This is a genomic window from Vibrio sp. SCSIO 43009, from assembly GCF_023716525.1.
In the GTDB taxonomy this organism is placed as follows: Bacteria; Pseudomonadota; Gammaproteobacteria; order Enterobacterales; family Vibrionaceae; genus Vibrio; species Vibrio alginolyticus.
In genome coordinates, this window is sequence record NZ_CP071843.1 from 1,612,432 (window position 1) to 1,670,102 (window position 57,671).

Here is a 57,671-nt window from a genome sequence, read left to right on the forward strand (position 1 = left end):
GAACATTAAAGACTCTGTATTAACCATTGAGCAAAGGTGTTTACGTGTGATTTTTCGGATGCTCGAACCATCATATAATGTGCACCAGAACTTGGCATATTCCAATTTCCAGCCTGGACTAATACGCCCTGTTGCAGCTCATCCTCAACAAGAAAGTCTCTTACCAGCAACACGCCAAGTTGATTCATCGCAGCATGAATAGCAAGCAATGAGTGTTCAAACTCGGCGACGACTTTGCTCACCTTCCCTTGATAACCTTGGTGCGTAAGCCACTCTTGCCAAGATTCATGATAACCGCCAGTACAAATTTTAGGCGCTTTAGCTAACTGCAAGAGGTCATTTATCGGGTTTAAATGCATAAAGCCGGGGCTTGCGACAACGATCCAGTTTTCTTGGGTTAATCGTATGGCTTCTTGCTCTTGCCAATCTCCATCTCCGTTAATAATTTCGATATCCGCAATCGCACTGGCGCTTGGAACTGTATTAGCAGTAGTCGAGATTTTAAAGGAGATGTCTGGGAATTGTCGCTGAAAATCAGCCAATCTTGGCATTAACCACTGAGAGCAAAAGCTGTGAGCGACATGTAAGTTAACTTGCGTATTCTTGGGACGAGTAAATAAATGCTGCGTCGTGGTCGATAATGTTTGAAGCACATGATTAACCACAGGCCAGTATTCTTGTGCGGAGCAGGTCAGCGTAAGGTGAGTGCCCTTACGCTCGAATAACGTCGCATTGAGCTGTGACTCTAGCGATTTCACCTGTTGGCTGACGGCCGCACGAGTCACATTCAGCTCCTCTGCGGCTTTTGTAAAACTCTGTAGTCGCGCCGTGGCTTCAAAAGCTCGGAGCAAATTGAGCGGCGGTAAACTTTGCATATCATTCTCCCAAACACTTGGCTGTCATGCTATGAACTGGTGATGACAAATTGATGAAGGTGCTGAGTTTACGTATGTTGAGCACATGTCAAAGCGTCCCGATATAACTATGTTTCTACACAACTACTTAGTTAGTTAAGCGGGATCAAAAAAGCCAGCGTGATACACGCTGGCTTTTGGAACTTTATCTTAAGCAGGAATTATTCTGCTTTTTCAGTTGTTTGGTATTCAAACGCAGGAACAACCACTTCAACACGACGGTTCATTTGACGACCTTGACGTGTCTCGTTGCTTGCCACTGGGTTAGCTTCACCCATGCCTTTCACTGTCATACGCTCAGCCGCAATACCTTTTGCTTGGAACTCGTCAGCAACGGCTTTCGCACGTTTTTCTGTGAGTTGCTTGTTGTAAGCAGCAGAACCTGTCGTATCGCTGTAACCCGTGATCTCAACTTGAGCTTGTGGGTAAGTATTCATCAAATCAACGGTACCAGAAAGGTTCGACGCGTCTTTCACTTCTGCACTTTCTAAGTCGAATTGTACTGTCGCTGTTGTTTGAGCAGGGTAAACGTGATCTACAATGCGTGTTGCAGGACGTGCTTCTACCACCTCTTCAACGGCTTTTTCTTGAACGACTGGCTCAGAGCCAAACTTGTAGTTGAAACCGATACCGAAGAAATCTGAATCCATGTCTTCAATTACATCATCAGACATATCTTGGTAGCGTTGGTATTCAGCACGTAGGCTCCAGTTGTAGTTGATTTGGTATTCAGCACCCAGAGAGCCAGTTGGTACGAAATCTTTCTCGTCACCAGCCATCATGTATGCAGCACCAACTTTCGCGAATAGATTCCAAGAATCCGTTAGCGGTAGGTTAAATTTAGGAGCAAGCGTCAACGCCCAAAGATCACCATCAACGGTGTTTAGGCCAGGCTTTTTGAAGTTTGCAGTGAAGTCACCAAGGTAATCAACACCATACTCTGCTGCAACGTACTTGTTGAAGCTGTAGCCTAAGTGCATAGATGCTGCAAAACTGTCGTCGTCACAAGGTTCGTTTAGGTAACACGCATCGTTTAGAGAGTTGTAACCTATTTTACCGCCCATGTAAGTGTCAGCAAGTGCAACGTTTGAGATCACACCACCAGCAAGTACAGTAGCCACTGCTATAGCGATTTTTTTCATTATTCTTTTCCTTTTTCTTGTACACAAAGCAACACATCGCGGCAGCATACTGCCGTAAAATATGAAGCCGTAACTTTCTCTTTTCTTCGAATAGAAATAGCTAAATAGCGTAGGAAAGAATCAAAAATGATATTCAAACGCCAATGACGTAAAACGGAAAAAGGTAACCTCAAGACCATCTATTCATGAGCTTCATCCGCATACCCAACCGAAAAACAAAGTTCGTTGCGTTGGTTTAGCCATAGTCAATTCGTTGCGGAGAATATCACAAAGAAGCCAACTTTCTGTGACGCAAATCACCATAAAAAGCCACTTTCTCAAATTTAAGAATCATCATTTAAGCTTGTGAATGGCAACAAATTTTTACAGGGGAGCGTGGATCTGGAGAGCACAAAAAAACAGCTCATTTAAATGAGCTGTTTTCGAAATAATGAAAAAGCGTTAACTCGTCGCGCTAAATTTTATCCGCTACGGTTAACGTTGCAGCTAATACATCTTGCCCAAACAAGACACTACGCTCAGGAGACCAACCGTAAAGTGGATCTGGGTGATTGTTGTTATCTTTAAATGGCATTTCGATTGTGTAAGACAAGCATTTGAACTGCTCTGCAACCCAATTTGAACCCACCGTCAAATTCGCTTTACCAGGCTCATCTTTATCGTAACCAATCTCATCTTGGAACTCTGGCGTAATAGTCAGTAACGCTTGCTTAAATGATGTCTCTAAAGCGGCAAGATTTTCATCGTAAGAAGGAATACCTTCTGAGCCAGCGACGAAGTTATACGGAATCGCTTCATCGCCATGAATATCTAAAAACATGTCAACACCCGTTTCCAGCATGCGCTGACGCACAAGGTAGACTTCTGGGCTCTTTTCCATTGATGGCGTTTGCCATTCACGATTTAGGTTTACACCTACTGCGTTGGTACGCAAGTGACCGCGAATACCACCGTCTGGGTTCATATTTGGTACGACGTAAAGCACCGCTTTTTCAAGCAATGCACGCGCAACCGTGTCGTTTTCATCTAACAGACGTTGGATCATACCTTCCATGAACCATTCCGCCATGGTCTCACCTGGGTGCTGACGTGCAATCATCCAGATTTTCTTTTTGCCTTCTTCTGGCTCACCGAAAGTAAGCAAGCTCATGTCATTGCCATCTAGCGTATGACCAAGCGTCTCTAGTTGGCAGTGGTGCGCGCTTTGTGCCATGTGTAACAAGTCTAAATGACGATCGTACGTGTATGGCGCAAAGTACGCGAAGTAAATTGAGCTGCGCTCAGGGATTACAGTGAAAGTCAGCGTGTCGCCATCGAACTCTGCCGGTACTCGGAACCATTCTTCACGATCGTAAGACGCAACCACATCGTAACCTTGCCATCCTTCTGGATAAGCCGATTTAGCCAAATCAAGCAATTTGATGGTGTGTGATTGCTCGGCTTCTGTCTCAAGACGGAAGTGGAACCACTGGTAGAATTCCGACATATTGTCGTTAGGAATTTTGAGTTGGATGTCGTTTTTGTCGTCCGCTTTCACTACGTGAATGCTGCCGCTATCGAAGTTGCTGAATACTTTCATTTTATGACTCACCTTTTAAATCTGAGCTTGAAAGACAGAGGCTAACACAAGGCTTCATCGCGCCCCAATGACTTTCACTGCAAACTGTCTCGTTTGTGGCTAAAGTCTTCAGTTTAGTCAAGCTTATCCGCTTTGCCTGCTGGTCCCGCGAGTTTTGCTAGCCACTTATCCCAGATAAACGGCGTTTTCTCGTTATCTTCTGCTTCCTCTTTTCGACGTACCGCGTTGCGCACTATCATAGCCCCGGTCCAGCGAAGCGGTTCTGGTGGGAAATACCCCAACGGTCCTTTGGCTAAACCACTGTTCGTCCACTCGTTATCGATTCCCAATATCAATGAAGATAAGATCTTTCCGCCCATTCGAGTCTGCGCTACACCATTGCCTGAATAACCAAATCCGTAAAAGATATTGCTCTGTTTATCTAGCTCGCCGAAAAAAGGGAAACCAGTAGCAGAACGATCAGAGCCCCCCGTCCATGAATAAGCAAACTCCTCTCCTCTCAAATGAGGAAACAACTTATCGAACGACTTGCGCAGTAGACCTTGGTAGCGTGTTGGCTTGTTAAACATTGCGTCGACTTGGTTATTGAAAGAAAACTGATTGCCGCCTTTCCCCAACATCAAACGGCCATCTGGCGTATCTCGGTAATAGTGGACGAAGATACGTGAATCCAACACGCTAGAACCTGCCTGCCAACCAGATAGAGGTAGTGCGTCACCAAGCGGCTTGGTGATCACCATGTCGGAAGAGACCACCACGATACTGTTTTTGAACTGTTTAAACTGCTCCACCATCCATGCATTTAATGCCAATACCACCTGCTGCGCTTGAACATTTCCTTTAGGTGTACAGACAGTGGCAGGTTTTCCATAATCTAGACGCGTCATCGGCGTGTTCTCATAAACTTCTACACCCAGATCAATAGCAACACGGCGTAACCCCCTCACTAATAATGCAGGTTGAACGCTGGCTGCAACTGGAGAGTGAAAGCCTTCTATATGTCGAGGTGAACCCGCATTGGCACGCAGTTCCTCCACCGAGCAACGACGCCAACTGTTCACTTCTAATCGCTTTAACTCGTCCACAACTGGCTGCATTCCCCCAGTTTGAGCCTGATTGGTTGCAGTGTAATAAACCCCTTTCAACGATAAGTGCGCATCAATGTTGTGCTGCTGACAAAAGTCGTCAATCTCTAGCACTGCTTGTTCCGACTCTTTTACTAACCAAGCAGCATGCTCTTCACCGAATAACCGTTTCAATGTCGGAAACTTGGTAGACCAAGTCAGCATACAACCGCCGTTTGCGCCCGATGCACCACTGCCACAAAGGCCTTTTTCAATCACGACTACCTTTTTTTCCGGAGATTGCTGCTTAATCATAATCGCGGTCCAAAGTCCGGTGTATCCGCCACCAACAATCGCAACGTCAGTATTAATGTTCTGCTGTAACGGTTGTGGCGTTTCTGGTTGCTCAGCTTCAATTGCCTGCTTGAACCAATATGAATGATGTGTCATCGGGTATCCTCGTTAGTGCGTTACATCCATTTCCGCAAACACTTTACAAACGATGATGACAATCAACGAGCAAGAAAATCTAACGCTGAGCGATAGAAAATGTTGTACTGAGAGTGTGAAAATTTTCGCTTTCGACAAAAAAAATGGGGAGCTCGTGGCTCCCCAAAACAAACAGCAAAAAATATTAGTGGTAAACAATTCAAGTCCGTCTTACTGGTTAGTATTTACCGGTATCACGCATGCGGTACTCGTATTGAACATTGAGAATAGGCTGGTAAACAACTTGCCCGTCACTTTGCAAGAACTCATTTACCATGACTTTTGAGTCAGTGATAGAAAACGATTGGCGATCAACATACGTTGTAAGGCTCGTAAACTCATCACGGAGTTGTCCAGATGATTTATTTTGGTAGCTTTGGATCATGTCTCGGCCCATTTCATAAGCCGCTTGTTTGCTATCCATTACGTCGCCATGGATAGTTTCGGTATCGTTTGTCCACTGATAACCACCAGCAAGAGCCATAGAAGGTGCAGCAATCAGAGCAATCGTACTTGCTAAAGTTGTTAAGCGTTTCATAAACCTCTCCTTACTTACCTTTACATCGGGCCAAAATTGGCTCGATACTTATAAGGTACGTATAAAGACCTAAAACACGTCAAAACAATTTCAAATAATGTTCAATTTTCGTTCAACTTATTTCACATTAACTTAGCAACTCAACGTCATATTCAGCCGACATTCGCATTTTCTTCCTTTTGAACAATGGGTTTCAACCTGACACTTCCTTACCAAACCATACAATACCTAAGGTCAATTTTCTCTTAGAATTCCAGCAAAAGAACACTGTTCAAAACCTTACACAAACGTCGGACACAGCAAAAACCACCCCTTTTCAGTCGTGCTTTGCATTCCTCCTTTTCGGGTTCTTCGCTGCTCGTCCGTCGGTTCTTAATTGTCGCTATTGAGCACAAGTTAATCTGGAGTGAAAATGACCGCGAACAAATCCATTTTTTACCATAGCAAATCGATTTACTCAGATGATTATGCTGATGTCTACAAGCCAATTTGGACCTACAGAGCTAAGTTCATCTTACGTGCGCTTTATTACAAACGTGCGTTTAAGCACCTTTCAGACAATATTGAATCGTCATTGTTAGAGTTGCTTTGTACACGTACGCATCGATTTTTAGAGAAGCCGTTTCGTCCGTATATCATCAAAAACAACTCAGCGTTCGATCGTTCTAACTTGGTGGTTGATCACTACAAAACGATTTCAGAACTGTTTTCTAAACAAACAATCGAAGAAATCTACACAGACTCGAAAGGCCTAACATTAGCCTCTTTTGAAATTGACGAAATACTGTACTCGGTGAGATTAGTATACGAAGCACGTTATCAAAAAGAAGGCGACATGAGCCTAGTGCTGCACAGCGCTGAAGATGGCAACTTCTACACGCTCTCTTTTACGCTAGGTCACATCGAATCTGGACGCAGCATTATGATTGGCGGCTTACAAGGACCGCGAAGCAGTGAAGAAAACAACGCGAAAATTAAAAAGCTAACTCGTAAGCTTTACGGACAGAGACCAAAAAGCTTGATGGTGAGCTTGCTCACTTTGCTCGCACAAATTTGGGAAGTAAATACGATTCTAGCAGTGAAAACGCAGTCCCATACTTACGCAGCTAAGCGCTACAGCAAAGGGCGAATCAAAACGGATTACGATGCACTCTGGCAAGAATTGGGCGGCACCGAATACAATCGTCATTTTTACTCAATTGATGTAAATGCACCCCGTCGAGATATCGAAGGCATGTCGCGCTCTAAGCGTTCGATGTATCGTCGCCGTTATGAATGGCTAGACAACACCAAGATCACTTTCGAACAAATATTAAAAGGCGAGCAAGCTAAAAGCTAAGGAGAAGCGTTCATGCGTTATTCATTCATTACTGCTTTAGTGTTGTCGGCTTTTTCTTTGTCAGCCAACGCAGAAACCAGTGAGCACATCATAGGTACAAACATTGGCTATGGCGATGTGAACTACGATGCTCCGACAAGCAAAGAATCAGGCGACATGTTCTTAGGTGAAATATATTACCGCTACATGCCAACACATAACTTTGGTATCGAAGCAGGTTATAAAGGCGCGTTTGACGGTATCGGCTCGATACTCGTGAGTCCGATTTCAGAAGTCACCGATACGAGCTTCTCCGGACCTCGCTTGAGTGGCTATGCTAGCTATCCTCTGGGTTCAGGTTTCGAACTGTACGGCAAGGCAGGTATCACTCTCTACACTCTCGAATACACTTATAAAGTGAACGGTCAGAGCAAGAACATCGAACACTCAAGTGTCGGAGGTGAAGCGGCTGGCGGTATCGGCTGGAGCTATAAACACTTTGGTTTGAATGCAGAATATGTGTACTCAAAAAACAGCGATTTTGACTCTAGCGGTGTGATGTTTGGTGCGCAACTGCGTTTTTAAACAAGGCTTACAAGTTAATACAAAAGGCAGCGAGAGGCTCATTCGCTGCCTTTTTTCGTGAATATAGGTCAATACGTAAGCGCGAGAATGATCCCCGCCACGATCGAAGTAACGCCAAGCCCTCGGGTGAGATACCATTTCTCAGACAGAAACCAAATCCCCATAAACAACCCAAACACAATGCTGATTTGCCTTAGTGCCACCACCAAACTCACGTTGTCTGTCATGGTCATCGCAAACAGCACCAAGCCGTAGGTGGATGCCATCATTACCCCTGCCATGCTGGCTGTTTTGCGGATCTGCCACGCTGTCTTAATCTCATCTGGCTTGCCTGTAGCCAAGCACCACACAAGGGCAGGAATACCAATTGCCCAAAACTGCACGCCTAAGTAAAAGATCGCACTGTACTGATCATTCAAGATCTCTGATGCTTGCCCTGTAAGTAAACTCAGCGCTTCTTTATCGACCACCGAGTAACCCGTTGTGCCTATTGCGGCAATTAATGCCCAGAACACACCGACGTTCAAATAGGAGCCCAATGTCATTTGACGAAAATTCGTCAGTGGCACCAGCATACAACCAAGGGTAATCAGCAAGAACCCAAGCCACTGCTGACTGGATAATTCATGTCCCAATGCCACACTGATTGCGCCGACCATCATCACTGGCAGTGCCCGAGCAATGGGATAAACCACACCCACGTCAGCATGCTTATAAGCGACAATCAAACCAACCAGATAAACCATTTGTGAAATGCCGCTAATGAACAGCAACCCCCAAAACTCACTCGGTAATGATGTCCAGCCAATGGTTGCCAAATACCAAATCAAATAAGGGGTAAGAATGAAACATGCAGAAAAGCTGGCGGCCATAGTAAACGCGAGTCCAGAGCCTGAGTTGCTTTTACCAAGGATATTCCAACCCGCATGGAGAACAGCAGAAAAAACGACGAGACCAATCGCCAACAAATCCATTTCAATGTTCCTGTCTGAATAAAATAAAGGCCCCGAGATGGAGCCTTAGATAATGAGAAAATCCACTTAACGATTGAGTTCCGCCAGAGATTCAATGCTGATGGCATCGTGTCGCCAATACTCGATATCGCAATCAATCAACTCACCATGCTGGTTGTAGTTGATGCGCTCCACTACCATCGCTGGCGTACCGGCTGTCGCACGCAATGCCTGAGCCATTTCACCCAACAAAGTACTGGTTGAAATGCGGTAGCGAATCTTTTGATACGTCACGCCATAATGATCGCGGTAAATGTCCGTCAGTGAATTTGATAAATCGTAGTCCAGCAGGTTCGGAAACAGCTCTGGGCGAATGTAGTTTGTTACGAATACCACAGGTCTATCTTCAAGGTATCGCACACGGTCGACTCGATACACGTCCGAGAAAGGCTGCAAGTCCAGCAAGCGCGCGGCTTGTTTGTTTGCCAAGGTTCCTTTTGCTGCGACCAACTCCGTTTTTGGCACACGATTTTGCGCTTTCGCCATGTTCGGAAAATTAAGTGTTTGAGTAGGGTCGTAGCGTAGTGGCTCAGGTGAAATAAACCAGCCTCTGCGATCTTCACGATAAATTCTCCCTTCGGCTTCCAATAACGACAACGCTTCGCGCAACGTAACTCGGGTTGTGTCGAACGACTCCGCCAACTTGCGCTCCGCAGGCAATTTCTGACGCGGTGATAGCATGCCCGCTTCAATCTGTTCAACAATCGAATCTTTAATTTTTACGTACTGCACGAGGTGTCCTTATCTTTTACGCCAAGCCTGAGTGCGACTTTCTAACCACTTCCCCAACGTCATCTGCACGATCTTCGCAATCGCGGCTGCAATCATGATCATCACGGCCATCGCAGCAGCTGCGCCCGTTTGGCCTGCATCGTCCATATTCAGAATCGAGACCGAAGCCGGAATCGTATCAGTTGAGTAAAGGAATACTACCGCAGAAGTGGTGGTCAATGCATTAACAAACAAGTAAGTCGCAATGTCCAAAATCGCAGGTAAACATACAGGTAATGTCACTTTAAAGAACAACTTGTATTGAGGAAGCTTCACCGATGCTGCTGTGGCTTCAATCTCCGATGGCAACTGCTTTAGCGCTGTCAGGGCGGTCATGTGACCCACTGTGTAGTAATGCACTACGGTGTTAATCACCAGAAACGCCATCGTACCGTAAAGCACATTCAATGGGTTGTTCATATCATTGAAGTAAAAGATGTATCCTAAACCCAAAACCATGCCCGGCACCGCCATTGGCACCACGCTCAGCATTTGCATCGCCTGACGAACTGGCCCAAACGCACGACCTTTTTCAATACAGTAGGCACCGACAAAAATCACAGCGGTACCAATCAGCGCAGTCCAACCTGCCAGCGTTAACGAGTTGAAGAATGGGCTCCAACCGTAAGTGCTCATTTCAGCAAAGTTGTAATTGTTCAGCGTCAGCGCTTTGTTCCAAGGCCAAAATGTCACTAGAGAGCCGTAAACTGCCATGCCTAACACTACCAGTACTGCGACAGAAATCAGTGAACAGTATACGAAGCAAAAGCCATCACGCGTTTTGTTAGGTTCTGGTTGATAAGGTACAGAGCGAGTATCAAACAAGCTCTTTTGTTTTTTCTGCACCCAACGATCCGCACCAAACGCCATTACCGCAGGAAATAACAGCATGATGCTGGTCACTGCACCCATGGCAAAGTTTTGCTGGCCCACCACTTGTTTGAAGATGTCAGTCGCCAAAACGTTGTAGCTTCCCCCAATCACTTTCGGCACACCAAAGTCCGTGATAACCAATGTAAAAATCACAATAAGCGTACTGATCAAACCGTATTTCGCCGCAGGTAACGTCACCATAAAGAAGGTTTTGATTGGTGAAGTTTTAAGTGCGCGGGCTGCTTCATACAAACGGGCATCAGAAGTGCGCAGCGAAGTGGTCAAAATCATCAATGCATGAGGGAAGGTCCAGAAAATCAAACCCATCGAGATACCAATCACGCCGTAAATCGAGTTTCCTAACAGCATCTCTTTGGCAATGCCTTGATTACCGAAAAGGAAGATCAAACTGATCGCTGGCAGTAACGAAGGCGCGAGGATCGGCGCGGTACCTAGGATTTGAAACAAAACTTTAAACGGCATGCATGAACGAGTCAGCGCGTAGGCATAACCGAACGCAAGCACACCCACTACCGAGGTCACTATCACGCCCAAAGTGAAGGTGTTTCCCACTGACACCCACAAGCTTGAAGAGGAAAAGTATGTCGCAAAGTTTACCAGACCGACAAATTCGCCATTGGCATTTTGCACACTCTTGGTCAACATTGCCCAAAGCGGCATTAAGATGAACAGCACCATCATGGTCGACAAACCAGCGAGCAAACCGAACAACACAAGGTTGTCGCGGCTAACACGTCCGAGTAGGGATTTTGCTTTGTCTTGCGTGGTTAGGCTATTCATCGTCATTGTCTTCGCATCCATGTTTACACCTACGCTGCTAGCGCTTTATCAACCGAGGGCACGGCGTAACCATGCAGCCCTTCTTCAGCAAACTGGATGTAACGTACATCGCCCGCTTTGATATTGAGTTTTTGAACCGTTTCCACAGGCACATCCACTACGACGGTTTTCGTTGAGCTGTCGTTTTGCAATACGCAATCAATGCGGAAAAACGCCCCTAGAAACTCGGTTGCCTTAACTCGCACAGGTAAAGAATTGGTGTAGTTTTCAACGAACTTGATGCTTTCAGGACGCACTGCAAGGTCGAAGCGGTCACCACGTTGGATCTTACGATTGGTCAAGCTTGGCGCTGGCATCAAGGTTTCGGCAATGCGTACTTGGGAGTCCGTTGCGACTGAGGTTTCAATAAAGTTCATGCTGCCGACAAACTCAGCAACAAAGCGCGTCGCTGGTTGTTGGTAGATCTCTTGAGGTGTGCCGACTTGCTCAATCACACCATGGTTCATTACCACGATACGATCCGCCATCGACAGCGCTTCGTCCTGATCGTGCGTAACCATGATGGTGGTGATGCCGAGTTTGCGTTGCAACTTACAAATCTCGTCACGCAAGTGAACACGTACTTTTGCATCCAGCGCCGACAGCGGCTCATCAAGTAACAGTAGACCCGGAGACAACGCCAATGCACGAGCCAAAGCGACACGCTGCTGCTGACCACCGGAAAGTTGGTTAGGGAATTTCTCACCAGAGGTTGGAAGACCAATGGTTTCTAACCAATAATCCACCTTCTCTAACGCTTCTTTGGTCGACATGCCTTGGTTCTTCAAACCCACCGCAATGTTCTCTTGCACAGTTAGGTTCGGAAACAGCGCGTAAGATTGGAATACGATGCCGAAATCGCGCTTCTCTGGTGGTAGGAATGTGGTCTCTTGACCGTTTTGAAAAATCGCACCAGACGTTGGCAAGTCTAAACCTGCAATGGCACGTAGCAGAGTGGTTTTACCGCAGCCAGAAGGACCAAGAAAACAAACGAACTCGCCCTTTTCAATCGCTAGCGAGATTTTCTTTAATGCAGTGAACTGTCCGAATTGCTTCACTACATTTTCGATATTTAGGTAATGTTGGTTAGTTGACATAACACATGCTCCAAATGGTATATACCAACTTTAGTTTTGTAGTGTTACGTTCCAATGACAAATTTATAGCCAGAAGATGACAAATAGATGAAGGGAGATGAGAGTGGTAATTAGAGATTCCCGACTTTCTTAAGTCCGTCATTCCAGCGAACCTAGGTGAGACTAGGAATCTACTTGCAGCAAACTCTGAAATAACAGAGAAAACAAAAAATCCACCTCAACCGAGGTGGATTTCAGCATTCAAGTTAGAGCAAATTCAATTAAGACTTTGGCTCTGATTTCGCGTCGAACTTCTCAGACCATGCCGCTAGGATCTCTGCACGCTTGCTGCCCATTTGGGCGAAGTCCATCTTCGCCATGTTCTCTTGAACGTTCGGGAAGTTAGACACGGTCGCTTTCACTTCTTTATGTGCAACCACTGGGTACATTTCTACGTAAAGCTCGTTTGCAGCTTTAGAGATTGACCAGTCGACAACACGTTTCGCTGCATCCGATTCTTTTACTAGACCAACAGCTTCTGATTCCCAGCCGATACCTTTTGGTGTGATAACCGCTAGTGGTGCGCCTTGTGTTTTCAGCTTCGCGCCGCGGCTTGCCATCGAAATACCGATAGCCACTTCACCCATACCTGCTTGAACACATGGCTTAGAACCCGAGTGCGTGTAGTGTGCAATATTCTTGTCTAAGTCACGCATGTAGTTCCATGCCTGATCTTCACCCATGTTTTGTAGCCAAGCAGAAACCTGCATGTAGCCAGTGCCTGAAGACGCTGGGTTCGGCATTGCAATGTGACCTTTGTAAACCGGCTTCGTTAGGTCTTCCCAAGACGTTGGTTTCGGTAGGTTAAGTTGTTTCGCTACCGCTTCGTTGAAACAAACTGCGTTAAAGAACGCATCGTTACCAAACCAAGCTTGGTTTGATTGAGGGTCGTTTAGGTTCGCGTGCAGCTCTTCCAAACCTTTTGGTGTGTAAGGCTTAAGAAGACCTTCATCTTTAAGCAGTGCCATTGACGAGCCAGCAAGACCCCAAACCACTTCCGCTTGAGGGTTGTTCTTTTCGGCCAGCAATTTCGCCGTCATGATACCGGTGGAATCGCGAACCCACTTAATCTTGATATCTGGGTTATCTTTCTCAAACGCAGACTTGTATTTAGCAAGAATGTCAGTTTCGAAAGCGGTGTAAACCGTGACTTCCTGTGCTGCCATTGCATTCGTAGCTAGCAGAGAGACAAGTGCAGCCAGCGATCCTTTCATCAAACGGTTTTTCATCATTTTCTCCAGTTAATTTGGCTAAGTTTTCATTTGGTCTGTACCAGTTGACGATATACACCCTACTGAGCCTTTGTGACGAATTCATGACCATTAAATGGCAGTTTTACGAAAATTATCGATGAATAATCGTTCAATTGATCCGCCATTTTCTGGATATTAAAGTTTTGTGAAATTGAAGATTCGCCTATTTACTGCCCTTTTCTTCCTCGCTAGAGTGAACTCGAAATTTGGTGTAGACCAATTGGCTTATTCTGATGGAAATCGAGATGAAAAACGAATACCTACTACTGACTCCAGGTCCTCTATCTACTTCTGAAACAGTACGCGAAGCCATGCTGAAAGACTGGTGTACTTGGGATGATGAATACAACAAAGACATTGTAGAAGTGATCCGCACTAAGCTTGTAAAACTGGCGACGGAGCAAGACGGCTACACCAGCGTACTAATGCAAGGTAGTGGCACCGCATCAGTAGAAGCGACGATTGGCAGCGCCATTGGCAAAGATGGAAAATTGTTGGTTGTCGACAACGGCGCTTACGGTGCACGTATCGCTCAGATCGCTGATTACCTAAATATTCCATGCCATGTAGTTTCCCCAGGCGAAACATCACAGCCACACTTGAACGAGGTGGAAACTGCATTGGCATCGGATCCTGCTATCACACACGTGGCGATTGTTCACTGCGAGACAACCACTGGCATGCTTAACCCAATTGAGGCATTTGCTTCTGCGGCAAAAGCACACGGTAAAGTGGTGATTCTCGATGCCATGTCGAGCTTTGGTGGCATTCCTATCGATATCGCTGAGCTAGGCGTCGATTTTATGATCAGCTCTGCAAACAAATGTATTCAAGGCGTGCCGGGCTTTGGCTTTGTGATTGCGAAACAAACAGAGCTCGAAAAGTGCCAAGGTCAGGCACGTTCTTTGAGCCTTGATCTTTACGACCAGTGGCACTGCATGGAAGTGAACCACGGTAAATGGCGTTTTACGTCTCCAACGCACACGGTTCGCGCTTTCTATCAAGCATTGTTAGAGCTGGAACAAGAAGGCGGCATTGAGGCTCGTCATAACCGCTACCAAACTAACCAGAAAACACTGGTTGCAGGTATGCGCTCTTTGGGGTTTGAGCCACTACTGAGTGATGACCTTCACTCGCCAATCATCACTTCTTTCTACTCTCCGACGCACAGTGATTACCAGTTCAAAGCGTTCTACACACGTTTAAAAGAGCAAGGTTTTGTGATTTATCCGGGTAAGGTATCGAACGCAGATTGCTTCCGTATCGGCAACATTGGTGAAGTTTACCCAGCAGATATCGAGCGCTTAATCGGTGCGATTGAAAAAGCAATGTACTGGCAAGTTGCGTAAAGCAGCCTTCTGATTGAGAGAGCGTTATGACTCAGAATATCAAACCGACTCATTTCCGCAGCGAAGGTGATGTCAACACAACACCGGCACGCCAAGCTTGGAATGCATCGATGGACGACAAACGCACGCAAGCATTGCTGAAGCGTGATTCGGAGGTCTTTCTTCATCAAGCCATGTCAACGCCTTGCTTAGATACCTTGGAAGCGGCAGAAGGCATCTACATCCAAGATGCTACCGGCAAAAAGTACATGGACTTCCATGGCAATAACGTCCATCAGCTGGGCTATGGTCATCCGCATGTGATTAAACGCGTGCAAGAACAAATTGCCAAACTGCCGTTTTCACCACGTCGTTTTACCAACGAGACCGCGATTGAATGTGCTGAAAAACTCACCCAAATCTGTGGCGGTGAATTGAACCGCGTGCTGTTTGCGCCGGGAGGCACATCTGCGGTTGGCATGGCACTTAAACTAGCGCGTCACATCACGGGTAACTACAAGGTGGTGTCGTTGTGGGATTCCTTCCACGGCGCATCATTGGATGCCATCTCAGTAGGTGGCGAAGCGTGTTTCCGCCAAGGCATGGGACCATTAATGGCAGGCGTTGAGCGCATTCCACCAGCGGTGTCTTACCGTGGCGCTTTCCCGGTCGTGGACGGCAGCGACGTGCATTACGCCGACTACCTTGAATACGTGATTGAGAAAGAAGGCGGCGTGGGTGCGTTTATCGCAGAAGCGGTTCGCAACACCGATGTTCAAGTGCCAAGTAAAGCCTACTGGAAACGCATCCGCGAAATCTGTGACAAACACAATGTCATGCTGATCATCGACGACATCCCTAACGGCATGGGTCGCAGCGGTGAATGGTTTACCTACCAAGCCTACGACATCGAGCCAGATATGCTCTGTATCGGTAAAGGCTTGGGCGGAGGCTTAGTGCCTATCGCAGCCATGGTAACCAAAGACAAATACAACACTGCTGAGCAAATCTCCATGGGTCATTACACTCATGAGAAAAGCCCTATCGGTTGTGCTGCAGCACTAGCAACCATGGAAGCCATTGAACAAGACGGCTTACTAGATAAAGCCAAAGCCGACAGCCAGTTCATGCGTGAAAAGCTGCTAGAGATGAAAGCCAAGTACCCTGTGATTGGCGATGTTCGTGGCATCGGCATGTTGTGGGGCATTGAACTGGTCACCGACCACGAGAGCAAAGCACGCGCGTATGACGAAGCGGAAGCTGTGTTGTACCAATGCCTCAACAATGGCGTGAGCTTCAAGGTATCGCAAAGTAACGTGATTCAACTCAGCCCACCGCTGATCATCACTCGCGAACAACTGACAGAAGCGTTGGCAATTTTCGAAGAAGCCATCGCCAAAGTGTGCAAAGACTTTAACTACTTTTAGGGTCGACTGACCTCAACAAAAACCAATTTATCCAGAGCGCGGTTCCAATGTGTAGGCAGCGCTCTGGCAAGCAAGAAAAAGGATTGAACATGAGCAACTCACCAATTCAAGCAGTGATCTTTGACTGGGCTGGCACTATCGTCGATTTCGGCTCTTTTGCACCGACCAGTATCTTTGTGGAAGCGTTCAAACAAGGTTTTGATTTCGATATCGATCTTGAGGAAGCGCGCGAACCAATGGGGCTTGGTAAGTGGGAGCACATCCAAGCTGTGGGTCGTATCCCTGCAGTTGATAAACGTTGGAATGAGAAGTTTGGTCGCTCAATGACCAGCGAAGACATCGATGCTATCTACGCAGCATTTATGCCTCTGCAAAAAGCAAAAGTGGCGGACCATGCAGACCCAATCCTTAATGCGATTGAAGTTGTGAACGGTCTGAAAGACAAAGGCATCAAGATCGGTTCTTGTTCTGGTTACCCCCGCGAAGTGATGGATGTGCTGATTCCTGTGGCTGCGGATTACGGCTACAAACCGGATTACGTAGTAGCAACGGATGACCTGTCGCAAGGTGGTCGCCCAGCACCATTTATGGCACTGAAAAACGTGATTGAGCTGAATGTTACCGACGTTAATGCGTGTATCAAAGTGGATGACGCCGCACCGGGCATCGATGAAGGTCACAACGCAGGTATGTGGACCGTTGGTTTGCTGCTTTCTGGTAACGAAGCAGGTCTAACTTTTGAAGAATACCAAGCCGCGGACGAAGCAACGCTTGATGCCGCTCGTGAAAAAGCGCGTGCAAAATTGCTAAAGAGCTCGCCGCATTACCTAATCGACACCATTGCTGACTTCCCAGAAGTGGTTGCAGATATCGAACGTCGCCTAGCGGCAGGTGAGCGTCCTTAGTCGACAGTCACTATTCTCACGCATAAAAAAACCTCTCAGCATCGAGGGGTTTTTTGTATCACGTATTAGCTTCTAACCAAATGAGGTTAGTTGATCGCAGTACTCGCTCGGCGTTTTAGCTTAAAGCCCATATCCGTTGCATGCTCTACAGGCTCACCTTTAATGGCTTGCAGTAACTTGTCTGCAGCTTTCGTCCCCATGCGTTCGTAGTCGAATTCCGCACAGGTCAAACTTGGATAGGCGTGCTCACCCATGGAAGAACCTTCCAAACAGATAATCGCAATGTCGGTCGGGACTTTCAGCACGCGGCGATGACACTCAAACAACGCGCCAATCGCAATCTCTTCATGGCTACATACCAAAGCATTCAAACTTGAATCGCGCAGCAATAGCTTTGCCAACCCTTCTGCACCTAATTGTGAAGATGGTGCTTCGTGGGTGGTTAAGAAATGGTCCGGTGCAAGGTAGTTCTCAATCATCGCGCTTTGCCAGCCGTGTAGCTTACGTTGCAAAGTGGAGTGATCCCCACGCGCACCAATGAAGCCCACGTTCTTGAAGCCTTGTTCAATCACATGCTTGGTACAGGCTTTACCCACCTCAAAATGGTCAACACCGATATTGAGGTAACTGGCTTTCGAACTTAACTCAGCAATTTCCAATACTGGCGTGTTCGAGGCTTCCAAAAGCTGATTAGTACGTTGGCTGTGTTCATTACCAAACAGCACGACTCCGGCTGGGCGGCTCTCAAGAAATGTCGAAAGCAGTTTCTCTTCTTGCTCTACCGAGTAGTCGCTGTAGCCAAGCAGTAACTGATAACCCGCTTTGTTCAACGCTTGTTGAAAGCTCGGTAAGAAAAGCGCGCACGCTTTTTCAAACAGGGAAGGAATGATAAGAGCGATGGAGTAACTTTCAGCAGACGCCAAAGCCCCTGCCGCTTTATTCGGGATATAGCCGAGCTCATCAACCACTTGTTGAATCTTTTCTCTCAGCTTGTCAGATACTAGCTCGGGCGTTCGTAATGCTCGCGACACCGTCATGGTGCCTACGCCGGCTTTTTTAGCGACGTCCGCCAAGGTGACATTGCCAGTACTTCTTCGTTTGCGAGGTTCGCTCATTGTTCTTATTTAGTGTTCTCTATTTTCTGCCGCGACATCTTACCACAGCGTTTTAGTGGTTTTGATATTAGCGCATTAGAAGTCGATCACAAGCATATGAAACTCGGATGGCTGATAAAAATGGTAGCGCTATCACAAATTATGATAGCGCTATCAGATAGCGCTACCATTTGTGATCATTCTCAGGTTTTTCTGACAAATTGATCGATAAAGTACCCATCAACAAAACAACAAACCGGAAAGATCCAATGCTACGTGAACTGATTACCTCTGATGTGATTCGCATCCATTCTGATGCTACTGACTGGAAAGATGCGGTGAGCAAATCCTGTGAAGCACTGATTGAAAATGGCGCGATTGAGCCAAGCTACGTGGACGCTATTTACCGCTCACACGAAGAGCTCGGTCCTTACTACGTGGTAGGTCCTGGTATGGCCATGCCACACGCTCGTCCTGAAGATGGCGTTAACCGTTTGTCTCTTGCCATCACGGTGATTCAAAACGGCGTGAACTTCGATTCTGAAGGTAACGATCCTGTGAAAATGCTGGTTACGTTAGCCGCGACAGACAGTAACTCGCACGTGGATGCAATTTCTAAACTGGCTGAGTTGTTTATGAATGAAGAGCATGTAGAAGCCATCTGCACCGCTCAAAACACACAAGATGTTCTCGCGATCATCGAAAAATACTAACTCCTGATGTGCCCTTCAAAATGGGCATACACCCCTATAAAAAGAAAAGGTCTGAATTATGAAAATTATGGTTGTTTGCGGTCACGGTCTTGGTACTAGCCTAATGATGGAAATGAGCATCAAAGGCATCGTGAAAGAATTGAATGTAAACGCAGAAGTGGATCATATCGATCTAGGTTCTGCAAAAGGTACGGATTGTGACATCTTCATCGGTACTAACGACATCGTTGAGCAGTTGAACGCACTGGGCGTTGAACCACGCATCGTTGCGCTTGATAACATGGTCGACAAAGTGGCAATGAAAGAGCGTCTATCTGTGGCACTTCAAGAGCTTGGCGCTCTATAAGGTGGCGTTATGGAATTTTTCAGTTTCTTAATGAACGATGTCCTATCAGAGCCGGCGGTTCTGGTAGGTCTTATCGCCCTAATCGGCTTAATTGCCCAGAAAAAACCGGTCACCGAGTGCATTAAAGGCACGGTAAAAACCATTCTTGGTTTCATCGTGCTTGGTGCGGGTGCGGGTCTGGTTGTAACTTCTCTGGGTGACTTTGCGACGATTTTCCAACACGCGTTCGGCATCACTGGCGTGGTTCCAAACAACGAAGCTATCGTCTCTATCGCGCAAGAAGCGTTTGGTAAAGAGATGGCGATGATCATGTTCTTCGGTATGTTAGTGAACATCTTGATCGCTCGCTTCACGCCATGGAAATTCATCTTCCTAACGGGTCACCACACACTATTTATGTCGATGATGGTAGCAGCAATCCTTGCTTCTAGCGGCATGAAAGGCGTTCCACTGATTGCGCTTGGCTCTCTAGTTGTGGGCTCTGTGATGGTGTTCTTCCCTGCGATTGCTCACAAGTACATGAAGCAAGTTACAGGTTCTGACGACGTTGCGATTGGTCACTTCTCTACCCTTTCTTACGTACTAGCGGGCTTTATTGGCAGCAAGTTCGGTAACAAAGAACACTCTACTGAAGAGATGAACGTACCTAAGAGCTTGTTGTTCCTACGTGATACGCCAGTGGCAATCTCGTTCACCATGGGCATCATCTTTATGGTGACATGTATCTTCGCTGGCGGCGACTTTGTACGCGAAGTCAGCGGTGGTAAGCACTGGTTCATGTTCGCGCTGATGCAATCTATCACATTCGCCGGTGGTGTATACGTTATCCTTCAAGGTGTACGTATGGTTATCGCAGAAATCGTTCCAGCGTTTAAAGGTATCTCAGACAAACTAGTACCAAACGCAAAACCTGCGCTTGATTGTCCGGTTGTATTCCCATACGCACCAAACGCAGTATTGGTTGGTTTCCTATCGAGCTTTGCTGCGGGTCTTTTGGGCATGTTCCTACTTTACGTGATGGGGCTTACTGTGATTATCCCTGGTGTCGTTCCACACTTCTTTGTAGGTGCAGCGGCAGGTGTATTTGGTAACGCTACAGGTGGTCGTCGCGGTGCAATTTTGGGTGCTTTTGCACAAGGTCTACTGATTACCTTCCTACCAGTATTCCTAATGCCAGTACTTGGTGACCTAGGCTTTGCTAACACGACCTTCAGTGATGCAGACTTCGGCGCTGTTGGTATCCTACTGGGTCTGATTGTTCGCTAAATAGTTAGTCTGAATATGACTAGCTGATAACTGACTTGATTGATGCGGGAATAGGCTCATCGGCATCAATCCTAAAGAATCTCTAGTCATAGCAAGCGACTAGCTTTAGAAGAAACCAGTCATAAAAAATAATCATACAAAACAATCGTAGAAAGAAAACAAACGCCCCTCACGTGAGGGGCGTTTTTCTTTTTGGCACTATCTTAAGGAGGTTTGGCTTATTGAAGCGTATTTCCGTTAGATAGCAGCTTTCTTGTCGGCTCTTGCTCAGTGTATTCGACCGCATCGTGAGCGGCGAGCTTATCGACTTCCGCCTGTTCACCCACCACAACCAACACGTGTTGTTTCACCAGAGCGTCGACCACTTCAATGTTGTGCTGACGAAGAAGCGCTCTCACTTCGCTCTCTTTTCCTTCATGATACTTAACAAAGTAACGCGCAGGTTGCTGCTCGGCTTGATCTTGGCGTTCATCCACGAGAGGAAATCCTTGATTGTTTGCCAAGCTGCTTGAGCTCAGTCCGATTGCCAATAGTGCGGTAGCGCCTACCGCAGACAAAGAAAGTAAGGTCAACTTCTTCATAGCCACTCCTTATTGAAAGGTCAGAGTCCAACTGTTGATGGTGCCTGTGTCTCTTCTGGCACTGTCCACCGCTTTTAGTTCCCATGTACCTTGCGATTCAAAACCAGAAAAATCCGCTTGGAACGTGTTTTTTATATCGTTAGCGCTGCCGCCAGTATTATTGTGAAGTACAACTTCTCCACCAGTCGGTGACGTTAAAGTCACTCGTAGATCACCGATGTAAGTGTGGCTAATATCAACGTCAATACTTACTGTGCCTGAATCACCAGAGCGATCGACTTCTACTGCACTGATTGCGCCAGAAGATTTATTATCTGGAATCGCAACAGGGCTGGTATTTGAGAAGCTAGAGTCCGAAGAGCTACCACCATCAGGTCCATTACAGCCAGCGTCCAAGAACAGCTTCGCCGCTTCAGCATTAACTAGGCCGTGGCCAGTACGGTTGTCTCGACCAGCAACATCAATATCTGTTGCAGTTTTCACTAGGGCATTACGTACTTGCGCTGCGGTACAGGTTGGGTGGTAACTCCACACCAAGCCAGCTACGCCCGTTACGTGCGGTGTCGCCATTGATGTACCATTGTAGTACTCGTAATCTTCACCAGAGGTTGTTGCAACAGTAATTTCCTGACCAACATACCCCAACAGCTCTTGACCAAATGCACGATCAACCGTTACCGAAACCATACGATAAGCGTTGTTTGTGTCTACCAAGAAAGGGTTTTGTAAACCAGGTAGTTCAGAGTTGCTGTACACGATTGCAGCTCGCGCACCCGCATTGTAACAAGCCTGAACCGCATCTACTTCAGGGTAGTTTCCTGAAGACTGGTTGCCGATACGCTCAGTCAAACAAATTTTGCCCGACATATCACCACAGTTAAAGTTACCGCCAGAGACATCACAGCTATCTAGCGTTGCCGTTACTGAACCCGCGATTGGATCCGGAACATACGAAGAACCGTTATTGATCAAACGATTGTGAGGAACAATCCCACGATCAAACTGACTGACACCATTCAAGGTAATATCAGAAAGTTTACCTTCACCTACCGTAACCGTTGATAAGATCGCCACACCCGGGCCTGAGATCTCAACTTGATTAGTAGATTGTGAGAACGCTGCATGATCATTTTGATTATCAACGGCCGCAACAGACATCACTGAGTCATAAGAAGCTGGATAGCTGTGCGCTGTATTGCCATCATTACCCGCAGCTGCGATCAATAGAACGCCTTGATCGTAAATATTTTGCAGTGCATTTTGCTCAGTTCGGCTTGATTGACTACCACCAAGGCTCATGTTCACAACGTTAGCACCATTATCGGCACAGGTCTGGATTGCTTTAACAAGCCCAGATGAGTAACCCCAACCCGATTCGTTAAATACTTTCACGATGTGCAAATTCACATTCTGGTTTGGCATCACACCCTTTACACCTTCGGTGTTGGCAATCGCAGCAATCGTACCCGCGACGTGAGTACCGTGGGCATTGTTGTTACCCGGATCACTCCATGATCCCGTACCACTATCGTTAGTACCAGCAACGCGGTTACCGCTTAGGTCGTTGTGCGAAATGTCGTACCCTGAATCGATAATACATACAGTGCGATTACCCGCATTGAAGTCAGCTAGCAGTTGAGCATTAACCGCTTCATATCCCCATGGGGTCGTTTCGCTGAGCAAATAGCGAGGTGGATCGACTTCCACGTATTCCACATCACTACGGTTGCGAAGCGGCTCTAAGTCATCGCCATCCAATTCAACGCTGTAAATGGCGCGATTACCCAGTTTTTCCACCTTACGTGCCTTCACCTGTTCTAGAACAGACTCCTGCGCGATTCGTGGCCCCCAGAATGAGTTACCCCCCATTGAAGAACGGCTGACTGCATCTTCTTTGAATTTGACGATGTACTTCGTCGGTAACTTAGATTCATCAAATCCCATTGGTGGAGCCGCAAACGCTGACATCGAAGTGGTCAGTGCTATTGCTACGGCAGACAACGAAAATAAGCCTTGTTTTTTACTTGTTGTGTAGTGCATTTGCCCTATTCCTTATTTGAGCTAATTTTTATTCACTATATTCTCATGAAAAGTCATCATCATGATGTTTGCATGAGAGCTTCAGCTATAGTTTACAGAGCAAAAATGCCAAACAATTTGTTTCATGAATATACAAATTTGTACAAAAGATCATTCAATAAACACTTTAAGTTAACATTAAAAATCATAAACAAAACCTTATAAAGCAATTACTTAATTAACAAAAAGTGAATGTTAAATTAATGTTAGTGAGTAATTATTCTAAATATCACCCATTTAATCGATTGCTATGCTGAATGGATTTTTTGACCGTGGTGCCAAAACTGAAATATTGAATATTTAGTTGTTGACTGTCTTGAGCATTTACTCAGAATTAGAAGGTTTAGTGAGAAAAATTCTCATCTAAATACTGTTATAGCCGAGCGTATTCACGCATTCGGAACAATAACCATTACAAGAAGAGTGAATGATGAAAAAAACAATCACACTATTAACTGCATTACTTCCGCTTGCCTCCGCCATTGCAGAGGAGCCAACTTTATCACCAGCAATGGTTTCTGCGGCTGAAGTGGTTAGCGCGCAAGAAAATCAAACTTATACGTACGTTCGATGCTGGTATCGTACGAGCCACTCTAAGGACGATGCGGCTACCGATTGGAAATGGGCAAAAAACCAAGATGGTAGTGACTTCACTATCGATGGTTATTGGTGGAGCTCTGTTTCATTTAAAAACATGTTCTACACCAATACCTCACAAAACGTAATTCGCCAGCGTTGTGAGGAAACACTAGATCTAGCGAACGAGAACGCAGACATTACCTTTTTTGCTGCCGACAATCGTTATTCTTATAACCACACGATCTGGAGCAATGATGCTGCAATGCAACCAGATCAAATCAACAAGGTAGTGGCTTTAGGCGATAGCTTGTCTGATACAGGCAACATCTTTAACGCGTCCCAATGGCGCTTCCCTAACCCGAATAGCTGGTTCTTGGGTCACTTCTCAAACGGTTTTGTTTGGACGGAATACGTTGCTAAAGCCAAAAACTTACCGCTATACAACTGGGCAGTTGGTGGCGCAGCAGGTGAAAACCAATACATCGCGCTAACTGGTGTCGGCGAACAAGTTTCTTCTTACTTAACCTACACAAAGCTGGCGAAGAACTACAACCCTGCTAACACATTGTTTACGTTAGAGTTTGGTTTAAATGATTTCATGAACTACAACCGTAGCGTGCCGGAAGTAAAAGCGGATTACGCTGAAGCTCTGATTCGTTTAACAGACGCTGGCGCGAAGAACTTCATGTTGATGACACTGCCTGATGCAACCAAAGCACCACAGTTCAAATACTCAACACAGGAAGAAATTGAAACGATTCGTGCGAAAGTATTGAAAATGAACGAGTTCATCAAAGCACAAGCGATGTACTACAAAGCCCAAGGCTACAACATCGCATTGTTTGATACACACGCACTGTTTGAGAAGTTAACCTCGGCACCAGAAGAACACGGTTTCGTAAATGCAAGCGACCCTTGCTTAGACATCAACCGTTCATCCTCTGTTGACTACATGTACACTCACTCATTACGTTCTGAATGTGCAGCATCTGGCGCAGATAAGTTCGTGTTCTGGGATGTGACTCACCCAACCACAGCAACGCATCGTTATGTGGCTGAAAAAATGTTAGAAAGCAGCAATAACTTAGAAGAGTTTCGCTTTTAATAAGCCGTTGTTGTTCATTGCAAGTTAATCTGCATAAAAATGACCACGATGCTTCGTGGTCATTTTTTATCGATATCGAACCCCGATAACGGGTTTATTTGAGCTCGCTTACTTCAAGCCGTTGATTTAGAGACGTTGACTTTGAGCAGCCTCATTCAGCTTTCTGTTTTTGATACGTTACCGCGGAAGCTGTCCACCATAATAGAGATCAACGTCTTTAAGGTTACATCATCACTACGGTATGAGTAGGCTCGTATACCCGTAAACTGAACCTGGAACAACTGAGCAAGAAGCAATGTATCCTGGGCTTCAATTTCGCCATTCTCGATTGCTCGCTCAAACAGCTTTGCAAGAAAAGATTCAAATTGGTTTGCTAAGCTGTTTGTTTGATTGCGCAGCGCATTAAAATCCTCAGCAAATTCACTTGCTGATTTGACTAACATGCACACTTCACTGGGATTGGAGTCTCGCTGATTGATAACCACATCAATCGCGAAAGCTTCTATTGCATCTAGAACCGTTGTGTTCTGAGCTAAATGCAACTCAAACAGGGCTTGTAAGTTCGCAACATACATTTTTAGCGCTTCACAATATAGCCCCTCTTTTGACCCAAACGTCGCATAAATACTTCCAGGACGCAGATTAACGCTATCTTGTAAATCACGTGTAGATGTTGCATGAAAACCTTTCTTCCAGAATAGATCCGAGGCGGCTTTCACCACTTCATCACGTTGGAATTTCTTTGTATTCGCCATGAGCAATTATCAATTTTGAACATATGCTCAATTTTATATTGAGCGACCGCTCAAAATCAACTATCCTGTTCTTGCCTAATCCGCTCATATCCAATTACAGGAGATTTAAACATGGCAGAATTTAAACTGTATACCGCAGAAAACGCACCCGAAGGATCAAAGCACCTGATTGAAAATTCAGTCAAAGCGTTTGGCATGCTACCAAATCTTCATGCTGTTATGGCTGAAGCGCCAACCTTGCTTGAGGGTTATCAAGTTGTGCATGAGCTATTTCAACAAACATCATTTAACGCAGAAGAATTGACCGTCGTATGGCAAACCATCAACGTTGAGCATGGTTGTCACTACTGCGTTCCTGCTCATAGTGCGATCGCGGCGTCAATGAAAGTGGATCAGGAGATTGTCGATGCTCTCGTCAACCAAACTCCATTGGCAGACGAAAAACTTGAAACACTACGAGAGACAACGCTTCAAATGGTGCGCCAACGTGGTGTAGTGGAAGAGTCCCAGATAGAGAAATTCTTTGCGGCGGGTTACGGACAGCAGCAACTGCTTGAAATTGTTCTTGGTCTAGCGCAAAAAGTGATGAGTAACTACACCAATCACCTAGCTGACACCCCGGTTGATGCACCTTTCAAGAAGTTCGCCAAGTAACTTAAGCTTTTATTACTGGTCCCATTCATGGGACCAGTAATACCTTCAAAAAAGGCTTTGTTGCATGGCGCTTCGCTAGTGTGCGCTGACCCCTAATTACAACGGCGCAACGTCGGTTCCTCCTAAAGACTGGTAAAGCGTAACCTGAGTGAGAAACTGGTTGTAACGGTTCTCCAACAAAGAAGCTTGCGCGTTTCTGGTGTCTTCTTGTGCATTCAAATAGTCCATGATCGACGTCGAGCCATACTGATACCGCGCAGCATAAATGGACTCAGCGGCACTTGCGGCATCATATTGCTCTTGTAAACGCGCCGCTTGATACTTCAATTTCTCGCGTGCTGACAAGGCATTTTCGACATCTTGGAATGCGGCGTACAACACTTGGCGATAACTCACAATAGCCGATTGATAGTCTAAATCGGCAATGGCTTGGCTATTTTTCATCTCATTCCACTGCAAAAACGGCAACGTCATATCCGCACCTAAACTGCCGATAGGGTTGGAAAGCAGGTCTTTGAGCGCTTGTGACGATCCACCCAAAGCCCCAGTGAGCGTCAGCTTGGGCAAGTAGTCTAAATCTGCTGCGTCTTTATTTGCTAGCGCGGCTTTGACTTCATAAAGCGCTGCTTTAATGTCGGGTCTGCGGATCAATAAATCAGACGGAGCACCAACACTCAACGATGGCATATCGCCTTCAGGCAGCATTTGGATGTTTGCACTGATGCTCTTCGGCGGTTGATTGAACAAAATCGCAAAGGCGTTGTTTGCCTCAAGTAAACTCTGTTCAAACTCACTTTGCTGCGCTTGTAAGCTTGCCAACGTACGTTTGGCTTCAAGCACATCTAACTGATCCACAGCGCCAAGTTGGTACTGTTTTTCAATCAATTGTAGCGTTTGAGCTGCGTCTTCCACATTACGCTGACTGAGGTTTAAGCGCTGTTTTAGATAGCCGATTTGCCAATATAACGATGCCGTCGTTGCCACCAAACTTTGTGCGGTCGCCTCGCGATCTTGTTGACTTGCCATCGCCGTCCACTTGGCTTGGTCAACGTCTGCCGAGATTTTTCCCCACAAATCCAACTCGTAATTGACGGACAAGTTAGTGCTGTAGCTATCTGCCGATTCCCCGCTATCAAGAGATTTTTGAACTTGTCCTGATGTGGAAGAACTCAACGTAGGGAAAAGGTCATCTTGCGTTAAACCCAGCTGTAAACGCGCTTTCTTTAACGTTAGCGTTGCCAGCGTCAAATCGTTGTTTTGAGCCAACACCTGAGCAATGTATTGATTAAGCGTTGGGTCGTTAAACGCCAACCACCAAGGATCCATACTGACATCACCCGCAACATGCATCTGTTGCCAATTTGCAGGCACTTGCACCTCAGGAGCTTGATAGTCGCTACGCATAAGCGACCCACAACCTGACAACCACACTGCACTTAAGGCAGCCGCGACCAATCGAGTTTTGAATTTCATTGTGTTACTCATTTTTAGTCTCTCGCTAGCGCTTCTATCGGATCGAGTTTGGCGGCATTGCGAGCGGGTAAAAAGCCGAAAGCGATGCCAATCAACGTTGAGCAAATAAACGCCCAGATGATCGAGTTCATTGAGTAAATCATTTGGAAGCTGCTGCCAGATGTACTGAATGCAAAACCAATCAAAAACGCCAAGCCAATACCAGCAATGCCACCACACAAACACACTAGTACCGCTTCAATCAAAAACTGACGCAAAATATCCGCTTGCCGCGCACCCACAGCCATTCGTACACCGATCTCTTTCGTGCGCTCTGTCACCGACACCAACATGATGTTCATTACGCCAATTCCGCCGACAATTAGGGAGATCACCGCAATCGCTGAGATCAGTAACGTCATGGTTGCGGTGGTTTTCTCGATGCTCTGACGAATGGTGTCAGTGTTAATCGTGAAGAAATCTTCTGTACCGTGGCGCATTTTTAACAAGTTGATGATGCTCTGTTCTACCGCTGCGCTTGGGGCGTTCTCATCAATCCGTACAGTAATGCCGTTGAGGTAGCGTTGTCCCATCATTCGTCCCGACATGGTGGTGTATGGCACCCAAATTTTCAGCGCGTCGCTGTTGCCAAACGCGTCTTCTTTTTTCTGCGTGACACCCACAATACGCACTGGCAATGAACCTAGAAAAATCACTTCACCAATCGGATTTCTATCCGCAAACATTTCCTTTCTGGTGTTGTCATCAATCACTGCTTCTTGGGCGAGCGAATTCACGCTGTCTTCATCCCAAAACTGACCTTTGGCGATCTCATAACCGCGCACACGGAAATAATCTTCCCCAACCCCTTCCACAGACGCGGTTGCATCCTGATTGGCGTAACGCACGGTTAAGCTGTTGGATAAAGACGGCGTGACACTGTCGACAAAAGGTAGACTCTCCAACGATTTAGCATCGTCGGCGGTTAGCGTTTTCACTCGTCCGGAGCGGCGGTCACCAAACCCTTTGCCCGGCCTGACATCAATGGTGTTTGTTCCCATGGATGAAATATTCGACAAAATTTGCTGTTGTGAACCATTACCTAGTGCCACCACGGAAACCACCGAAGCTATACCAATAATGATGCCGAGCATGGTCAAAAACGTGCGCATTCTGTGGCTAGACATCGCCAGCAGCGCCATTTTGAGCGCGTCAATAAAACTGTCCCACTTCCACCACTTACTGGCGGCTTGCGCTGGGCGATGAAAAGACGCGCTCGGTGTCTTTGCTGCTTGCTCATTGATTACAACTTGTGCATTTGGCGTATCTGCAATGATTTCACCATCTTTGATTTCAATGATGCGATCCGCAAAGTTCGCCACGTTCATATCATGAGTCACTAAGATGATCGTATGCCCAAGTTGATGCAACTCTTTAAGCAGTGCCATCATCTCTTGCCCACTGTGACTGTCTAATGCGCCAGTGGGCTCATCGGCGAGAATCACCTCACCACCGTTCATCAGTGCACGAGCAACACTCACGCGCTGTTGCTGGCCACCACTCAGTTGGCTGGGCTTGTGAGTCAAACGATCTTCCAGCCCCAAGCGAGCCAATAGTGACTGCGCTCGCTCCGTTCTTTGACGATGAGGAACTCCCGCGTAAACCGCAGGTACTTCCACGTTTGCCACCGCGGTTAAATCCCCCAGCAGATGGTAACGCTGGAATATAAAGCCAAAATACTCACGGCGCAGTTCCGCCAGTTGGTCGGATTCCAACGTCGAGACATCTTGCCCATTAATGAAGTATCGACCGCTGGACGGTTTATCCAAGCAGCCGAGCACATTCATCAGCGTCGATTTACCAGAGCCTGATGCACCCACGATCGCGACCATTTCACCGCGTTTTATCTCTAAATTAATGTGGTTCAACACAGTAAGCGACTCGTCGCCAGAGACAAAACGTCGAGTTAAATCCTCAACTTTTAAAAGCACGTCACTCATCTTAGAACCTCATTGGAGGTCGACGACGATCACCTCGGCTTGATGATTCTCCATCCATAGCATTGCCAAGAACAACTTGGTCGCCCTCCTTCAAACCTGAGAGAATTTCTGCGTTCACTTTGTTGTTAATACCCACAGTCACGGGCTTTTGCACCACTTGGCCCTGTTCAAACACTGGCACGGTATAGTTGCCTTTGCCGCCAGATTTTTGCAGGACTTGTGAAGGGACAATCAAGGTATTTTCCGATTGCTCAAGGACAATCGAAACTTGCGCAGTCATGCCGATGCGCAAAATACCTTGCGGGTTCTTCACATCAAATACAGCGTTGTAGTAAATGGCGTCGCTATCTGAAATGCTCAAATCGCTGTCATCGCCATCCATGATGGTTGGCCCCGGCTCAATGGCGCGCAATGTACCTTTAAACTGCTGATTCGGTTTGCCTAAAATGGTGAACAGCGCCGTTTGGCCGGGGTGAACAAAAATCACATCGGCTTCCGAAATTTCGGCTTTCACCGTCATCGTATCTAGCTTGGCTAACTCGATAATAGTTGGCGTGGTTTGATTGGCGTTTACGGTTTGTCCTTCTTCCACCGCGGTGTAGACCACCGTGCCATCCATCGGTGCGTTGATGGTGGTGTAACCGAGATCTAACTGCGCATTGTCGACGTTGATTTTGGCTTTCTCGATTTCGGCATCCAGTTGCGCTAACTCGGCTTTGTAGATGGCGAGCGTCGCTTCGGCATTCTCGTAATCAGCTCGTGAGCTCGCTTTCGCTGCCAACATGCCTTTTTGGCGCACGTATTCATAGTTTGCTTGTTTAATCTGCGCTTGCTTAGCCTGGTACTGAGCGTTGAGACTATTAAGAGACGCTTGGGCTTCTTTGAGGCTGTTTTGCTGAGTCAGGCTGTCAATCTGTGCAATCAAGTCCCCCTGTTTTATCTCATCCCCTAAGTTCACAGCGAGGCGTTGAATTTGCCCAGATACTTGCGCACCTACATTCACCAATTTGGACGCTTGCAACATGCCGTTAGCTAATACCGCCTTTTCGATATTGCCTTTGCGAACGACTTCTGTCGCGTAAGGAGAAATGGGTTCTGGACGTTGCAGATAATGATAACCACCAGCACCAATAGCAAGTAGGCCACACAAAACGAGCCATTTTTTATTGAGTTTCATAGCAGGAGTGAAGTAAATAATCGTTTTGATTTTATACTGCTATTTGTCTTAGCCGTACAGGGTACGAGACGTAAAGATAGGTAAATTAACGTCAAGATACTGAAGGAATAACTTCACTAACGTGAAAAATCCGAGATATTATAGTCACTTCAAAACTTTATCATTCAATAAATATAACAAAGATCATTTTTAATATAGAAATTCAAGTTATAAGTATTATAAACAAAACTTTTAAATACCAACAAACCAGTAAAATCCAAAATTATTCAACATTCCATCAATTTAAATTTCATTATGGCCATTTTTAATTATTGAATTTCAAGAGGAGTTAAGTGATAAGTTAAATAAAAAATACCCACATAACACAGGTAAGACCGAGAGGAGTGTGTCATGTGGGTTTAAACGATAGTTCTCTTGCTGATTCGAACTACCAACGTTGGGATGCAATGGAAATACAAATGACTCAGAGTTTCCATCACGGACACTTTATCGCTGGATTTCCCTCTATTTGTTAGGGAACAGTCAGTACAATAAAAATAGAGAAGTAATACCGCAAAAATAAAAATAGAGGTTCAGGATTTAATTTACACGTAAAATAACCACTATATTCACGCCATGAAGCATTAATAAATTCAACAATAAATATTTATTAAGTTAAATTTACTTATTGTCAGCACACTGTTAGTTTTACTCTTAAATGCACTGGTCAGATTTGTTTATTTTACTGATTTTCGTTGCAATACAACTTCTAATTAATTCATGAGAAAAACATGCAGCGACAATTAACTCTTTCACCGATTTATTTATTAATCGGGTTAGCCTCCTCGACGGCGTATGCCGGTGGTTTTCAAATTAACGAACATTCGGCGACGGGTCTTGGTCGTGCTTTTGCTGGTGATGCCGTCATTGGTGATAATGCGTCTGTAGTCAGCCGTAACGCCGCAGCGATGACGCTGTTTAAACAAAATGCCTTATCGTTCGGTGTCACTTACGTCAAACCTGACGTTACCGTTAAAAATGCGCAATATCATCGAGCTAACATTAATGCGGATGTCAATGTTGGTATGGGTGGTTTTCCTCCGTCCCCTCAAGCTGACATTACCCCGTCCTTCTCTCAAACCGTGACCGACATTGATGACGTCGATGGCGTTGGTCAACCAGCCGTTGTACCCAATTTTTACTTTATTCACCCTATCAACGACGACTGGTATCTAGGCTTATCGGCATATTCCAACTTCGGAACCGACATGGAGTTTAAACCAAACTATGGCGCACCTGTTTTTGGCGGTGTCACCAGCGTAGCGAGTGTCAACCTTGGCGCAAGCTTGGCATACAAGGTGAACGATCGTTTTAGTATCGGTGGTGGTATTGATGTGATTTACGGCTCTGGTGAGCTGTACCGCGATATGGACGTGGGTGTTTGCGTTGGTGGGAACATACTTGGAAACGAACTAGAACAACGCTGTGGATCCGTAAAAGGCAACGCACTTGATGTGGAAGCTTGCGGCATTGGGCTTGGCGCGAACATTGGCATGATGTACGAGTTTAACGAACGTCATCGCTTAGGTTTAAGCTACAAGCACAGCCCTAACATTGATGCCAAGGGTGACATCCACTTTGCTGGCGAATCGTACGACTCGCTTGCTATGCCGCTACCGGATATTGCGGAGTTTTCCGGTTATCACCGCGTCTTACCTAAATTTGCCCTGCACTATTCTGTGCAGTGGATTGGTTGGTCAGCATTTGACAGCTTGAAAGCTGATGATCAGTTGCTAAAAGATTTTCAGTGGCAAGACTCCGCGCACTACTCCATCGGTGCGACTTGGTACGCCAATGAACGTTGGACACTACGCACGGGTTACATGTTCGACAAAACACCTGTCGATGAGCTGACTTCGCTTTCTATCCCAGATTCGAACCGTCACTGGTTATCTGCGGGGGCCTCTTACCAATGGTCATCAGATACCACGGTTGACATCGGCATGACGTACTTGATTGGTGAAGATGTCAACGTAGAAGAGTACGCGTATGAAGGTGTTCCTGCACCGATGGTGACGGGCGTTACCCATTCAAATGCGTTCCTAATTGGTGCCCAACTCAGCCACCGTTTCTAATTCGTCAGGCAGTGATCAAACCTCTAGGTCATTGCCTTGTAACAACGCTTATCAAAGCGACCGAACAGAGACATTATTATGAACAAAACACTACTTGCTTTTTCACTCTCACTTCTCACTCTAAGCGCGGCTCAGGCTTCGGAATGGGGCTATGGCAATGACAAACACGGGCCAGAACACTGGGGAGAAATCGCCAAAGACTGCGCAACCACGAAAAACCAAAGCCCAATCAACATCGACAACCCAGCCGATGCAAAACTGGAAGCACTGAACCTTTCGTACACTGGTCAGGTCATTGGTTTAACCAACAATGGTCATACGCTGCAAGCGCAAGTGAACGGACGTAACAGCTTCACCATCGATGGCGAGACGTTCGAGCTGCAACAGTTCCATTTCCACACACCTTCAGAAAACCAAATCAAAGGCCGCCAATATCCACTTGAAGCGCACTTTGTACACGCCAACGCAGACGGCGAGTTGGCGGTAATTTCGGTGATGTTTGATGCTGGCGATCAAAACGCAGCGCTGTCTAAACTGATCAACGCAATCCCACAAGAGAATCAAACCACGTTCTTTAAAGATACTTTTGAGATTAATGACTTACTGCCAAAAACTGCAAACTACTATCGATTTAACGGCTCTTTAACCACACCGCCATGTTCAGAAGGTGTGCGCTGGTTTGTGCTTAAAGACACTCAAACCTTATCCAAAGATCAAGCCGCGAAACTGATGGAAGTCATGGGACAAAACAATCGTCCGTTGCAACCGCTAAATGCGCGCGTTGTACTTTCTAACTAAACGCCACATCCGATAAGGGGCATCGTATTTGCCCCTTATTTTGATTCGATCTAACCTCACTTCGTTACAGGAACCCCCAATGAAAACTCCATCTGTTCTGTCACTCTTACTCGCACTCGCCCCGACATTCGCCTTCTCTCATAACCTTTCTGTCGGTCAAACTACCCCATCCGTCAGCATTGATACCTATGGCGAAATGACGCTGCAAGGAGACGATGTGGCTTATCAACCTTGGGCAACTCAGCAGATGTTAGGCAAAGTCCGTGTGATACAAGCCATTGCAGGTCGTAGTAAAGCTAAAGAGATGAACGCGCCGCTGATGTCAGCAATCACTGCCGCTCACTTTCCTGAAGATCAGTATCAGACCACGACCGTGATCAACCAAGAGGACGCCATTTGGGGAACCGGTACATTTGTAAAATCGTCGGCAGAGGACAGCAAAAAGACATTCTCTTGGTCTTCCATGGTGTTAGACAAAAATGGCGTATTAGCAACAACTTGGGATCTGCAGCAAGAAAGTTCTGCGATTATCGTACAAAATAAACAAGGCGAAATTTTATTCGTGAAAGAAGGGGCTTTAACTCAAGACGAAGTCACACACGTCATCGAACTGATTAAACAGAATATCTAAACCTAAGGTAAGGAAAAGCTATGAAACTGTTCAACACCATCGCACTCTGTCTTTTAGCGGCTGTAGCCTCTTTCCAATCGGTTGCAGGAGACAACGATTGGGAGAAGATTGCAGATAAGACCGTCAGTTTTAAATCGGAAACCGACACAGTCAATCCACTGTCACCATTTGCTAACGCTCGTTTCAGCCACATAAAAATCAAATGTACACAAGGTACGGTCGATCTGAAAAGCGTTAAAGTAATCATGAAAGATGGTCAGGAAAAGACGTTCGACAGTTTAGGTGTTCTGACTAAAGGCATGTCATCAAGAAGCTTAAGCCTACCAACAAAAGATAACGCGAAGTTAGACAAAATCGAATTGAACTATGAATCGGTTGGCAGCACTGCGCTGCAAGTCGCGGGGGTGACCAAAAAAGCGCAAGTGGAAATCTTAGGTAAGAAAATCGACGAGTAAGCGATGGCTCAACGAGCTCACCCAAACTAAAAACAGCGGCACTAGGCCGCTGTTTTCATTAAAAAATTATCATGGATAACTAAATGAATTTCTTCAGCTTCGCCAAACCATAAGCAGCGATGGTGACACAATCTTTAATCGTACCGTCGATCATCATCTGTTCGAACTCCTCAACCGAAAAAGCACGAGTGATCAAATCCTCTTCTTCACTGTCGAGTTGATTGCCCACGTCCGTTAAATCACTGGCGAAGTAGACGTGACATGTCTGATTCAAAAAGCCGTATGCGATAAACTGCGCGCCGACATACGCCATGGCGCTCGCCTGCATACCCGTTTCTTCACGCAGCTCGCCTTTGGCAAGCTCAAGATGATCCGCATCTGGGTTTGATTCCCACGCCCCTTGTGGGATCTCCCAACAACGTTGACCTACGGTGTAACGGTACTGCTGAACCAAGTGAATCATCCCGTTATCGATAGCCAGAATCGCAGCACAATCAGGTTTGTCGACCACACCATAGATGCCCTCTGCGCCGCTCGGACGTAAAATTTTGTCCTCACGCACCGTCATCCACTTATTCTGGTAAACGACTTTGCTGTCTAGCTGTTTGATATCTGACATGATTATTCCTTGATTTTTCTGAGGGTTACTGCGGAATAATACCCGATTCGGTTACGCCACCAAAATGTTCTTTAGTTCACTCAAAGACTCAACGGTGTAATTTGGTGCGATACGCTCATCGACGCTTGCGCCTGTGGTATTTAACCAGCAAGTTTCAATACCAAAATTATTACCACCCAGAATATCGGAATGCAGGTTGTCACCCACCATCAGTACGCGCGTTTTGCATGGGTTGCCCATTTGCTGCATCGCGTATTCAAAAATACCTAAGTCCGGTTTTGCTACGCCCACTTGTTCAGAGATCACCACTTTATCGAAGTACTCAGTCATCCCTGTGCGCTCAAGGCGGATCGCTTGCAACTCTGTAAAACCGTTGGTGATTATGCCCATTTTAGCTTTGCCTTGCAGCGCTTCCATCAGCTCTTTTGCACCTGGCAACAAGCTGCAAATATCGGCCATTGCTTCTAAAAATGCGCTATTGAGATCTGCTGTTGTGGTATTCAGCTTCTCAGCCCACTCGGTAAAACGCTTATGTTTTAGCTCATCTGCCGTTACTTTGCCGTCTTGGTAATCCACCCAAAGCGGTTTGTTTACGGTTTGGTAATGAGCAAAATCTTGTTCAGTAAAATCTACGCCTTTGCGAGAAAACATAAGCTGCAAACCTTTGAAAGCATCAAAGTGGAATAAGGTTTCGTCAGCGTCAAACAGGATCCAATCGTACTTCATTTTCTTCTTCCCAAAATCAAGGTCGTAATACTGGTGCATAGTCTAGATTGTTTTCTTCTTGAAGATAATCTCTATAATTGGAAATTAATTGTATCCTTGTGCTCAACAATAAATGCTTCACGATAATAGGAGATTGATGTGAACGCGATTGCCTCCCTGCCCGTTTTTGTTGCTGTTGTCGAATGCGGCAGCTTTTCCCTTGCGGCCAAACAGCTGAATCTGACGAAATCGGCGATCAGCAAACGCATCAACCAACTAGAAGACGATTTGGGCATTCGTCTCCTTAATCGAACTACGCGTAAGCTGAGCCTGACCGAAGCGGGAGAACGCTATTTTGAGTACGCTTCTCAAGCGCTCAATCTGGCCCAGCAAGGCGTGGACGCGGTATCAGAACTGCAAGGCTCTCCACAAGGTCGGCTCAAAATTACCGTGCCGATGTCTTTCGGTGTACTGCATATCGCGCCTTTGATCAGCGAGTTTCTCGCTCGTTACCCGAAAATTGAAGTGGATTTAAACCTCGAAGACAAAATGGTCGATTTGGTTAAAGACGGTTTTGATTTGGGGATCCGTATTGGTGAACTCACCTCTTCCAATCTAATCGCAAAACGTCTCGCCCCTTGTAAAAGTGTGCTTTGTGCCTCGCCAGATTACTTAGCGGAGTTTGGAACACCACAAAAACCAAGTGATTTAGTCAGTCACAACTGCCTGCGCTACTCCTATTTCCGTGGCGGCGTCGAATGGATGTTCATCAACAACGGCAGCGAATACAAGGTACTTCCAAAAGGAAACTTTATCGTCAATAACAGCGAAGCCATTCGCCAGTTGCTGTTAAGAGGTTCGGGCATTGCGCAACTGCCAACATTTATTGCAGGGAGAGACTTTGCCGCAGGAAATCTAAAACCGGTGATGGAAGAGTATTCTCTACCAGAACACGCCATTTATGCGGTTTTTCCTGAGCGCAAGCACATGCCGTTGAAAGTAAGAGCCTTTATCGATTTTATCAGCGAAAAACTCGGCACAGATTTACCTTATTGGGATCGTTACAACAGCCCAGAAAAATAACCATATTGATGATAAGTGAGTGAGATTTCACTACTGACATGTTCTGACATTCCATCCGCGTAACCTTATTTGGAACTCAACAGGCAATCCGCCAAAACCAATAAGGAATCACAATATGGAAACCGTTATCGAAACTGTGCAATTTCGTCTAACCGCAGGCACAACAGAGCAAGACGTGATCGCCGCTGCCAAACAGTCACAAACGTTTGTGAAGAATCTGCCGGGCTTTTTGTACCGATCGCTCAGTCACGAAGCGACGGACGATGTGTGGACAGACATCATTTACTGGCGTTCAATGGACGATGCAAAACAGGCGGGAAAACAGATTAAGCAAGCCGTTGAATTTCAGCCTCTGTTATCAATGATTGACTGCGAAAGCTTCGAGCTTAAACATCACAACTTAAAAATGTGCAGTGAGCTAGAGAAGTAATCAGCCACACTACCACTAACAACCAGTAGGTCTAGATAAGGAACATCATGAGCAAATCAGAACGACTGTTTGAGCTACTGACGCTTCTGCGCGCAAAGCGTTACGCCGTGACAGCGAAAGAGCTCGCAGAAAGAATGGAAGTTAGCGAACGTACGATTTATCGCGATATTCAGTCGTTGCTCAGTTCTGGTGTTCCTATTCAAGGTGAAGCAGGTGTCGGCTACTTGTTGCAAGCTGGCTCTCATCTGCCGCCTTTGATGTTCTCAGAAAAAGAGATGATGGCGCTTGAACTGGGTATGCGGATGGTTCGAGCCTGGTCGGATGCCGAACTCGCCGAAGCGTCTCACTCTGCGTCCACCAAAATACTTTCGGTATTGCCCGATAAGCTCAAACAACAAGTGGAAGATTGTCCGCTGATTGTGCCCGATTATCACACCCAATCCGAGACTGCCAAACGAGGGCAGCTTCTGCGCCACGCGATTGATCATCAGTTTAAGGTCAGTTTGGATTACCAAGATGAAAGCGGACAAGTGACCGAAAGAAAAATCCAACCGTTAGGCCAGTTCTTTTGGGGCAAAGTCTGGACGCTGGTCGCCTGGTGCGAATTGCGCGATGACTACCGCCAGTTCCGCCTCGACCGTATCCAAGCACTGCGTATGCACGATGAAGAGTTTCAGAGTGCGGAAACCAAATCTCTCAAACATTATATTGCGCAGTATGAATCGAAAGATTGAGTGTTTTTCATCCCTTCATCACAAGGATTCTAAATTGCTCTGCTCAATGCGCGATATTTGGAAAGGCACATTTGGTTAAACTAATGTTTCGTTTTTAACAGATGCACAACAAACCTAAGATCGTTAACTTAAGTAGCACGTCAACCACACCGGAGCGTGAAGCTATGAAAGTACTGATTCAATACACCCAAGCAGGGAAATATCGAGATCAAGCGTGGGAGTCTTTAACTCTTCGATCTAAAGGTGATATGCAGGCCGTTACCCCTTCTTATGCTGCCCAACTTATCGAACAAAGCAAAGCGACACTTGTGATGACTGAGGAGCAACAAATCGTTATTCATCCATAACCGACTATTAGCCTTGTTTAACCAACCTTTGTTAGTTGTGCAAGGCTTACATCTCGCCATTTAAGTTTATCAATTTTATACACGACCAACTATATTTGGAGGTTGGCGTTAAGCATTTTTCCGAACATTGATGTTTGTTCGTTTAATCGTTCAACCTAGCTCAGGTGAAAAGCGAAAGTTACCTGATGTATCCCAAGAGGGGCCTAGGTGGTACCGCCTATTATCCTTCATAATAATATGGGTAATTATCATAAACTCTACAATGTTAGCACTTGTATTTTTTATCGCAGGTTTTTTATCACTAGCAAATCATGTATGACCTTCACTTATCCAACCAAGTTTAATATCACACTTTAAATGTAAAAAATCACATTAACAATTTCATACAAATAATAAATACATCAGCTAATTTGTAACTTTTTAAAATGAAAGTCTAGAATGCAAAAAATAAACCTTTTTAAATATAGTTTTTTGTTAGTATCTGCACAAACAAATTATTAGCTAGAGGTGCTCTGTGTCGGGATTACTTGAGTATAAAATAAAAACTCATGATAACTTATCATCAATTATATTAAACATGTATGGTGCTCCATATGAAAGGCTAAATTTATCACTTGATAATAAAAAGCTTACGAGTCTATTCGCATAGCTCGAAGTGGAGGATTACCTGCGAATGCTCATATAGTTAAACAAGCCGAAAAACTGAATAAAATAGCTCAAGCATCTAAAGTTGGCGGACATGTTTTAGTATGTGTTGGTCTAACGGCTTCCTGCATTCAGATTGCGAATACACAAGACCAACATGAGAAGAATGAAATTTTTGTTGAGTCAATAACTAGCACAGCTGTAGGAATGGGTACCAGCGCGTTAGTCGGTCTATTTTTAGTATCAAACCCTATTGACTGGGGGACTGCCATTGTACTCGCTGCCGGTACTACCGCTATTGGGTACGCCTCCGGTAAAGCAGCTGTGCTTACATACAACAACTTAGGCTCTCAGCCTGACTTAGTTTCAAAGACAAACTTGGGTGCCATATGCAATTAGTTTGGAATATTATTGGATACTTAATGTTTTCTGGAATATTGATTATTTTTCTCCAGACATTATTTATAGGTATCATGCATATTTTAATGCCAAAAAAAGTTGTCAATAGTTACTTTACAGAACCTTATTTTAACACTTTCGAACTAGCTCTATTTACGGGATGGCCTTACGCATTTTTCCGAACATTGATGTTTGTTCGTTTAATCGTCCAACCTAGCTCAGGTAAAAAACGAAAGTTACCCGATATCTCCAAAGAAGTGCCTAGATGGTACCGCTCACTATCAATTCTATTAATAGGAATAATTATTATAAACTCCTCTATGCTGATAGTCGTATTCTCTTCAGCTGGAATACTCGCATTAGTAGATAGTTTAAACCCTTAATACCTTATTGTTTTTCAAGTTCAAGTTGAAACTTTGAAGTTGAATAATGTAGAAATAGCTTATTTGGGCTTAATGTAACTCGGATAAGCTATATTCTTCTCGAAAGCTATATAATTGTCACAACGACGCTTGCTCTCTTACAATAATTCTTCTTCGTTGAGACGACGAATCAATTTAGCTGGCGTGCCTCCGTATAGACAATCTGGCGGCACATCATGGTTGACTACCGAGTTCGCCGCAATAACCGAACGAGCACCAATCGTCACACCTTGGTTAATGACGGAATTTCCGCCAATCCACACATCATCTTCAATCGTGATGGGTTTACAAAACGTTTCCCAACGTCGGCGACTGCGGTAATCAACAGAATGAGAAGCGGTATAGAATTGCACGCTCGGTCCAATGAGCACGTGGTTCCCGATGGTAATTTTGGCACCATCGAGCATGACCACGTTCATGTTGATAAAGGTTTCTTCACCTATTTCGATGGTCTTACCAAATTCACAATGAAAAGGGGACTGGACAATACAACGGCCTACCTTGCCAAATAGCTGCTTTTGCAATTCGTCGCGCTGACTTTCGTCGGTGTTATTATTAAGTGCTCTAAGTGCTTGAAGAGCATGGCTTCTAATGGCGTCAATTTCTTTGTCCATGCCATCAAAGACCTGGCCAGACATCATTTTTTCTAGTTCTGTCACTGGAAGACTCCTACAACCTGCAATTACTGCTTTCAGATTCTTCACAAGGTACGTGAACTGCGAAATAAAAAAAGAGAAAAGCCCGGACTTTTCTCTTTCCTGTTTTTATATTTTGTGGAGTCTGTCAACTTACACAATTTCCCAACTGTGGGTCATCTCAACACCTTCGCCTAGCATTAAGCAAACCGAGCAGTATTTTTCTAGCGAGTCAGCCGCCACTTTTGCTACGACTTCTGGGTCAAGCTCGTCACCTGACACTTCAAAGTGGATATTCACTTGCGTAAAGATACGCGGTGCGGTTTCACGACGCTCTGTGGTTAGCTTGGCATTAACTGACGAAACCTTTTGGCCTGCTGTTTTCAAACCATCAACAACATCGACAGAGCTACAGCCACCAGCAGCCATTAGTACCATTTCCATTGGGCTTGGTGCGGTTGCACCGCCATTGCCATCCATCACTACGGAGTGGCCCGACTGAGATTGCCCAAGGAATTTAAAATCTTCTATCCATTTAACTTCAGCTTGCATGATTTACCTCATTTAGCATCGCTTATTCAAGGCATCGTTGCCCTTACTAGCGGTGTGTTTCTTGTCGATACTTTAGCTCTATCGCATAAAAGGGCAACGGAATTTTCAACATTACTGTAATTTTTTCGCTCGGTTACCTTTCTCTATACGTAACACTTTTTATTTAAGTAACACTTTCTACAAAAATAACGATGAGGTAGCTATGAAGAATATGTCTAAGTTATTGGCCGGTTTCTCCTTCGCACTTCCAGTCTTGTTTCTACTATTGAGTAAAACAGGTACCGCCGATACGATGGATAAGCTGAAGGCTTCAGAGAATACAAGAATCGCAACGCTAGCTGGCGGTTGTTTCTGGTGTACAGAATCGGATTTAGAGCAACTGCCCGGCGTAATCGATGTTGTATCAGGTTATTCAGGTGGTCATATTGAAAACCCGACTTACCGCCAAGTCTCTTCTGGTAAATCTGGTCATATTGAAGTGATTGAGGTGAAGTACGATCCTGCTGTCGTGAACTACGAGCAAGTGCTGGACTACTTCTTCCGTCATATCGACCCTACCGACGATAAAGGTTCATTTGTTGACCGTGGTCCTCAATACCGTCCAGCGATCTTCTACCATAATGCGGAGCAAAAGCAGATTGCTAAGCAGTTTATGATGGAAATCGACAAGGCGATGATCTATCCAAAACCGTTGAAAACAGAGCTGATCGAGTTTGAAAAGTTTTACCCTGCGGAGTCGTACCATCAGGATTACTACAAGAAGAGTAGTCTGAAATACAAATACTATCGCTACGCATCAGGTCGCGATAAATACCTCGACGAAGTGTTTGGTGAAGATCGAAAAGAAAGTCCTAAAACGCTTCGACAGTTGATTGAAGAAAAAAAGCTGCTTTCGAAAGTGAAAGCGTACAGTAAGCCCTCTCAGTCTGAAATCAAATCAAACTTAACAGAGCTACAGTATTACGTGACGCAAGAAGAAGGCACGGAGCGTCCGTTTGATAATGAATACTGGGACAACAAAGAAGCGGGAATTTATGTGGATATTGTGACCGGTGAACCGCTATTTTCTTCTACTGATAAATACAAATCTGGCACAGGTTGGCCAAGCTTTACTCGACCAATTAACCCGGGTTACATCGTGGAGAAAACCGATTATAAACTGCTCTACCCTAGAACGGAGATCCGCAGTAAGTTTGGTGATTCACACCTAGGTCATGTGTTTAAAGATGGTCCGAAGCCGACGGGATTACGCTATTGTATGAACTCTGCTGCGATGAAATTTGTACCTGTGAACAAGATGGCGAGTTTAGGCTACGGCGATTACCTGTACCTATTTGATAAGTAGTTTTAACCAAATTAGGAGTGAACATTCAGCGCGATGAAAGGTTTTAAATCCAACCTTCCCATGAAAGTCTGTCCGGTCTGTCAGCGCCCATTTTCTTGGAGAAAGAAGTGGGCGCGAAATTGGGAGGAAATCGTTTATTGTTCTGAGCGTTGCCGAAGAAATAAATCAACGAAAACGTAGGTCACTCCGACCCTCTCTGGAGTATGTTATTTCATTTGTATTAACGTTTGTACGCGTTCTCTTACCAAGGTAATAACGTCCCATCATAAGCCCAAAACTCCCCGCTATCTTGCGGGGTTGCTTTTTCTATCAAGCCTAATAAATCCTTAGCAACTCGCTCTGGCGTGAACAACTTTCCCTCTGGGACATTGGTTTGAAAAGGTGCCGACAAAGCGGTATCTGTGGTGCCAGGGTGAAGTGAAAGCACCGTGCCATGTTTGACCACTCTTTGCCATTCGATCGACATGGTTTTTAGGAACATGTTTAATGCGGCTTTCGATGCTCGATAGCTGTACCAACCACCTAACTGATTATCGCTAATGCTGCCAACTTTGGCCGAAATGGTCGCAAACTTGGGTGCAGTACTGCGCTTTAGCTTGGGCGTGAAGTATTTCGCCAACAGCAAACTTGGCAAAGTATTAACCGTGATGGTTTGCTGAAAGAAGTCTGCGTCGAGCGAGCTAAGATTCTTCTCAGGACCTTTCTCTTGGGTGTGCAACATACCAACACAGTTCACCAACCAATCGACGTGTTCAATCTGCTCACTGAACGCTTTTACCTGCTCGTCTTGCGATACATCCACTTGATGCCAAACGACATTTGGGTGTTGCCAATCTGGTTGCTGCTTACGATAAGTGGCATGCACGCGAGCTTGAGGAAACCGAGCTGCGGCTTCTCTCACCATCGCCAAACCAATTCCACCATTGCCACCGACGATGAGTATTTCCATCACAAGTTCTCCACGTTTTCTATGTAGTGCTCTGCGGTATCAAGAATCGCTTGGCGTTGCTGTTCTTCCATGTTGTCCCAAGAGCGGAAAATCATCCCGATTCGTGGATTGGCTGCGAGGCGCTTGTCGTGCTTGTTCATAAAGCGCCAATAAAGGCTGTTAAACGGACACGATCCTTCCCCACTCCTCGCCTTATTGTCGTAATGGCAACCCTTACAGTAGTCGCTCATTTTGTTGATGTAAGAACCACTCGCCGCGTAAGGTTTGGTGCCAACAATGCCGCCATCCGCAAACAATGCCATGCCACGTGTGTTCGGCATTTCGACCCATTCAATCGCATCAACATAGATACCGAGATACCACTCATCCACTTGATCTGGGTCGATCTCGGTTAGCAAGCAAAAGTTACCAGTGACCATCAAACGTTGGATGTGGTGTGCGTAGGCGTAATCGAGGGACTGCCCAATCGCATTGCGCATACAGGCCATTTTGGTTTCGCCACTCCAAAAGAAGTTTGGCAGCTTTCTTTCTGCGCCCAGCTCGCTCTTTTTCGGGTAATTAGGCATGTTCGCCCAATAGACGCCTCGAATGTACTCTCGCCATCCTAAGATTTGGCGAATAAACCCTTCGACTTGAGAAATGTCGATGTCTGCGTTGGAATTAAATGCCTTGAGTGAAGCATCAATGACTTCTCTCGGGTGCAGCAATTTGCTGTTAAGCGAGAATGAAATTCGGCTGTGATACAAGCTCCACTTAGCATCGTGCTGGCCTGTCATGGCATCTTGAAAACGTCCAAATAACGGCAGACAGACTTGGCAGAAATGCGCGAGTAAAGAGAGGCTTTGCGCGCGATTGATCGGCCACAACAAGTCTCCTTCAAGATTTCCGATGGTTTTGATGTCATGTCGTGCCAACCGATCAGTAATATCGCGCACGTCGGTACTGAACATCAAAGGTTGTGGCAGTTGTTCAATGTCTTGGGCTTTGAGCTTGTTACGGTTGTTGGCATCGTAATTCCATTTCCCGCCTACAGGCTTTCCGTCTTGCATCAAGATGTCGAAGCGCTTGCGCATGCGGCGATAAAAGTGCTCCATCATGATGTGTTTGCCTTGAGGAAACTGCGATTCTATTTCCTCAAACGGCAACAAAAAGTGTTCCGAATCGACACAACGCGTCACGACCCCATCAAGCTTTAGTTTGGCTAACTGCCCTAGTAAACGGTATTCATCCGGGCGTTGATATTCAAACTTACTTGCACCAACTTCGCTCACGTAGTGTTGCAAGACTTGCTCAAGATCGTCGAAGGATTGTGTGTCATCCAGTGTGAGATGCAGAACTTGATGACCTTCACTCTGACGCTCTTTCGCAAACTGTTCCATTGCAGAAAAGAACGCACACACTTTCTGAATATGATGCGTGACGTAAGTATTCTCTTGCTTGAGCTCCGCAATCAGGTAAAGCACTTGCTCATCCGGTTGCTGAAACCAAGAGTGCTCACTGTTAAGTTGATCGCCCAAGATCAATCGTACGGTTTCAAATTGCATTACGGTTTCTCCGGTGACGAAGCTTTGCCACTGCTGCCCATCACAATCGGCCAATCGACCATGTCTACACTATCCAAATGCGCGCCAGCACAACGACCTTGCCACCTATCGATGAACTCCATGTGCGGATCGTACATTTCGGTTTGCTTGTCGAGGTTGAATTGTCGTGAACCACGCGGATCAGCACCAACGCCCGCTAGGTATTGCCAATTTCCCCAGTTTGATGCCACATCGTAATCAACCAGTTGTGACTCAAAGTACGCCGCGCCATAACGCCAATCAAGGCCAAGCTCATGCACCAAACAACTAGCAACTAACTGCCTGCCACGATTCGACATATAACCGGTTTCATTGAGCTGGTGCATACACGCGTTCACGATAGGAAATGGCGTTTCACCTTTCTTCCATTGTTGGAAACGGTGCGCGTAAAAACTGGTGAGTGGTGCTTGATTTTGGATGCCACCGAATCGGAAGAGCTGCCGCTTGTATCGACGGGCATACCAATAAAAGTATTCACGCCAAAGCAGTTCGAAGTAAATCCAATAGGTTGAATCATTTGCACCATTCGCGGCTTCATAACCTTTCAACATGGCATAAATGGTTTTCGGAGAAACGCACCCATGAGCTAACCAAGGAGAGAACTTGGTGGAGTAATCCATGCCATCTAAACCGTTGCGTGTTTGTTTGTATTCACTGGCTAGTGTGGAAGCAAAATACTGGCGACAATGTTCAAGCCCGCGGCTTTCTCCACCATGAAACGCAGCTTTTGCGTCAAAGTAATATGCAGTAACGGAAGGAAGATTCACACCTAAAGGAATTGGAGGTAACGAACGGATACTCTCCTGGGGCCGAGAGATGTCTAAACCTTCAACTTGCTTTCTAAACTGCGTGAAAGTGGTAGGCAGTTGTTCTTCCCTTAACAGGGTCCGGATTGCTTGCTGTTTTATTTTTACATGAGAAGCGCCTTCAGCTACGCGATCTAACGCTTGTTGCTCATCCGAACCGGGAAAGGCGTCAGCATATATATGTGTGACGCCGAAGCGATTAACAGCATACTTGATTGCTTGATCGGGCGTTAGTTCAACCGCCCATAATCGCTGACCAAGGTGATTCAAAGATTGATTGAGTTCACTAAGCGATGAGTCGAGAAACTGCAATTTCGCGCGCCCGAAAGAGGCTTCCTGCGCAAAGTGATGCAAGTAAGGCGTCATTGAAGGGTAGCAATACAAGCAAATTAACTCGTCCATTTCTACACTGGCGCTTTTCAACAGTGGGTTGTCGTGCAATCGCAAGTCGTTCGTGAACCAATAAAGTCCTATTTTCTTTTTCAATTCGCACCCTTAGATGTTAATTCTTCGTCTACGAGTTCTTTTCACGGAGACCCTGACGTTAAGCCTTTTGATTTACTTGCTTTTATACGAAAACGAGAGTTTGACGATCATTAGGTTACTAACGTTTACACGGAATCCATTTGCTGGATATCTCAAAACACGCAATACCACCAAATGCCTGTACATGTTTCATACTGATATTTTATAAAATTCGAATCCAACGGTATTGATCACGATCTTAATCACTCATTTTCTATATAAACCATGCAAAAGTGATAAAAATTAAAGCGACATTAGTTAATATCCGTTAATCTAAGCCCAATCCCATTTTGCTAGTACCATCGCAGAAATGACCGACGAGTTTAAGAAATCAACCGCTAATTTAAAAAAAGCGGTCCCACTGATGATCAAAAACCATGTTGCTGCCACGCCAGCCAACTACGCGCTTTGGTATACCTACGTTGACAAGACCATTCCAGAACTCAACTTTGAGTTAGACATGGTGTTAGAAAACTACGGTATTTGCCCGCCAGCAACCAATAAACAGCTTTACAACAACTATGTGGCCAGCAAAGCAGAAACCAGCCTTGAAGATCTTAGAACCAATGTAGAAGTTCTGCTACATGAAGTATCCAGTTCAATGAGCGATACAATTTCAGATACTTCCTCCTTTTCTGAGATGGTAGACAAAAGCTTTAATAAACTGGAAAAAGTTGAGGACAATAGCCTAAGCATTGAAGAAGTGATGGTAGTGATTCGTCAACTTGTCGCAGAGTCACACGAAATTCGTCACTCAACAAAGTTTTTGAATAGCCAATTGACTAACGCGAGTGAAGAAATTTCTCGCCTCAAAAACCAACTGGCTGAAGTACAGCAAGATGCGTTGTTCGATGGTTTGTCAAACCTATACAACCGCCGAGCATTTGACAAAGATCTCTCTTCACTTATTGCATCAAATCAGGCAATGACCTTGATCATGCTTGATATCGATCATTTCAAATCATTTAACGACAATTACGGGCACCTTTTTGGCGATACAGTATTAAAAGCCATTGCCCGCCGGCTACAACAAAGTTGTCGAGATGGGATATGTGCGTACCGTTTTGGTGGTGAAGAATTCGCGTTAATTGTACCTAACAAATCTCTGCGAATTGCTCGCCAATATGCAGACACACTACGCCGGATGATAGAAAAACTGCGTATCAGAGATAAGCGCTCAGGCACACAAGTTCACAGCATTACCGCTTCTTTTGGGGTAGCAGAATTTGAGCTGGGTGATACGCCTGAAGCCTTAATCAATAAAGCCGATAAACAGCTTTATGAAGCAAAACAACTCGGTCGTAACCGCGTGATGCCAATTTAAATAAACTGGCTAAGCGAAAACGACTTTTATGATGAAAAAGAAAACCCCGCGCTGTAAAGTGCGGGGTTTTTATATCCAATCATGAGTATCTTAATCGACGCTGTAACAGTAACTTAGAATGTAGTCGTCACCATTTTTTGCGGTATATTCTTTATCTTCACTGCATGCCATCGGCTTACCTTTTTTGTCGCCTTTGATTAGACTTATCCAATGGCGCATCGCGGTTGGTGCATTGCCAGTTAGTTCAGGATGAAACGTCGTGCGAGTTTCCAATTGAATATCGTCAATGTCCACTAATTCCACGCAACCAGTGCCTTTGTGACAGCCAAACAGCACTTCTACATGATTACCCGAATCATCTTTAAACAAAATCGATTTTGGATCTTCCTTTTCACCAGTGTACGCCACGAAGTGTTTTGGGCTTTTCAGGCCGCTGTGTGTACCGTCTTTGAAATAAGCCAAAACATGGCGGTAATCAATCACGTAACTTGATACATCTTGGTGCGACCCGTTCTCCAATGGGAACATGCGGTCAAGCAGTTGCTTCGCTTTTACTTGTTTCTCACTCTGCTGCTCAGCACTTACCGCTTCGACGGCAAATACGGCTTCAGCGATAAATGGGCGTTGTTGTTGTTGCATCTCTTTTTTATCGAAGTTCAGCATATTCATCGTCATATCCTCGCACTTAAAAACTCGTCCTAGAGTAAAAACTTAAATCCTTTATTTAAGTTTCAGGCAATTCTGTGAAGTGGATGGTTAATTTCCTTGCCTGCTCATTATGTAGACTAGCGAAATATTGACTACAATTTCACAACAAAAATTTTACAATGTGAATTTTACAAAATGTCTGTGTCAAAAAGCCTTATTCGTCAGTCTCATTTTCTTGGTACAAAAATTCGTAACCTAAGAAAAAACAACCATTTAACGATGGAAGATTTGTCTGCCCGTTGTGTAAGAATTAATCCAGAGTACGCTCCTTCGGTTTCTTACCTTTCGATGATTGAGCGCGGAAAACGCGTACCGAGTATCGATATGCTCGAAGTGATCGCGGAAGTTTTTCAAAAAGATCCGGCGTGGTTTTTAGATGATGAACCCGAATTAGAAGCCATCACACCCAACAAAGGAAATCGTGGCGGGATTAGTGGCATGGCGTTGGAGCCGAGCTTCCTGTTTTCCAATGATATTCTTCAAATCGCGATACCAGAAATGCTCTCCCAAACAGGTATCACGGGGCGTCAATTCGCCCACTTACTGATCCGCGCACACCAAGAAAACCATCAAAACCATTTTCCTGATTTAGAGCGCGCCGCCGAAGAGGTCGGCTTGAAGCGGCTGAATCTATCTGTAGAAGATCTCGTAGACATTGCAAAGAGTATGGGATTGGATATCCGCTGGGTAGATCGAGCGCCACAAGATGTGATTGATGAACTGGGCGTCAGCGCCAAACAGTTGATTACGTCTTTCATGGAGCCACCTGGGACTATTTATCTCAATAAACGAATGCGTGACTATCCAACCCGATTGAAGTATGACTTGGCGGTATATATCGGCCATCGAGTGCTCCATAGCAGCGATGCAATGAATAACGTTTTATCTATCGGGCATCAAAACAATTGGGAGCAAATGGACAGCCCTGTGTCGAACTCTGAACTCAATTCGCAAGATATCCTGCAAGCTTGGCGTGATTTTGAGTCCAGCTTCTTTGCCGGTGCCCTACTCTGCCCCAAAGTACCCTTTCGTCAGTTGCTTGACCGTTCTGGTTACGAGATTGATGTTCACAAAAAGGCGGGGGTTTCTCCTTCCGTTGCAATGCGTCGCATGACGGTGGTCTCGCCTTACCCTCATTGGCACTATTTTGATGCCTATGGCCCTGGCAAGTTAAAAGCCGTGTATCGCGGAAATGGTATTCCATTGCCTTGGGGCAACATGCGCAAAGTGAACGACCCTTGCCAGCACTGGGCCGTATTCCGACGCCTTTCCCAGCCTTTGGATACCAGTTCAGCGCAAATTTCGATTTTAAATGTTGGCGACGAGCCACGTATCTACTGCTGCGAATCGGTCAACGTATTTGATCCTGCGGGGAATAATCGCGTGCTATGTGCCGGTATTGATCTTAACCCTGCCATTTCTGCACAAGGTGGCGATGCCGTTTCCATAGCGGAAGAACTTAAGTCCCTTTGTGTCGCTTCCGGCGGAAGTAGTGTTATTCCTCCCCACATCAAAAAAGACTTAACGACTATCGCTAAGATATTAAACATCAACTGGATAGAGCGCGGGATTCAAACCCAAGCAAGGTTGATCTGCTCCAGAGGGGCGGTTTGTCCAAGACAACCTAGTTGTTACAGCAAGTGCGGAGAAGCTGATGAGACGGGCAACGACGTGAATATCATCGGTCTTTAGAAAGAAAAAACGCCAATCACAATATACGTGATTGGCGGTATATACTTGTGAACAATTTGTATTCACTAACAACGTCAGTTGGCTAGGTGACCCTCGGCTTAATAAGGGTCACTCTAAGTAAAGCACGATGCGTGCCAACTTTAAAAAAGCCGTTTTTTAGTAGATCCAGATGCATATCGTTGCTTTATTAACCATTAATTTCGCAAACTGCATTTGCAAAATGCAACATTATGCAAATATGCCACTTAATGCACTGCTAATAACGACTCTCTCAGCAAAGTGTCTGTGAACATATGAAGTCACATATTCTTGTACCCAAATGATGATGAGATTTCGGGCTCCCAACTTTACCATTCTTCTAACCCCTTATTGAAACTGGGTTCAGGCTCATCCGCCATGCTTTTGTTGATACATTCTCTCATCGGCTAGTTTCATCATTTGCTCAGAAGATGACATTTTCGGGTCAAATATCGCGTACCCAATACTGGCTTTCAAATAGATAAGCGTTTCATCGTAAATGACGGGCGTCGAGCATAGCGCTAATCGAAGTTTTTGTAGAAGGGACTGAACATTTTCTTCCGTTCCTGGGTGATGAACTACAACTAAGAACTCATCACCGCCCATTCTGGCCACGATGTCTGATTTACGCAGAGAGCTTTTTACCCTTTCAGCCGTAGCGATTAAAACTTTGTCACCTGCGTCGTGACCATAGGTATCGTTAATGTGTTTAAACCTATCTAGGTCAATATTAATTAAGGCGAAGCTATAACGCTTTTTATAACGTTTCGCTATTTCGAACTGCTGCTTGTAAAACTTCATAAAATAGCGACGGTTTGGTAAATTCGTGAGTTCATCGTGTAAAGCTCTGTCATCTGCAATGGTATACAGTCGATAAATGGCGAACAGCGCGAGGCTAAGTGCGAATATAATGGGATAGCCGATTACTCTAGCTAAATGCAACTGATGCCAAGAGATTTGGCGATCAGCTTTGCCTCCAGAGAAAACCACCATACTCCACCCACCATAAGGAAAATGAACCATCTCTTTTGCATATACCATGCTATTTACACTTTGCGCGCCAAAGAAAGCATCACCAAATGAGCCACCGCTATCGTAACCACGGATCATTAAAGGGTAACGATACGAGAAATCAATTACGCCGGTTTCTCTCATCAGAGCATCGAAATCAATCACCGCACTGATCACTCCCCAGTAGTCCTGATTCATTGGAGGATCAAGAAAAACAGGCACACGCACGATCAAACCTCGGCCACCTTGAATCAAAGTCACTGGCCCTGCGATGAAAATTTCTTGTACATCCTTGGCTTTTTGCACCTGTACCCACTGCTGTGGCACTGCGCGGTAATCAAGGCCGATTAGGCGCTCATTACCTTGGCGTGGAAATACATGACTAATTACATCATTTTTCGCGATACCGATGATTGTAATATGTTTACTTTTATTTAGGATTCGGTGAGCGGCGATACTCAATTCTTCTTCTTGGTTTTTAGGAAGTAACGTAATGAGTGTCGCTAAAGTACTGGCTTTGTAGATATCCGCCATAAGTACCGCTTCCAAATTGGAACGGAGAATGGAAAGTTGTTCTTTGGCCTCAACTTGAACTCGCTCTTTGTGAAGCTCTTGCTGGTTTCGATTTAACAGCTCGATAACCCCAATACACAAAGCGAAAAAGGTGAGGAAGAACAATGCAAAATAGCATCGTTTTCTGGGTAAATAACGCATTTTCTCCCCACAACTCGTATACAACTACGAGATTTTTTATTTATTGTTAAAATTCTTATTATCACAAGAATAACCAATCATAATCAGAAAGGTAACAGTGATTGACAACTTTTATGTTTTAGGTGTGAGATGATGCATCAACAAGGCGATTTATTTGGCGGCGATCTATGGCAAGAAGTAGAAAGAGGAAAACTTTATTATGATCCTCAATTTCTTAACCATCTTGAGGCGGATAATTACTTTGACCAACTTCGAAAGACACTGCCATGGCACCAAGAACACATTACTATGTTCGGCAAGTCAGTACTTCAACCTCGCTTACAAGCGTGGCACGGTGATGCAGCATATACTTACTCAGGCTTAACCATGCAGCCTCACCCTTGGACTCCTGAGTTAACTCAGCTCAAAGTGCGTTGTGAATCAGTTGCTGATGTCACTTTTAATTCTGTTCTCGCTAACTTATATCGACACGGCCAAGACTCAATGGGCTGGCACCAAGATAATGAACCAGAGTTAGGTAGAAACCCTGTTATCGCATCTTTGAACTTAGGTGAAACACGTCGATTTTTGCTTAGAAATTTACATTGTAAAACTGAGATTGAATACGAGCTTTCTCACGGCTCCTTACTGATTATGGCTGGCGAGCTACAGCATCACTGGAAGCACTGCGTACCAAAAACCGCGAAAACCAAAGATGAACGTATCAACCTGACTTTTAGGCAAATTTTTAACTATTGACTCAGCTTTTACATTCTCAATTAATATTGATGGTAGGTTTAGGTTCAGGACTTCATAGGGAATGGATTTATGCGTATTAAACCTCTTAGCTTAGCGGTCTTACTCTCTTGCTCACTTACCTTTGCAGCTCAGGCATCACAGGAAGAGGTACCGCTTCTCGATAATACTCAATCAGCGCAGTTGATTCGTAGTACCTACGAACAGGAACTGTTCACTTTCCCGGCGTTTAAAGAGGGCCATTTTGGCTTACGCATGTACCGCCAAACATTAGATGAGAAATATCACGCTGCCATTTGGACCGACATGGCACAAGTAGCCAGCCGGTTAAACCAATTTGCTAATGAAGTTGTTGAACCAGAAGACATCATTCTCTATTCATCTCAAAGGCTGACCACGTATCAAGAGAAAGAAACCGAACGAGGGCAGCGACGCTATACCGTGACTAAACACCATCCTGAGTACCTTTATCTTGGTGTGGATTTGCTTGGCGCAATGGCAAGAGCAAACGAATACGGCCTAAAGCATAAACAAGACAAAACGCTGAGAAAAATTATTAGGCGCTACGATTTCTCGCGTTACGTTACGGACAAAGAGATGATAGAAGCATGGGCAGCTCAGCTTGCAAACCAAGTCTACTGGCTTCGTCAGTTAGGAGAGCAAGATGTGGTCGAGGAATTCACTCAAACCTTCCGTGACACCTACCCCGACGATAAAGATAAGATGCTTTCAGCTCAGCAGTATTGGAACAAACTCTATGGTATGACGCACATCATCTTTGCCGATTCACAGTATTATCAGGAGCGAGTAAGCGAGAAGAAACACCAATGGATTTATGATTACTTTCGCAACAATATCGACACTATCCTACTGCGCGCCAAAGAAGACGTGATTGCGGAAGTCGGCATTTCGTTTTTGTTAGCAGGCTTGGACCATGATCCGGTCGTAAAGAAAACCCGCCAAGCCATTCGTCACGCAATCAACGCAGAAAAAGGGATGATTCCGTCGGTCGACGGTAACTTTGATCTCAAGTACGGCGAACACCGTAACGTACTAGCCATCATGCTGCTCGATTGGAAAGGGGTACATAAAGCGCCAACTTATCAAGAGCACCCAGAGGCTTTTAAATCGATACCTTACGGCTTAATGCCCAAGCCTTAGAAATAACAAAACCCGCCATTTAGGCGGGTTTTTAGTGTGTATCTTCAATCTAAATTAGAGAGAGATAAAAATGCCCGCTAAGCACGCACTCATCAGGTTAGCGAGTGTACCAGCAGCAACCGCTTTTAGGCCTAGACTTGCAACATCTTTGCGGCGCTCAGGTGCCATCACGCCGATAGAACCCAACTGAATCGCAATTGAGCCAATGTTCGCAAAACCACACAACGCAAAAGTGATAATAATTTGAGTATGCTCAGACAGTGTCGCTTTGTGCTGCACAAAATCGATAAACGCAACAAACTCATTCATCACCACTTTCTGACCAATGTATGAACCCGCAGCTAGAATTTCGTTGCTTGGCACACCAATCAACCACGCTAGAGGTGCAAACAAATAACCAAAAATCGCTTGTAGCGTTACGCCAGAGAAACCAAGTATCTCGCCCAAGTTTTCTAGCCCCGTGTTCACCATCGCGATAACACTCACGAAAGCGATAAGCATGGTACCAACAGCAACGGCAACTTTCATACCGCCCATGGCACCGCTTGCTAGCGCATCAATAACGTTACTTTCTTCTGATTTATCTAGCTCAATATTGTTGTAATCGCTTGGCGTTTGACGCTCAGGAACGATGATTTTTGCCATCATCAAACTACCTGGTGCTGCCATAAAGCTTGCCGCGATCAAGTATTTGAGGTCGACACCCAAACCAGCATAACCACCAAGCACACTGCCCGCCACTGAAGCCATACCACCAGCCATCACGGCAAACAGTTCAGAGCGAGTCATGTTAGAAAGAAATGGACGAATAAGAAGTGGTGACTCGCCTTGAGATAAGAAAATGTTCCCTGTTGCAACCAAAGACTCTGCTTTACTCGTACCCAAGAACTTCTGGATAGCGCCGCCAATAAATTGAATCACTTTTTGCATAATGCCCAAATAGTAAAGGGCGGAGATAAGAGCACTGAAGAAGATGATGATAGGAAGGACACGGATAGCGAAGATAAAGCCAGAAGAAGCGAGGTCACCAAAGAGGAATTTAATCCCTTCATCAGCAAAGCTGAGTAGCCCCGCGACACCATTACTTAAACTCGCCAGCGCCGCTTGACCCAACGGGAAATAGAGCACCAAAGCAGCAAACCCCATTTGTAGCATCAAGGCGCGAGATACAGTTTTCCAATTAATGGAAGAACGACCCTCAGAAAGTAGGAAAGCACAACCTAGCAGTGCAACAATACCAAATAGACTAAATAGAACACTCATGAGCTGGACCTACTAAACGTTGAAAAAGAAAAAAGAGCCAAAGGAATTGGCAGAAGAAAGGGACAACGCAGCGAGTGATAACTCACTTTTAGATCCAGAATGTAGACAGAACGAATAGTTCGACATCTTATTTTTACCTTATACAAGCAATTGAACGTAGCTGGTCCGGTCCGTGGGGTCATTCACTGCTGGCGAGCATGTTGCTTGGCCTGCTCCATGTGACGGCTTGTATGGGTAAGGGTCCTGAACAACTAAACCCTAATTCCCGCTTAAACGGGACGCAAGTATAGCCAACAAAAAGAGATATTCATCACATTTATTTACGCAAACGTTCAAGCGTTCAAAATTTAGGCAAAAGTACTCTTTTGTCGTCATACCATTAATAAAAGTAAGGGCATAAGGATAGGCGTTGATGGTAAAAAACATAAAAGTGACCAATAAATATGCAATCAAACTCGAAAGAGCCAAAATTCGTCATTTTGCTCTCGCCAACAGGTGGATTTTGGTTATAATTCGCGTTGCTTCTTTCGAGGCCTCTGAGTATTCAGAGCATCATGATGCCGAGATGGTGAAATTGGTAGACACGCTAGCATGAGGTGCTAGTGCCTTTGGTGTGAGGGTTCGAGTCCCTCTCTCGGCACCATTATCCTTCTTCCCTAATTTTGTTCGAGTGTAATGCAAAGTTCTAAGCAGGCAAGACAGTCTACAGATGCTAACCAACTTCTGAGTGAGCTTGCGGTTCACGCTTTATTACACCTGCACTTTAAAATTCACGCGTCCTCGCATGGCCTCTCCCTTAAAGAACGTAATGACTTACTTCAGAAATGGCTGAAACCAAAACTGAAGAGTAATCGCTATAAGCTGATTAAAAAGCCGTTAAAATCTTTGACTCAGCAGGCAAAAGGTGAGAACGGAAATCTGGAAGAATTACTCGAGCGCTGCGTCGGTGCAGACAAACCCAGAAATCCTCAACCCGATCTAGATAGCTACTTGCTGCTGATCAACGAGATTGAGAAGAAACTGGGGACTACCGTGTTATTATCGCGACCGGAAGACGTCGACTTATCTCACGACCAACACGGCTGTTTGCTGTGTGTGCTTTCTGAGAACTTAAATCAGCACTTCGATGATAATAACGCCCTAATCGCTCCTATTTCGATGCTGTTCCGCGGACCAATGAGTCAACGCTCACTTTTCCTTGGCAGCATTTACGCCAGTGGTACCTTCAATTATGAAGTGCAGTATCAAGACGACCAGTTCGTTCGCATCACATTAGAGTTAGCGTAACTGTAACGCTAAGAAATAAACGAATCGAAAAAGGCCGTGAAACTCGCGGCCTTTTGCTTATCTAGATTTAAACTTGAGTTAATCGATCTCTTTAAATCGAGCAGTAAAGTGGCGCAGCACTGGTGGCTCGTACTCGAAAGTGAGCCCTTTTAACTCATGTGCACGATTTTTCAGTTCGATAATCGCATCCGCAATGTAATCCATATGATCGTTTGTGTAGACACGACGTGGAATGGTCAAACGCATCAACTCAAGCTCTGACGCTTTTTGTTTACCCGTTTCCGGATCTCGACCAAGCAGCAACGATCCTATCTCTACTGCTCGAATACCCGCTTCCAAGTACAAAGCATTACACAATACCTGCGCAGGAAACTGATCCGCTGGAATATGTGGCAAAATCTTAGCGGCATCCACAAACACCGCATGACCACCCGTTGGGTATTGAATCGGAATACCGCCTTCACGTAAGCGCTCACCTAAGTATTGAACTTGGCTAATTCTATAGTGAAGAAAATCCTCATCCGCGGCTTCATACAAACCGCGAGCGAGCGCTTCCATATCACGCCCAGCCATGCCGCCGTATGTCACAAATCCTTCCATGGGTACGCAGCGCGTCTGCACCGCCTGGAACAACTCCTTATGATCACGAATACAACACATGCCACCAATGTTTACCATCGGGTCTTTCTTAGCTGACATGGTGAGCATATCACCGTACTGGTACATCTCACGGATGATTTCCAGAATCGATTTATTCTCGTAACCCGCTTCACGCTGCTTGATAAAGTAAGCGTTCTCACAGTAACGAGCCGAGTCAATCACCACTGGAATATCGTACTTGGTTGCAATCTCGTACACACTGCGCATGTTTTCCATCGACACAGGCTGACCACCGGAGCTATTACAAGTAATCGTGGTGATAATTGCACAGATGTTATGCGAACCGTGCGCTTCAATTGTTGCCACCAGCTTATCGATATCAAAATTGCCCTTCCAATCATAAGG

General features: G+C 45.4%; 54 protein-coding genes and 1 tRNA gene (1 of these 55 running past the window's edge). 27 read left to right on the forward strand and 28 right to left on the reverse strand.

What is annotated here, in order from left to right:
* Positions 1–5 precede the first annotated feature (5 nt).
* The 5 genes from J4N43_RS22715 to J4N43_RS22735 form a co-directional block, all read right to left on the reverse strand.
* Positions 6–875, reverse strand: a complete 870-nt coding sequence (locus J4N43_RS22715) for a LysR substrate-binding domain-containing protein (protein WP_053349355.1) — start codon at positions 873–875, stop codon at positions 6–8.
* A 200-nt stretch (positions 876–1,075) separates the two neighbouring features.
* Entirely contained in the window at positions 1,076–2,056 is a 981-nt protein-coding gene (locus J4N43_RS22720; RefSeq protein ID WP_065275126.1) for an OmpA family protein, read from the reverse strand.
* Positions 2,057–2,510: 454 nt separating this feature from the next.
* Positions 2,511–3,635 carry a M14 family metallopeptidase gene (locus J4N43_RS22725; RefSeq protein ID WP_017819760.1) on the reverse strand — a complete coding sequence of 375 codons (1,125 nt, stop codon included), beginning with the start codon at positions 3,633–3,635 and terminating at the stop codon, positions 2,511–2,513.
* A 113-nt stretch (positions 3,636–3,748) separates the two neighbouring features.
* Complete coding sequence (locus tag J4N43_RS22730; protein ID WP_042523350.1) at positions 3,749–5,149, reverse strand: FAD-dependent oxidoreductase; 1,401 nt, start codon at positions 5,147–5,149, stop codon at positions 3,749–3,751.
* Between the two features lie 217 nt (positions 5,150–5,366).
* Positions 5,367–5,726 (reverse strand): DUF3316 domain-containing protein, encoded by a 360-nt coding sequence (locus J4N43_RS22735; RefSeq protein ID WP_017819758.1) that lies wholly within the window; start codon positions 5,724–5,726, stop codon positions 5,367–5,369.
* A gap of 412 nt (positions 5,727–6,138) precedes the next feature.
* On the opposite strand from J4N43_RS22735, the gene J4N43_RS22740 reads away from it, so the two are divergent.
* Positions 6,139–7,065 (forward strand): VirK/YbjX family protein, encoded by a 927-nt coding sequence (locus tag J4N43_RS22740; RefSeq protein WP_005384371.1) that lies wholly within the window; start codon positions 6,139–6,141, stop codon positions 7,063–7,065.
* Between the two features lie 12 nt (positions 7,066–7,077).
* The gene (locus J4N43_RS22745; protein ID WP_062731083.1) at positions 7,078–7,629 is read left to right on the forward strand and encodes an outer membrane beta-barrel protein; all 552 of its coding nucleotides are present in this window, start codon (positions 7,078–7,080) and stop codon (positions 7,627–7,629) included.
* 68 nt (positions 7,630–7,697) lie between these two features.
* Here the strand turns inward: J4N43_RS22745 and J4N43_RS22750 are convergent, their stop codons facing one another.
* The 5 genes from J4N43_RS22750 to J4N43_RS22770 all read right to left on the reverse strand — a co-directional run bounded on the left by J4N43_RS22750 (position 7,698) and on the right by J4N43_RS22770 (position 13,494).
* Positions 7,698–8,603 carry an EamA family transporter gene (locus tag J4N43_RS22750; RefSeq protein ID WP_053349359.1) on the reverse strand — a complete coding sequence of 302 codons (906 nt, stop codon included), beginning with the start codon at positions 8,601–8,603 and terminating at the stop codon, positions 7,698–7,700.
* Between the two features lie 66 nt (positions 8,604–8,669).
* A complete protein-coding gene (gene phnR / locus J4N43_RS22755; RefSeq protein WP_005442366.1) occupies positions 8,670–9,374 on the reverse strand; it encodes a phosphonate utilization transcriptional regulator PhnR in 705 nt (234 codons plus the stop codon).
* 9 nt (positions 9,375–9,383) lie between these two features.
* Positions 9,384–11,108 (reverse strand): putative 2-aminoethylphosphonate ABC transporter permease subunit, encoded by a 1,725-nt coding sequence (locus J4N43_RS22760; RefSeq protein WP_158159457.1) that lies wholly within the window; start codon positions 11,106–11,108, stop codon positions 9,384–9,386.
* An 8-nt stretch (positions 11,109–11,116) separates the two neighbouring features.
* Entirely contained in the window at positions 11,117–12,223 is a 1,107-nt protein-coding gene (locus J4N43_RS22765; protein WP_158159456.1) for a putative 2-aminoethylphosphonate ABC transporter ATP-binding protein, read from the reverse strand.
* 260 nt (positions 12,224–12,483) lie between these two features.
* The gene (locus tag J4N43_RS22770) at positions 12,484–13,494 is read right to left on the reverse strand and encodes a putative 2-aminoethylphosphonate ABC transporter substrate-binding protein (protein ID WP_005384363.1); all 1,011 of its coding nucleotides are present in this window, start codon (positions 13,492–13,494) and stop codon (positions 12,484–12,486) included.
* A 266-nt stretch (positions 13,495–13,760) separates the two neighbouring features.
* Between J4N43_RS22770 and phnW the strand changes: the two genes are divergently transcribed.
* From phnW to phnX, 3 genes are all read left to right on the forward strand, one after another.
* Positions 13,761–14,864 carry a 2-aminoethylphosphonate--pyruvate transaminase gene (gene phnW / locus J4N43_RS22775; RefSeq protein WP_158159455.1) on the forward strand — a complete coding sequence of 368 codons (1,104 nt, stop codon included), beginning with the start codon at positions 13,761–13,763 and terminating at the stop codon, positions 14,862–14,864.
* Positions 14,865–14,890: 26 nt separating this feature from the next.
* Positions 14,891–16,270 carry an aspartate aminotransferase family protein gene (locus J4N43_RS22780; RefSeq protein WP_158159454.1) on the forward strand — a complete coding sequence of 460 codons (1,380 nt, stop codon included), beginning with the start codon at positions 14,891–14,893 and terminating at the stop codon, positions 16,268–16,270.
* A gap of 89 nt (positions 16,271–16,359) precedes the next feature.
* Positions 16,360–17,175 (forward strand): phosphonoacetaldehyde hydrolase, encoded by an 816-nt coding sequence (phnX, locus tag J4N43_RS22785; protein WP_158159453.1) that lies wholly within the window; start codon positions 16,360–16,362, stop codon positions 17,173–17,175.
* Positions 17,176–17,261: 86 nt separating this feature from the next.
* On the opposite strand, the gene J4N43_RS22790 is transcribed toward phnX, so the two are convergent.
* Entirely contained in the window at positions 17,262–18,290 is a 1,029-nt protein-coding gene (locus tag J4N43_RS22790) for a LacI family DNA-binding transcriptional regulator (protein ID WP_005442357.1), read from the reverse strand.
* 248 nt (positions 18,291–18,538) lie between these two features.
* On the opposite strand from J4N43_RS22790, the gene J4N43_RS22795 reads away from it, so the two are divergent.
* The 3 genes from J4N43_RS22795 to ulaA are packed head-to-tail and all read left to right on the forward strand — an operon-like array spanning position 18,539 to position 20,594.
* Entirely contained in the window at positions 18,539–18,982 is a 444-nt protein-coding gene (locus tag J4N43_RS22795; RefSeq protein ID WP_005384357.1) for a PTS sugar transporter subunit IIA, read from the forward strand.
* Positions 18,983–19,040: 58 nt separating this feature from the next.
* Positions 19,041–19,328: a PTS sugar transporter subunit IIB gene (locus tag J4N43_RS22800; protein ID WP_005374080.1), complete on the forward strand. Its 288-nt coding sequence runs from the start codon at positions 19,041–19,043 to the stop codon at positions 19,326–19,328.
* Positions 19,329–19,337: 9 nt separating this feature from the next.
* On the forward strand, positions 19,338–20,594 hold the full coding sequence (gene ulaA / locus J4N43_RS22805; RefSeq protein WP_005384349.1) for a PTS ascorbate transporter subunit IIC: 1,257 nt from the start codon (positions 19,338–19,340) through the stop codon (positions 20,592–20,594).
* A gap of 218 nt (positions 20,595–20,812) precedes the next feature.
* Here the strand turns inward: ulaA and J4N43_RS22810 are convergent, their stop codons facing one another.
* A complete protein-coding gene (locus J4N43_RS22810; protein WP_158159452.1) occupies positions 20,813–21,175 on the reverse strand; it encodes an ATPase in 363 nt (120 codons plus the stop codon).
* Between the two features lie 9 nt (positions 21,176–21,184).
* Positions 21,185–23,215: a S8 family serine peptidase gene (locus J4N43_RS22815; RefSeq protein WP_025768035.1), complete on the reverse strand. Its 2,031-nt coding sequence runs from the start codon at positions 23,213–23,215 to the stop codon at positions 21,185–21,187.
* 466 nt (positions 23,216–23,681) lie between these two features.
* Between J4N43_RS22815 and J4N43_RS22820 the strand changes: the two genes are divergently transcribed.
* Complete coding sequence (locus J4N43_RS22820) at positions 23,682–24,938, forward strand: type 2 secretion system lipase (RefSeq protein ID WP_017819748.1); 1,257 nt, start codon at positions 23,682–23,684, stop codon at positions 24,936–24,938.
* 155 nt (positions 24,939–25,093) lie between these two features.
* Here the strand turns inward: J4N43_RS22820 and J4N43_RS22825 are convergent, their stop codons facing one another.
* Entirely contained in the window at positions 25,094–25,693 is a 600-nt protein-coding gene (locus J4N43_RS22825; protein ID WP_054728629.1) for a TetR/AcrR family transcriptional regulator, read from the reverse strand.
* 111 nt (positions 25,694–25,804) lie between these two features.
* Here J4N43_RS22825 and J4N43_RS22830 point away from each other — a divergent pair, with 111 nt between their 5' ends.
* Entirely contained in the window at positions 25,805–26,347 is a 543-nt protein-coding gene (locus J4N43_RS22830; RefSeq protein ID WP_005374097.1) for a carboxymuconolactone decarboxylase family protein, read from the forward strand.
* 96 nt (positions 26,348–26,443) lie between these two features.
* Here J4N43_RS22830 and J4N43_RS22835 read toward each other — a convergent pair whose 3' ends face one another.
* From J4N43_RS22835 to J4N43_RS22845, 3 genes are read right to left on the reverse strand one after another with little or no spacing between them, the layout of a single operon-like run.
* Entirely contained in the window at positions 26,444–27,820 is a 1,377-nt protein-coding gene (locus J4N43_RS22835) for an efflux transporter outer membrane subunit (protein ID WP_081107498.1), read from the reverse strand.
* A 14-nt stretch (positions 27,821–27,834) separates the two neighbouring features.
* Entirely contained in the window at positions 27,835–29,799 is a 1,965-nt protein-coding gene (locus J4N43_RS22840; protein WP_054576181.1) for a MacB family efflux pump subunit, read from the reverse strand.
* 1 nt (position 29,800) lies between these two features.
* Positions 29,801–30,976, reverse strand: a complete 1,176-nt coding sequence (locus J4N43_RS22845; protein ID WP_054576182.1) for an efflux RND transporter periplasmic adaptor subunit — start codon at positions 30,974–30,976, stop codon at positions 29,801–29,803.
* 770 nt (positions 30,977–31,746) lie between these two features.
* Here J4N43_RS22845 and J4N43_RS22850 point away from each other — a divergent pair.
* From J4N43_RS22850 to J4N43_RS22865, 4 genes are all read left to right on the forward strand, one after another.
* The gene (locus tag J4N43_RS22850; protein ID WP_158159451.1) at positions 31,747–33,090 is read left to right on the forward strand and encodes an OmpP1/FadL family transporter; all 1,344 of its coding nucleotides are present in this window, start codon (positions 31,747–31,749) and stop codon (positions 33,088–33,090) included.
* 78 nt (positions 33,091–33,168) lie between these two features.
* Positions 33,169–33,888, forward strand: a complete 720-nt coding sequence (locus tag J4N43_RS22855) for a carbonic anhydrase (RefSeq protein ID WP_020841751.1) — start codon at positions 33,169–33,171, stop codon at positions 33,886–33,888.
* A gap of 79 nt (positions 33,889–33,967) precedes the next feature.
* A complete protein-coding gene (locus J4N43_RS22860) occupies positions 33,968–34,519 on the forward strand; it encodes a YtfJ family protein (RefSeq protein WP_005480925.1) in 552 nt (183 codons plus the stop codon).
* A 20-nt stretch (positions 34,520–34,539) separates the two neighbouring features.
* Positions 34,540–34,974 carry a DUF2541 family protein gene (locus J4N43_RS22865; protein ID WP_024701557.1) on the forward strand — a complete coding sequence of 145 codons (435 nt, stop codon included), beginning with the start codon at positions 34,540–34,542 and terminating at the stop codon, positions 34,972–34,974.
* A gap of 79 nt (positions 34,975–35,053) precedes the next feature.
* Here the strand turns inward: J4N43_RS22865 and J4N43_RS22870 are convergent, their stop codons facing one another.
* Together J4N43_RS22870 and yjjG are read right to left on the reverse strand one after the other, a co-directional pair.
* The gene (locus J4N43_RS22870) at positions 35,054–35,593 is read right to left on the reverse strand and encodes an NUDIX domain-containing protein (RefSeq protein ID WP_020834877.1); all 540 of its coding nucleotides are present in this window, start codon (positions 35,591–35,593) and stop codon (positions 35,054–35,056) included.
* A gap of 51 nt (positions 35,594–35,644) precedes the next feature.
* Positions 35,645–36,319: a pyrimidine 5'-nucleotidase gene (gene yjjG, locus J4N43_RS22875; protein WP_005374109.1), complete on the reverse strand. Its 675-nt coding sequence runs from the start codon at positions 36,317–36,319 to the stop codon at positions 35,645–35,647.
* A gap of 138 nt (positions 36,320–36,457) precedes the next feature.
* Between yjjG and J4N43_RS22880 the strand changes: the two genes are divergently transcribed.
* From J4N43_RS22880 to J4N43_RS22895, 4 genes are all read left to right on the forward strand, one after another.
* Positions 36,458–37,381: a LysR family transcriptional regulator gene (locus J4N43_RS22880; RefSeq protein WP_005384329.1), complete on the forward strand. Its 924-nt coding sequence runs from the start codon at positions 36,458–36,460 to the stop codon at positions 37,379–37,381.
* Between the two features lie 115 nt (positions 37,382–37,496).
* On the forward strand, positions 37,497–37,811 hold the full coding sequence (locus tag J4N43_RS22885) for a hypothetical protein (RefSeq protein ID WP_005497913.1): 315 nt from the start codon (positions 37,497–37,499) through the stop codon (positions 37,809–37,811).
* 47 nt (positions 37,812–37,858) lie between these two features.
* Entirely contained in the window at positions 37,859–38,545 is a 687-nt protein-coding gene (locus J4N43_RS22890) for a helix-turn-helix transcriptional regulator (RefSeq protein ID WP_005497912.1), read from the forward strand.
* Between the two features lie 164 nt (positions 38,546–38,709).
* A complete protein-coding gene (locus tag J4N43_RS22895; protein WP_021035913.1) occupies positions 38,710–38,892 on the forward strand; it encodes a hypothetical protein in 183 nt (60 codons plus the stop codon).
* Positions 38,893–40,456: 1,564 nt separating this feature from the next.
* Here J4N43_RS22895 and J4N43_RS22900 read toward each other — a convergent pair.
* Positions 40,457–41,017 (reverse strand): sugar O-acetyltransferase, encoded by a 561-nt coding sequence (locus J4N43_RS22900; RefSeq protein WP_130546479.1) that lies wholly within the window; start codon positions 41,015–41,017, stop codon positions 40,457–40,459.
* A gap of 129 nt (positions 41,018–41,146) precedes the next feature.
* Positions 41,147–41,545 carry an OsmC family protein gene (locus J4N43_RS22905; RefSeq protein WP_005374132.1) on the reverse strand — a complete coding sequence of 133 codons (399 nt, stop codon included), beginning with the start codon at positions 41,543–41,545 and terminating at the stop codon, positions 41,147–41,149.
* A 202-nt stretch (positions 41,546–41,747) separates the two neighbouring features.
* Between J4N43_RS22905 and msrB the strand changes: the two genes are divergently transcribed.
* Together msrB and J4N43_RS22915 are read left to right on the forward strand one after the other, a co-directional pair.
* On the forward strand, positions 41,748–42,890 hold the full coding sequence (msrB, locus tag J4N43_RS22910; RefSeq protein WP_053349375.1) for a peptide-methionine (R)-S-oxide reductase MsrB: 1,143 nt from the start codon (positions 41,748–41,750) through the stop codon (positions 42,888–42,890).
* Between the two features lie 33 nt (positions 42,891–42,923).
* The gene (locus J4N43_RS22915) at positions 42,924–43,070 is read left to right on the forward strand and encodes a DUF2256 domain-containing protein (RefSeq protein ID WP_005374142.1); all 147 of its coding nucleotides are present in this window, start codon (positions 42,924–42,926) and stop codon (positions 43,068–43,070) included.
* 61 nt (positions 43,071–43,131) lie between these two features.
* Here J4N43_RS22915 and J4N43_RS22920 read toward each other — a convergent pair whose 3' ends face one another.
* Genes J4N43_RS22920 through J4N43_RS22930 form a run of 3 tightly spaced genes read right to left on the reverse strand, consistent with a single transcriptional unit; the run spans position 43,132 to position 46,714 of the window.
* Entirely contained in the window at positions 43,132–43,839 is a 708-nt protein-coding gene (locus tag J4N43_RS22920) for an SDR family oxidoreductase (protein ID WP_053349376.1), read from the reverse strand.
* Entirely contained in the window at positions 43,839–45,383 is a 1,545-nt protein-coding gene (locus J4N43_RS22925) for a cryptochrome/photolyase family protein (RefSeq protein ID WP_062730843.1), read from the reverse strand. The genes J4N43_RS22920 and J4N43_RS22925 overlap by 1 nt, the downstream gene beginning before the upstream one ends.
* Positions 45,383–46,714, reverse strand: a complete 1,332-nt coding sequence (locus tag J4N43_RS22930) for a DASH family cryptochrome (RefSeq protein WP_252094178.1) — start codon at positions 46,712–46,714, stop codon at positions 45,383–45,385. Before J4N43_RS22930 ends, J4N43_RS22925 begins: the two co-directional genes overlap by 1 nt.
* Before the next feature lie 349 nt (positions 46,715–47,063).
* On the opposite strand from J4N43_RS22930, the gene gefA reads away from it, so the two are divergent.
* The gene (gene gefA / locus J4N43_RS22935; protein ID WP_017635511.1) at positions 47,064–48,077 is read left to right on the forward strand and encodes a diguanylate cyclase GefA; all 1,014 of its coding nucleotides are present in this window, start codon (positions 47,064–47,066) and stop codon (positions 48,075–48,077) included.
* Between the two features lie 90 nt (positions 48,078–48,167).
* On the opposite strand, the gene J4N43_RS22940 is transcribed toward gefA, so the two are convergent.
* Complete coding sequence (locus J4N43_RS22940; RefSeq protein ID WP_005374156.1) at positions 48,168–48,746, reverse strand: aldolase/citrate lyase/malate synthase family protein; 579 nt, start codon at positions 48,744–48,746, stop codon at positions 48,168–48,170.
* Positions 48,747–48,920: 174 nt separating this feature from the next.
* Here J4N43_RS22940 and J4N43_RS22945 point away from each other — a divergent pair, with 174 nt between their 5' ends.
* Entirely contained in the window at positions 48,921–50,477 is a 1,557-nt protein-coding gene (locus J4N43_RS22945) for a DUF3612 domain-containing protein (protein ID WP_005384164.1), read from the forward strand.
* 387 nt (positions 50,478–50,864) lie between these two features.
* On the opposite strand, the gene J4N43_RS22950 is transcribed toward J4N43_RS22945, so the two are convergent.
* A complete protein-coding gene (locus tag J4N43_RS22950; RefSeq protein WP_062730844.1) occupies positions 50,865–52,220 on the reverse strand; it encodes a diguanylate cyclase in 1,356 nt (451 codons plus the stop codon).
* Between the two features lie 132 nt (positions 52,221–52,352).
* On the opposite strand from J4N43_RS22950, the gene J4N43_RS22955 reads away from it, so the two are divergent.
* Positions 52,353–52,958 carry an alpha-ketoglutarate-dependent dioxygenase AlkB family protein gene (locus J4N43_RS22955; protein WP_053349380.1) on the forward strand — a complete coding sequence of 202 codons (606 nt, stop codon included), beginning with the start codon at positions 52,353–52,355 and terminating at the stop codon, positions 52,956–52,958.
* Between the two features lie 69 nt (positions 52,959–53,027).
* Positions 53,028–54,116, forward strand: a complete 1,089-nt coding sequence (locus tag J4N43_RS22960) for a DUF3541 domain-containing protein (RefSeq protein ID WP_005384167.1) — start codon at positions 53,028–53,030, stop codon at positions 54,114–54,116.
* A 54-nt stretch (positions 54,117–54,170) separates the two neighbouring features.
* Here the strand turns inward: J4N43_RS22960 and J4N43_RS22965 are convergent, their stop codons facing one another.
* Complete coding sequence (locus tag J4N43_RS22965; RefSeq protein WP_053349381.1) at positions 54,171–55,379, reverse strand: NupC/NupG family nucleoside CNT transporter; 1,209 nt, start codon at positions 55,377–55,379, stop codon at positions 54,171–54,173.
* A 412-nt stretch (positions 55,380–55,791) separates the two neighbouring features.
* On the opposite strand from J4N43_RS22965, the gene J4N43_RS22970 reads away from it, so the two are divergent.
* The 3 genes from J4N43_RS22970 to J4N43_RS22980 all read left to right on the forward strand — a co-directional run bounded on the left by J4N43_RS22970 (position 55,792) and on the right by J4N43_RS22980 (position 56,666).
* Positions 55,792–55,974 carry a hypothetical protein gene (locus J4N43_RS22970; RefSeq protein ID WP_021035910.1) on the forward strand — a complete coding sequence of 61 codons (183 nt, stop codon included), beginning with the start codon at positions 55,792–55,794 and terminating at the stop codon, positions 55,972–55,974.
* Positions 55,939–56,022: transfer RNA gene (locus J4N43_RS22975), tRNA-Leu, on the forward strand. Before J4N43_RS22970 ends, J4N43_RS22975 begins: the two co-directional genes overlap by 36 nt.
* Before the next feature lie 32 nt (positions 56,023–56,054).
* On the forward strand, positions 56,055–56,666 hold the full coding sequence (locus J4N43_RS22980; RefSeq protein ID WP_005384170.1) for a DUF2913 family protein: 612 nt from the start codon (positions 56,055–56,057) through the stop codon (positions 56,664–56,666).
* Between the two features lie 78 nt (positions 56,667–56,744).
* Here J4N43_RS22980 and J4N43_RS22985 read toward each other — a convergent pair whose 3' ends face one another.
* Positions 56,745–57,671, reverse strand: partial view of a tryptophanase gene (locus J4N43_RS22985; protein WP_005384172.1) — the 3' portion only. Its footprint extends 474 nt past the window's final position; only the last 927 of its 1,401 coding nucleotides appear in the window; its start codon lies beyond the right edge, outside the window; the stop codon is at positions 56,745–56,747.

Excerpts from the sequence above, each read along its gene's own strand:
- phnX (WP_158159453.1), top strand. The coding sequence starts at position 16,360 with ATGAGCAACTCACCAATTCAAGCAGTGATCTTTGACTGGGCTGGCACT.
- J4N43_RS22870 (WP_020834877.1), bottom strand. The coding sequence starts at position 35,593 with ATGTCAGATATCAAACAGCTAGACAGCAAAGTCGTTTACCAGAATAAG.
- J4N43_RS22825 (WP_054728629.1), bottom strand. The coding sequence starts at position 25,693 with ATGGCGAATACAAAGAAATTCCAACGTGATGAAGTGGTGAAAGCCGCC.
- J4N43_RS22835 (WP_081107498.1), bottom strand. The coding sequence starts at position 27,820 with ATGAAATTCAAAACTCGATTGGTCGCGGCTGCCTTAAGTGCAGTGTGG.
- J4N43_RS22855 (WP_020841751.1), top strand. The coding sequence starts at position 33,169 with ATGAACAAAACACTACTTGCTTTTTCACTCTCACTTCTCACTCTAAGC.
- J4N43_RS22860 (WP_005480925.1), top strand. The coding sequence starts at position 33,968 with ATGAAAACTCCATCTGTTCTGTCACTCTTACTCGCACTCGCCCCGACA.
- J4N43_RS22920 (WP_053349376.1), bottom strand. The coding sequence starts at position 43,839 with ATGGAAATACTCATCGTCGGTGGCAATGGTGGAATTGGTTTGGCGATG.
- msrB (WP_053349375.1), top strand. The coding sequence starts at position 41,748 with ATGAAGAATATGTCTAAGTTATTGGCCGGTTTCTCCTTCGCACTTCCA.
- J4N43_RS22865 (WP_024701557.1), top strand. The coding sequence starts at position 34,540 with ATGAAACTGTTCAACACCATCGCACTCTGTCTTTTAGCGGCTGTAGCC.
- J4N43_RS22715 (WP_053349355.1), bottom strand. The coding sequence starts at position 875 with ATGCAAAGTTTACCGCCGCTCAATTTGCTCCGAGCTTTTGAAGCCACG.
- J4N43_RS22815 (WP_025768035.1), bottom strand. The coding sequence starts at position 23,215 with ATGCACTACACAACAAGTAAAAAACAAGGCTTATTTTCGTTGTCTGCC.
- gefA (WP_017635511.1), top strand. The coding sequence starts at position 47,064 with ATGACCGACGAGTTTAAGAAATCAACCGCTAATTTAAAAAAAGCGGTC.
- J4N43_RS22915 (WP_005374142.1), top strand. The coding sequence starts at position 42,924 with ATGAAAGGTTTTAAATCCAACCTTCCCATGAAAGTCTGTCCGGTCTGT.
- J4N43_RS22845 (WP_054576182.1), bottom strand. The coding sequence starts at position 30,976 with ATGAAACTCAATAAAAAATGGCTCGTTTTGTGTGGCCTACTTGCTATT.
- J4N43_RS22725 (WP_017819760.1), bottom strand. The coding sequence starts at position 3,635 with ATGAAAGTATTCAGCAACTTCGATAGCGGCAGCATTCACGTAGTGAAA.
- J4N43_RS22735 (WP_017819758.1), bottom strand. The coding sequence starts at position 5,726 with ATGAAACGCTTAACAACTTTAGCAAGTACGATTGCTCTGATTGCTGCA.
- J4N43_RS22770 (WP_005384363.1), bottom strand. The coding sequence starts at position 13,494 with ATGATGAAAAACCGTTTGATGAAAGGATCGCTGGCTGCACTTGTCTCT.
- J4N43_RS22950 (WP_062730844.1), bottom strand. The coding sequence starts at position 52,220 with ATGCGTTATTTACCCAGAAAACGATGCTATTTTGCATTGTTCTTCCTC.
- J4N43_RS22800 (WP_005374080.1), top strand. The coding sequence starts at position 19,041 with ATGAAAATTATGGTTGTTTGCGGTCACGGTCTTGGTACTAGCCTAATG.
- J4N43_RS22795 (WP_005384357.1), top strand. The coding sequence starts at position 18,539 with ATGCTACGTGAACTGATTACCTCTGATGTGATTCGCATCCATTCTGAT.
- J4N43_RS22730 (WP_042523350.1), bottom strand. The coding sequence starts at position 5,149 with ATGACACATCATTCATATTGGTTCAAGCAGGCAATTGAAGCTGAGCAA.
- J4N43_RS22945 (WP_005384164.1), top strand. The coding sequence starts at position 48,921 with ATGTCTGTGTCAAAAAGCCTTATTCGTCAGTCTCATTTTCTTGGTACA.
- J4N43_RS22890 (WP_005497912.1), top strand. The coding sequence starts at position 37,859 with ATGAGCAAATCAGAACGACTGTTTGAGCTACTGACGCTTCTGCGCGCA.
- J4N43_RS22760 (WP_158159457.1), bottom strand. The coding sequence starts at position 11,108 with ATGGATGCGAAGACAATGACGATGAATAGCCTAACCACGCAAGACAAA.
- J4N43_RS22885 (WP_005497913.1), top strand. The coding sequence starts at position 37,497 with ATGGAAACCGTTATCGAAACTGTGCAATTTCGTCTAACCGCAGGCACA.
- J4N43_RS22970 (WP_021035910.1), top strand. The coding sequence starts at position 55,792 with ATGGTAAAAAACATAAAAGTGACCAATAAATATGCAATCAAACTCGAA.
- J4N43_RS22905 (WP_005374132.1), bottom strand. The coding sequence starts at position 41,545 with ATGCAAGCTGAAGTTAAATGGATAGAAGATTTTAAATTCCTTGGGCAA.
- J4N43_RS22820 (WP_017819748.1), top strand. The coding sequence starts at position 23,682 with ATGATGAAAAAAACAATCACACTATTAACTGCATTACTTCCGCTTGCC.
- J4N43_RS22780 (WP_158159454.1), top strand. The coding sequence starts at position 14,891 with ATGACTCAGAATATCAAACCGACTCATTTCCGCAGCGAAGGTGATGTC.
- J4N43_RS22925 (WP_062730843.1), bottom strand. The coding sequence starts at position 45,383 with ATGCAATTTGAAACCGTACGATTGATCTTGGGCGATCAACTTAACAGT.
- phnW (WP_158159455.1), top strand. The coding sequence starts at position 13,761 with ATGAAAAACGAATACCTACTACTGACTCCAGGTCCTCTATCTACTTCT.
- J4N43_RS22810 (WP_158159452.1), bottom strand. The coding sequence starts at position 21,175 with ATGAAGAAGTTGACCTTACTTTCTTTGTCTGCGGTAGGCGCTACCGCA.
- ulaA (WP_005384349.1), top strand. The coding sequence starts at position 19,338 with ATGGAATTTTTCAGTTTCTTAATGAACGATGTCCTATCAGAGCCGGCG.
- J4N43_RS22840 (WP_054576181.1), bottom strand. The coding sequence starts at position 29,799 with ATGAGTGACGTGCTTTTAAAAGTTGAGGATTTAACTCGACGTTTTGTC.
- J4N43_RS22850 (WP_158159451.1), top strand. The coding sequence starts at position 31,747 with ATGCAGCGACAATTAACTCTTTCACCGATTTATTTATTAATCGGGTTA.
- J4N43_RS22750 (WP_053349359.1), bottom strand. The coding sequence starts at position 8,603 with ATGGATTTGTTGGCGATTGGTCTCGTCGTTTTTTCTGCTGTTCTCCAT.
- J4N43_RS22895 (WP_021035913.1), top strand. The coding sequence starts at position 38,710 with ATGAAAGTACTGATTCAATACACCCAAGCAGGGAAATATCGAGATCAA.
- J4N43_RS22765 (WP_158159456.1), bottom strand. The coding sequence starts at position 12,223 with ATGTCAACTAACCAACATTACCTAAATATCGAAAATGTAGTGAAGCAA.
- J4N43_RS22830 (WP_005374097.1), top strand. The coding sequence starts at position 25,805 with ATGGCAGAATTTAAACTGTATACCGCAGAAAACGCACCCGAAGGATCA.
- J4N43_RS22740 (WP_005384371.1), top strand. The coding sequence starts at position 6,139 with ATGACCGCGAACAAATCCATTTTTTACCATAGCAAATCGATTTACTCA.
- J4N43_RS22955 (WP_053349380.1), top strand. The coding sequence starts at position 52,353 with ATGCATCAACAAGGCGATTTATTTGGCGGCGATCTATGGCAAGAAGTA.
- J4N43_RS22720 (WP_065275126.1), bottom strand. The coding sequence starts at position 2,056 with ATGAAAAAAATCGCTATAGCAGTGGCTACTGTACTTGCTGGTGGTGTG.
- J4N43_RS22790 (WP_005442357.1), bottom strand. The coding sequence starts at position 18,290 with ATGAGCGAACCTCGCAAACGAAGAAGTACTGGCAATGTCACCTTGGCG.
- J4N43_RS22980 (WP_005384170.1), top strand. The coding sequence starts at position 56,055 with ATGCAAAGTTCTAAGCAGGCAAGACAGTCTACAGATGCTAACCAACTT.
- J4N43_RS22940 (WP_005374156.1), bottom strand. The coding sequence starts at position 48,746 with ATGAATATGCTGAACTTCGATAAAAAAGAGATGCAACAACAACAACGC.
- J4N43_RS22960 (WP_005384167.1), top strand. The coding sequence starts at position 53,028 with ATGCGTATTAAACCTCTTAGCTTAGCGGTCTTACTCTCTTGCTCACTT.
- yjjG (WP_005374109.1), bottom strand. The coding sequence starts at position 36,319 with ATGAAGTACGATTGGATCCTGTTTGACGCTGACGAAACCTTATTCCAC.
- J4N43_RS22745 (WP_062731083.1), top strand. The coding sequence starts at position 7,078 with ATGCGTTATTCATTCATTACTGCTTTAGTGTTGTCGGCTTTTTCTTTG.
- J4N43_RS22965 (WP_053349381.1), bottom strand. The coding sequence starts at position 55,379 with ATGAGTGTTCTATTTAGTCTATTTGGTATTGTTGCACTGCTAGGTTGT.